The organism is Chromohalobacter marismortui (genome assembly GCF_004364315.1).
Lineage (GTDB): Bacteria > Pseudomonadota > Gammaproteobacteria > Pseudomonadales > Halomonadaceae > Chromohalobacter > Chromohalobacter marismortui.
Window position 1 is genome coordinate 1 of record NZ_SOBR01000009.1, and the last position, 56,210, is coordinate 56,210.

58 protein-coding genes and 4 tRNA genes (1 of these 62 running past the window's edge) are annotated in these 56,210 nt (G+C 60.2%); 57 read left to right on the top strand and 5 right to left on the bottom strand.

The features are described from left to right. Positions 1-324 precede the first annotated feature (324 nt). The 46 genes from C8E00_RS14815 to rplQ all read left to right on the top strand — a co-directional run bounded on the left by C8E00_RS14815 (position 325) and on the right by rplQ (position 33,119). Complete coding sequence (locus C8E00_RS14815) at positions 325-1,305, top strand: biotin--[acetyl-CoA-carboxylase] ligase (RefSeq protein ID WP_133698303.1); 981 nt, start codon at positions 325-327, stop codon at positions 1,303-1,305. After that, positions 1,302-2,141: a type III pantothenate kinase gene (locus tag C8E00_RS14820; RefSeq protein ID WP_133698304.1), complete on the top strand. Its 840-nt coding sequence runs from the start codon at positions 1,302-1,304 to the stop codon at positions 2,139-2,141. The genes C8E00_RS14815 and C8E00_RS14820 overlap by 4 nt, the downstream gene beginning before the upstream one ends. Before the next feature lie 105 nt (positions 2,142-2,246). Next, positions 2,247-2,330 (top strand) — tRNA-Tyr (locus C8E00_RS14825). 49 nt (positions 2,331-2,379) lie between these two features. After that, a tRNA-Gly gene (locus C8E00_RS14830) sits at positions 2,380-2,453 on the top strand. A gap of 6 nt (positions 2,454-2,459) precedes the next feature. Then, a tRNA-Thr gene (locus C8E00_RS14835) sits at positions 2,460-2,534 on the top strand. 125 nt (positions 2,535-2,659) lie between these two features. Next, positions 2,660-2,735 (top strand) — tRNA-Trp (locus tag C8E00_RS14840). A 76-nt stretch (positions 2,736-2,811) separates the two neighbouring features. Further along, entirely contained in the window at positions 2,812-3,180 is a 369-nt protein-coding gene (gene secE, locus C8E00_RS14845; protein ID WP_133698305.1) for a preprotein translocase subunit SecE, read from the top strand. Between the two features lie 8 nt (positions 3,181-3,188). Then, positions 3,189-3,722, top strand: coding sequence for a transcription termination/antitermination protein NusG (gene nusG, locus C8E00_RS14850; RefSeq protein WP_133698306.1), 534 nt, complete (start codon positions 3,189-3,191; stop codon positions 3,720-3,722). 103 nt (positions 3,723-3,825) lie between these two features. Then, positions 3,826-4,257: a 50S ribosomal protein L11 gene (rplK, locus tag C8E00_RS14855; RefSeq protein WP_133698307.1), complete on the top strand. Its 432-nt coding sequence runs from the start codon at positions 3,826-3,828 to the stop codon at positions 4,255-4,257. A gap of 2 nt (positions 4,258-4,259) precedes the next feature. After that, complete coding sequence (rplA, locus tag C8E00_RS14860; RefSeq protein WP_133698308.1) at positions 4,260-4,952, top strand: 50S ribosomal protein L1; 693 nt, start codon at positions 4,260-4,262, stop codon at positions 4,950-4,952. Positions 4,953-5,215: 263 nt separating this feature from the next. Then, a complete protein-coding gene (rplJ, locus tag C8E00_RS14865; protein WP_133698309.1) occupies positions 5,216-5,722 on the top strand; it encodes a 50S ribosomal protein L10 in 507 nt (168 codons plus the stop codon). An 82-nt stretch (positions 5,723-5,804) separates the two neighbouring features. Next, a complete protein-coding gene (gene rplL, locus C8E00_RS14870) occupies positions 5,805-6,179 on the top strand; it encodes a 50S ribosomal protein L7/L12 (RefSeq protein ID WP_133698310.1) in 375 nt (124 codons plus the stop codon). Between the two features lie 225 nt (positions 6,180-6,404). Further along, a complete protein-coding gene (rpoB, locus tag C8E00_RS14875) occupies positions 6,405-10,481 on the top strand; it encodes a DNA-directed RNA polymerase subunit beta (RefSeq protein ID WP_133698311.1) in 4,077 nt (1,358 codons plus the stop codon). 79 nt (positions 10,482-10,560) lie between these two features. After that, positions 10,561-14,778: a DNA-directed RNA polymerase subunit beta' gene (rpoC, locus tag C8E00_RS14880; protein WP_133698312.1), complete on the top strand. Its 4,218-nt coding sequence runs from the start codon at positions 10,561-10,563 to the stop codon at positions 14,776-14,778. Positions 14,779-14,926: 148 nt separating this feature from the next. Beyond that, positions 14,927-15,301 carry a 30S ribosomal protein S12 gene (gene rpsL / locus C8E00_RS14885; RefSeq protein WP_133698313.1) on the top strand — a complete coding sequence of 125 codons (375 nt, stop codon included), beginning with the start codon at positions 14,927-14,929 and terminating at the stop codon, positions 15,299-15,301. A gap of 110 nt (positions 15,302-15,411) precedes the next feature. Next, positions 15,412-15,882 (top strand): 30S ribosomal protein S7, encoded by a 471-nt coding sequence (rpsG, locus tag C8E00_RS14890; protein WP_133698314.1) that lies wholly within the window; start codon positions 15,412-15,414, stop codon positions 15,880-15,882. An 18-nt stretch (positions 15,883-15,900) separates the two neighbouring features. After that, a complete protein-coding gene (fusA, locus tag C8E00_RS14895; protein WP_133698315.1) occupies positions 15,901-18,021 on the top strand; it encodes an elongation factor G in 2,121 nt (706 codons plus the stop codon). Positions 18,022-18,050: 29 nt separating this feature from the next. Next, positions 18,051-19,244 (top strand): elongation factor Tu, encoded by a 1,194-nt coding sequence (gene tuf, locus C8E00_RS14900; RefSeq protein ID WP_133698316.1) that lies wholly within the window; start codon positions 18,051-18,053, stop codon positions 19,242-19,244. 164 nt (positions 19,245-19,408) lie between these two features. Next, positions 19,409-19,720 (top strand): 30S ribosomal protein S10, encoded by a 312-nt coding sequence (rpsJ, locus tag C8E00_RS14905; RefSeq protein ID WP_133698317.1) that lies wholly within the window; start codon positions 19,409-19,411, stop codon positions 19,718-19,720. 128 nt (positions 19,721-19,848) lie between these two features. After that, a complete protein-coding gene (rplC, locus tag C8E00_RS14910; RefSeq protein ID WP_133698318.1) occupies positions 19,849-20,487 on the top strand; it encodes a 50S ribosomal protein L3 in 639 nt (212 codons plus the stop codon). A 14-nt stretch (positions 20,488-20,501) separates the two neighbouring features. Continuing rightward, positions 20,502-21,110: a 50S ribosomal protein L4 gene (gene rplD, locus C8E00_RS14915; RefSeq protein WP_133698319.1), complete on the top strand. Its 609-nt coding sequence runs from the start codon at positions 20,502-20,504 to the stop codon at positions 21,108-21,110. After that, positions 21,107-21,403 (top strand): 50S ribosomal protein L23, encoded by a 297-nt coding sequence (gene rplW / locus C8E00_RS14920; RefSeq protein ID WP_040239417.1) that lies wholly within the window; start codon positions 21,107-21,109, stop codon positions 21,401-21,403. Before rplD ends, rplW begins: the two co-directional genes overlap by 4 nt. Before the next feature lie 16 nt (positions 21,404-21,419). Beyond that, positions 21,420-22,250: a 50S ribosomal protein L2 gene (gene rplB, locus C8E00_RS14925; protein WP_133698320.1), complete on the top strand. Its 831-nt coding sequence runs from the start codon at positions 21,420-21,422 to the stop codon at positions 22,248-22,250. A 33-nt stretch (positions 22,251-22,283) separates the two neighbouring features. Beyond that, positions 22,284-22,559, top strand: a complete 276-nt coding sequence (gene rpsS / locus C8E00_RS14930) for a 30S ribosomal protein S19 (RefSeq protein ID WP_011505733.1) — start codon at positions 22,284-22,286, stop codon at positions 22,557-22,559. 18 nt (positions 22,560-22,577) lie between these two features. Continuing rightward, positions 22,578-22,910 carry a 50S ribosomal protein L22 gene (gene rplV, locus C8E00_RS14935; protein ID WP_040239413.1) on the top strand — a complete coding sequence of 111 codons (333 nt, stop codon included), beginning with the start codon at positions 22,578-22,580 and terminating at the stop codon, positions 22,908-22,910. Between the two features lie 11 nt (positions 22,911-22,921). Beyond that, positions 22,922-23,620: a 30S ribosomal protein S3 gene (rpsC, locus tag C8E00_RS14940; RefSeq protein ID WP_133698321.1), complete on the top strand. Its 699-nt coding sequence runs from the start codon at positions 22,922-22,924 to the stop codon at positions 23,618-23,620. Between the two features lie 14 nt (positions 23,621-23,634). Then, a complete protein-coding gene (gene rplP / locus C8E00_RS14945; protein ID WP_133698322.1) occupies positions 23,635-24,048 on the top strand; it encodes a 50S ribosomal protein L16 in 414 nt (137 codons plus the stop codon). Beyond that, positions 24,048-24,239 carry a 50S ribosomal protein L29 gene (gene rpmC, locus C8E00_RS14950; RefSeq protein ID WP_011505737.1) on the top strand — a complete coding sequence of 64 codons (192 nt, stop codon included), beginning with the start codon at positions 24,048-24,050 and terminating at the stop codon, positions 24,237-24,239. Before rplP ends, rpmC begins: the two co-directional genes overlap by 1 nt. Before the next feature lies 1 nt (position 24,240). Then, positions 24,241-24,501: a 30S ribosomal protein S17 gene (gene rpsQ, locus C8E00_RS14955; RefSeq protein WP_133698323.1), complete on the top strand. Its 261-nt coding sequence runs from the start codon at positions 24,241-24,243 to the stop codon at positions 24,499-24,501. A 51-nt stretch (positions 24,502-24,552) separates the two neighbouring features. After that, positions 24,553-24,924 carry a 50S ribosomal protein L14 gene (rplN, locus tag C8E00_RS14960; RefSeq protein ID WP_040239405.1) on the top strand — a complete coding sequence of 124 codons (372 nt, stop codon included), beginning with the start codon at positions 24,553-24,555 and terminating at the stop codon, positions 24,922-24,924. A 14-nt stretch (positions 24,925-24,938) separates the two neighbouring features. Further along, on the top strand, positions 24,939-25,253 hold the full coding sequence (gene rplX, locus C8E00_RS14965) for a 50S ribosomal protein L24 (RefSeq protein ID WP_133698324.1): 315 nt from the start codon (positions 24,939-24,941) through the stop codon (positions 25,251-25,253). An 18-nt stretch (positions 25,254-25,271) separates the two neighbouring features. Next, on the top strand, positions 25,272-25,811 hold the full coding sequence (gene rplE, locus C8E00_RS14970) for a 50S ribosomal protein L5 (protein ID WP_133698325.1): 540 nt from the start codon (positions 25,272-25,274) through the stop codon (positions 25,809-25,811). 10 nt (positions 25,812-25,821) lie between these two features. Next, positions 25,822-26,127 carry a 30S ribosomal protein S14 gene (gene rpsN / locus C8E00_RS14975; protein WP_133698326.1) on the top strand — a complete coding sequence of 102 codons (306 nt, stop codon included), beginning with the start codon at positions 25,822-25,824 and terminating at the stop codon, positions 26,125-26,127. A 28-nt stretch (positions 26,128-26,155) separates the two neighbouring features. Further along, entirely contained in the window at positions 26,156-26,548 is a 393-nt protein-coding gene (rpsH, locus tag C8E00_RS14980) for a 30S ribosomal protein S8 (RefSeq protein WP_133698327.1), read from the top strand. Between the two features lie 9 nt (positions 26,549-26,557). After that, positions 26,558-27,088, top strand: coding sequence for a 50S ribosomal protein L6 (gene rplF, locus C8E00_RS14985; protein WP_133698328.1), 531 nt, complete (start codon positions 26,558-26,560; stop codon positions 27,086-27,088). Positions 27,089-27,097: 9 nt separating this feature from the next. After that, positions 27,098-27,448 carry a 50S ribosomal protein L18 gene (gene rplR / locus C8E00_RS14990; protein WP_133698329.1) on the top strand — a complete coding sequence of 117 codons (351 nt, stop codon included), beginning with the start codon at positions 27,098-27,100 and terminating at the stop codon, positions 27,446-27,448. An 11-nt stretch (positions 27,449-27,459) separates the two neighbouring features. After that, positions 27,460-27,960, top strand: a complete 501-nt coding sequence (gene rpsE / locus C8E00_RS14995) for a 30S ribosomal protein S5 (protein WP_133698330.1) — start codon at positions 27,460-27,462, stop codon at positions 27,958-27,960. 6 nt (positions 27,961-27,966) lie between these two features. Then, positions 27,967-28,152: a 50S ribosomal protein L30 gene (gene rpmD / locus C8E00_RS15000; RefSeq protein ID WP_133698331.1), complete on the top strand. Its 186-nt coding sequence runs from the start codon at positions 27,967-27,969 to the stop codon at positions 28,150-28,152. Between the two features lie 3 nt (positions 28,153-28,155). Next, positions 28,156-28,590, top strand: a complete 435-nt coding sequence (rplO, locus tag C8E00_RS15005; protein WP_133698332.1) for a 50S ribosomal protein L15 — start codon at positions 28,156-28,158, stop codon at positions 28,588-28,590. Beyond that, on the top strand, positions 28,591-29,922 hold the full coding sequence (gene secY, locus C8E00_RS15010) for a preprotein translocase subunit SecY (protein ID WP_133698333.1): 1,332 nt from the start codon (positions 28,591-28,593) through the stop codon (positions 29,920-29,922). A gap of 32 nt (positions 29,923-29,954) precedes the next feature. Beyond that, a complete protein-coding gene (gene rpmJ / locus C8E00_RS15015; protein WP_008959154.1) occupies positions 29,955-30,068 on the top strand; it encodes a 50S ribosomal protein L36 in 114 nt (37 codons plus the stop codon). Between the two features lie 122 nt (positions 30,069-30,190). Further along, positions 30,191-30,547: a 30S ribosomal protein S13 gene (gene rpsM / locus C8E00_RS15020; RefSeq protein WP_133698334.1), complete on the top strand. Its 357-nt coding sequence runs from the start codon at positions 30,191-30,193 to the stop codon at positions 30,545-30,547. A 39-nt stretch (positions 30,548-30,586) separates the two neighbouring features. Further along, entirely contained in the window at positions 30,587-30,973 is a 387-nt protein-coding gene (gene rpsK, locus C8E00_RS15025; RefSeq protein WP_011505752.1) for a 30S ribosomal protein S11, read from the top strand. A gap of 12 nt (positions 30,974-30,985) precedes the next feature. Continuing rightward, entirely contained in the window at positions 30,986-31,606 is a 621-nt protein-coding gene (rpsD, locus tag C8E00_RS15030; RefSeq protein WP_133698335.1) for a 30S ribosomal protein S4, read from the top strand. A 91-nt stretch (positions 31,607-31,697) separates the two neighbouring features. Further along, positions 31,698-32,696, top strand: coding sequence for a DNA-directed RNA polymerase subunit alpha (locus C8E00_RS15035; RefSeq protein WP_133698336.1), 999 nt, complete (start codon positions 31,698-31,700; stop codon positions 32,694-32,696). A gap of 39 nt (positions 32,697-32,735) precedes the next feature. Continuing rightward, on the top strand, positions 32,736-33,119 hold the full coding sequence (rplQ, locus tag C8E00_RS15040) for a 50S ribosomal protein L17 (RefSeq protein ID WP_133698337.1): 384 nt from the start codon (positions 32,736-32,738) through the stop codon (positions 33,117-33,119). A gap of 87 nt (positions 33,120-33,206) precedes the next feature. Here the strand turns inward: rplQ and uvrA are convergent, their stop codons facing one another. Continuing rightward, the gene (uvrA, locus tag C8E00_RS15045; RefSeq protein WP_133698338.1) at positions 33,207-36,077 is read right to left on the bottom strand and encodes an excinuclease ABC subunit UvrA; all 2,871 of its coding nucleotides are present in this window, start codon (positions 36,075-36,077) and stop codon (positions 33,207-33,209) included. Positions 36,078-36,321: 244 nt separating this feature from the next. On the opposite strand from uvrA, the gene C8E00_RS15050 reads away from it, so the two are divergent. The 6 genes from C8E00_RS15050 (at position 36,322) to pgaD (ending at position 44,632) form a co-directional block, all read left to right on the top strand. Beyond that, on the top strand, positions 36,322-37,704 hold the full coding sequence (locus C8E00_RS15050; RefSeq protein WP_133698339.1) for an MFS transporter: 1,383 nt from the start codon (positions 36,322-36,324) through the stop codon (positions 37,702-37,704). A 33-nt stretch (positions 37,705-37,737) separates the two neighbouring features. Further along, the gene (gene ssb / locus C8E00_RS15055; protein WP_133698340.1) at positions 37,738-38,292 is read left to right on the top strand and encodes a single-stranded DNA-binding protein; all 555 of its coding nucleotides are present in this window, start codon (positions 37,738-37,740) and stop codon (positions 38,290-38,292) included. Positions 38,293-38,528: 236 nt separating this feature from the next. Continuing rightward, positions 38,529-40,745, top strand: a complete 2,217-nt coding sequence (pgaA, locus tag C8E00_RS15060; protein WP_133698341.1) for a poly-beta-1,6 N-acetyl-D-glucosamine export porin PgaA — start codon at positions 38,529-38,531, stop codon at positions 40,743-40,745. Continuing rightward, complete coding sequence (pgaB, locus tag C8E00_RS15065; RefSeq protein ID WP_133698342.1) at positions 40,745-42,850, top strand: poly-beta-1,6-N-acetyl-D-glucosamine N-deacetylase PgaB; 2,106 nt, start codon at positions 40,745-40,747, stop codon at positions 42,848-42,850. The genes pgaA and pgaB overlap by 1 nt, the downstream gene beginning before the upstream one ends. Further along, on the top strand, positions 42,847-44,145 hold the full coding sequence (gene pgaC / locus C8E00_RS15070; RefSeq protein ID WP_133698343.1) for a poly-beta-1,6-N-acetyl-D-glucosamine synthase: 1,299 nt from the start codon (positions 42,847-42,849) through the stop codon (positions 44,143-44,145). The genes pgaB and pgaC overlap by 4 nt, the downstream gene beginning before the upstream one ends. A 1-nt stretch (position 44,146) precedes the next feature. Then, positions 44,147-44,632, top strand: coding sequence for a poly-beta-1,6-N-acetyl-D-glucosamine biosynthesis protein PgaD (gene pgaD, locus C8E00_RS15075; protein ID WP_166638341.1), 486 nt, complete (start codon positions 44,147-44,149; stop codon positions 44,630-44,632). Between the two features lie 108 nt (positions 44,633-44,740). On the opposite strand, the gene norR is transcribed toward pgaD, so the two are convergent. Then, a complete protein-coding gene (gene norR / locus C8E00_RS15080) occupies positions 44,741-46,309 on the bottom strand; it encodes a nitric oxide reductase transcriptional regulator NorR (RefSeq protein WP_133698345.1) in 1,569 nt (522 codons plus the stop codon). A 250-nt stretch (positions 46,310-46,559) separates the two neighbouring features. Between norR and hmpA the strand changes: the two genes are divergently transcribed. Next, on the top strand, positions 46,560-47,741 hold the full coding sequence (gene hmpA / locus C8E00_RS15085; protein WP_133698346.1) for an NO-inducible flavohemoprotein: 1,182 nt from the start codon (positions 46,560-46,562) through the stop codon (positions 47,739-47,741). A 156-nt stretch (positions 47,742-47,897) separates the two neighbouring features. On the opposite strand, the gene C8E00_RS15090 is transcribed toward hmpA, so the two are convergent. Continuing rightward, complete coding sequence (locus tag C8E00_RS15090) at positions 47,898-48,692, bottom strand: 2OG-Fe dioxygenase family protein (RefSeq protein WP_133698347.1); 795 nt, start codon at positions 48,690-48,692, stop codon at positions 47,898-47,900. Between the two features lie 295 nt (positions 48,693-48,987). Here C8E00_RS15090 and C8E00_RS15095 point away from each other — a divergent pair, with 295 nt between their 5' ends. The 3 genes from C8E00_RS15095 (at position 48,988) to C8E00_RS15105 (ending at position 52,527) form a co-directional block, all read left to right on the top strand. Further along, positions 48,988-50,814, top strand: coding sequence for a putative bifunctional diguanylate cyclase/phosphodiesterase (locus tag C8E00_RS15095; RefSeq protein WP_133698348.1), 1,827 nt, complete (start codon positions 48,988-48,990; stop codon positions 50,812-50,814). A gap of 88 nt (positions 50,815-50,902) precedes the next feature. Then, a complete protein-coding gene (locus C8E00_RS15100) occupies positions 50,903-51,775 on the top strand; it encodes a sugar nucleotide-binding protein (RefSeq protein WP_166638342.1) in 873 nt (290 codons plus the stop codon). Further along, on the top strand, positions 51,772-52,527 hold the full coding sequence (locus tag C8E00_RS15105) for a lysophospholipid acyltransferase family protein (RefSeq protein ID WP_133698350.1): 756 nt from the start codon (positions 51,772-51,774) through the stop codon (positions 52,525-52,527). Before C8E00_RS15100 ends, C8E00_RS15105 begins: the two co-directional genes overlap by 4 nt. An 87-nt stretch (positions 52,528-52,614) precedes the next feature. On the opposite strand, the gene fabB is transcribed toward C8E00_RS15105, so the two are convergent. Both fabB and fabA read right to left on the bottom strand, forming a co-directional pair. Continuing rightward, complete coding sequence (gene fabB, locus C8E00_RS15110) at positions 52,615-53,832, bottom strand: beta-ketoacyl-ACP synthase I (protein WP_133698351.1); 1,218 nt, start codon at positions 53,830-53,832, stop codon at positions 52,615-52,617. Between the two features lie 13 nt (positions 53,833-53,845). Continuing rightward, the gene (fabA, locus tag C8E00_RS15115) at positions 53,846-54,361 is read right to left on the bottom strand and encodes a 3-hydroxyacyl-[acyl-carrier-protein] dehydratase FabA (RefSeq protein ID WP_133698352.1); all 516 of its coding nucleotides are present in this window, start codon (positions 54,359-54,361) and stop codon (positions 53,846-53,848) included. 210 nt (positions 54,362-54,571) lie between these two features. Between fabA and C8E00_RS15120 the strand changes: the two genes are divergently transcribed. Then, positions 54,572-56,210, top strand: partial view of a putative bifunctional diguanylate cyclase/phosphodiesterase gene (locus C8E00_RS15120; RefSeq protein WP_133698353.1) — the 5' portion only. Its footprint extends 197 nt past the window's final position; only the first 1,639 of its 1,836 coding nucleotides appear in the window; its start codon is at positions 54,572-54,574; its stop codon lies off the right edge, out of view.

Here is a 56,210-nt window from a genome sequence, read left to right on the forward strand (position 1 = left end):
GCGGTGCCACGAAGGGCCGGGCGGTCTCACCCCCATGCGAGAGTAGCGGAACGCCGCCCGGGACATCGTCAGGCATTTCTTCCGAACCCCGGCCACTTGGTCGGGGTTCATTCGTTTAGGGGCCTCCCACTGGCTCTCGTCAGGCATTTATCCCGGAAACCCTCGTTGGCACAGGCCAGCGGGGGTTTTTTATGTCTATGCATATTCCGTGTGCCTATGGCGCGAGGCTGCGTGCTTACCGATTTGTTGCGCTTTGGTCGGCTATGCTCCCCCAGCGGGGCGCATTTCGATAGAATGACGTTTTTCCCGACGGGGACGATCGGAATGACGATTGGTGATCTGATCCGTTTGCTGAGCGACGGTGAGTATCACTCCGGTGAACAATTGGGCGAGCGGCTGGGCGTTTCACGCACGGCGATCTGGAAGCAGCTCAAGAAGCTGGAGAAAATGGGACTACAGTTGGAGGCGGTGAAGGGGCAGGGGTATCGTTTGTCCGAGCCGCTGGATCTGTTGTCCGGACCGGCTATCATCGAGCGTCTGCCTGCAGAACCACGTCATCATTTGACGCGCCTTTTCGTCGAAGATGCGCTGCCTTCAACCAGCACTTTTCTGCGTGAGCGCTTTCAGCAGGGCGCAGGGCATGCCGAGGTATGTCTTGCGGAGAGCCAGAGTGCTGGGCGTGGACGCCGTGGCCGTCAATGGCTTTGTCCTTGGGGGCAAGGTCTCTTGTTCTCGCTGGGCTGGCGTTTCGATGCAGGCGCATCTGCGCTGGAGGGGTTGAGCCTCGCCGTGGGCGTGGTAGTGGCCGAAGTGCTCGAGGCGCTTTCCGTGCCCGTGGCGCTTAAATGGCCCAACGATGTCCTGCTGTGTCGTGAGGAGGGGCCTGCCAAGCTGGCTGGCATTCTGCTGGAGGTCAGCGGCGATGTTGCCGGTCCTTGCGAAGTGGTCATCGGTATAGGGCTTAATGTCGCCTTGCCCGACGCAGCACGAAGCAGTGTGGGTCAGCCTGTTGCCGCCCTGCATGATGTCAGGCCCGATGTTTCGCGCAACGCGCTCTCCGCCGCGTTGGTAGGCGCCATGTTAGGGATGCTGCCTGTGTTCGAACGGCATGGCTTCGAGCCATGGCGTGACGCCTGGAATCAGCGCAATGCCTATGCAGGACGGTATGTAGAGGTCGTCCAGGGAGGACGCACCTATACGGCGATCGCCGATGGGGTGGATGCTGCCGGCAACTTGCAAGTTAGCGTAGATGGAGACGTCCGGCTGCTGGCCGGTGGTGAAATAAGCCTGCGTGCGCGCTCATGATTCTCGACCTTGATATCGGTAACACTCTATCGAAGTGGCGTCTGAAGGATGTCGCAAGTAGCGAAATCCGTTCGCGAGGTGCCGTCTGGACACGCGAGGAGTGGCGCCCCGGAGCCGATATTCCGGATCTCGATGTGGTCGAAGCCGTGCGTATCTCGAGCGTCGCACGAGCGTCGGTGCTGCGCGATACCGTGACGCTACTCCGGCGTCAGGTCGGCGCTGTGCACGTCGCACGCTCGACGCCGGAGGCGCTGGGTGTCAGCTGTGGTTACGATGAGCCCGGACGACTTGGGGTCGACCGTTGGATGGGGGTGCTGGCCGGCTACCAGTTGACGGGAGGCTGTTGCAGTGTCGATTGCGGAAGCGCGATTACCATGGACTTCGTGCTGCCGGGTGGCAGCCACCTGGGCGGCTATATCATCCCCGGTCTGCGTCTGATGAAAGAAAGCCTCAAGCTCGGGACGCGCAACGTGGCCATTGATCCGGATAGCGAGGCGGATGAGTTGTTGGCGCCTGGTCGTAATACTGTCGAGGCGGTCAATCATGGTATCTACATGTCGGCGGTCAGTGCCGTCAATCGTATCTACAGTGAAGTGTGTGACCGCGAGGGGGTCGCGTTACCGTTGCTGCTGACGGGAGGCGACGCCCGTGTGGTATCGCAAGGGCTGCGTATCCCGCATGCGTTATGGCCGGATATGGTCTATGCCGGGCTGGAAACATGCTTCCCGATGACGGCGTCGGAGCGTGCCGGTCGGTTGGCTGGGGCACCGCTTCCACCGGCGGTGCCGCAGTTGGAAAAAATCCGGGCCAGCCTTGCATTCTCCATGCTGCTTTGACACAATGCAGCGCGTTTCGAGCCGACGGGCTCTCGGCGAGAAAAAAGCATTGCAATTTAAGTGCTTGACACAATTCTCAAAAGCCGTAAAATGCGTCGCCACAATGGAGGGGTTCCCGAGTGGCCAAAGGGAGCAGACTGTAAATCTGCCGCGAAAGCTTCGAAGGTTCGAATCCTTCCCCCTCCACCAGTTTGAGTGCTTGATCGCTAGTTTGTCGGGCGCAGGCACGAGTGGGTAGGCGGGCATAGTTCAATGGTAGAACCTCAGCCTTCCAAGCTGATGATGCGGGTTCGATCCCCGCTGCCCGCTCCAAGTTCAGCTCATGTAGCTCAGGGGTAGAGCACACCCTTGGTAAGGGTGAGGTCGACGGTTCAAATCCGTCCATGAGCTCCATAATTGGGCAAGGCATGATTCTTGCCTGAGTGCGATACAATTGGGTTGCCTTCCTGGTTGTAGTTAGCTAACATGGCGCGCGCTGTGGAAAATGTCCACTCGTAGTGCGTCAGGTTGCAGAGTATAGGCCAGTAGCTCAATTGGCAGAGCAGCGGTCTCCAAAACCGCAGGTTGGGGGTTCGATTCCCTCCTGGCCTGCCAGCCTTCCTCAGCGCTGGTTCTTCCTTATTTTTTCTTGTTACGCTTGCCGCGCCTTTTTAGGTAGGAGTTCCTTTCCATGAAACAAAGCGCCGAAGTGCAAGAGTCGCGTTTCGATGTCGCCAAATGGGCGGTCGTCGTCGTTCTTGTTGTTCTGGCGGTGGCAGGCAACGCTTATTTTGCCGATCAAGCGCTGCTTTATCGCGTTCTGGGTGTCGTTGCGCTTGGCGTGGGTGCTGCTGCGGTCGCCTTGACCACCACGAAGGGGCGTGCGCTGGCTGAATTGGCGCGCGGATCGCGCAAGGAAATTCAGCGCGTGGTGTGGCCGACGCGTCCCGAGACCATTCAGACCACTGCAATCGTCCTGGTGGCCGTGTTGCTGGTTGGCATTCTGCTCTGGTTGATCGATACGCTTCTCGGCTGGGCCATGTCCGGCATCCTAGGTTAGGAGTTTTCATGTCCAAGCGTTGGTACGTCGTCCACGCCTACTCCGGTTTCGAAAAGCATGTGATGCGCTCTCTCACTGAGCGCGTCAAGATGTATGGCATGGAAGACCAGTTTGGCGAAATCTTGGTGCCCACCGAAGAAGTCGTCGAGATGCGTGACGGCAAGCGCCGTAAGAGTGAGCGTAAGTTCTATCCGGGCTACGTGCTGGTCGAGATGGAAATGACCGATGCTACGTGGCACCTGGTAAACGAGACGCCACGCGTCATGGGGTTCATCGGCGGTACGCCGGAAAAACCGGCACCGATCACGCAAAAAGAAGCCGACGGCATTCTACGGCGTGTGCAGGATGGTACGGACAAGCCGCGCCCCAAGACGCTCTTCGATCCGGGCGAGACAGTGCGTGTCGTGGATGGCCCCTTCGCCGACTTCAATGGTGTGGTTGAAGAGGTCAATTACGAAAAGAGCCGCTTGCAGGTCAGCGTATTGATCTTCGGGCGTGCGACACCGGTCGAGCTCGAGTTCGCCCAGGTAGAGAAAGACTGAATTCAAGGCGCTGACGCGGTGATGTCAGCGTTTGTCGTAGAGACCCGTTAGGTCTTGTTGAAACGGGGAGCCGCAAGGCGTTAGCACCCAACTGGAGTCCAATATGGCGAAGAAAGTACAGGCCTATATCAAGCTGCAGGTGGCAGCGGGTAAGGCGAATCCGAGTCCCCCCGTGGGCCCTGCGCTGGGTCAGCACGGCGTCAATATCATGGAGTTCTGCAAGTCGTTCAATGCTGAGACTCAAGATATCGAGCCGGGCCTCCCGACGCCGGTCGTGATCACGGTTTATTCCGATCGCAGCTTTACGTTCGTCACCAAGACGCCGCCCGCAGCGGTGTTGTTGAAGAAAGCGGCGGGTATCAAGTCTGGCTCTGGCGTGCCGAACAAGACCAAGGTCGGTACGGTGACGCGTGAGCAGCTGGAAGAGATTGCCAAGACCAAGGAGCCCGATTTGACGGCTTCCGACCTCGATGCGGCTGTCCGCACCATCGCAGGCAGTGCCCGTAGCATGGGCCTCAACGTGGAGGGTCTCTGATCATGGCCAAGCTTACCAAGCGCGCGCAGATGCTCCGCGAAAAGGTCGACACGTCCAAGGTCTATAACCTGGAAGACGCGGTTGCCCTGCTTTCCGACGTATCTGCAGTCAAGTTCAAGGAATCCGTCGAAGTATCGATCAACCTCGGCGTCGATCCGCGTAAATCCGACCAGGTCGTGCGTGGCGCTACCGTCATGCCCAATGGTACGGGTAAAGATGCTCGTGTCGCCGTTTTCGCGCAGGGCGCTGCTGCCGATGCCGCTAAAGAAGCCGGCGCCGACATCGTGGGCATGGATGAACTGGCGGCAGATGTCAAGAAAGGCAACATGGATTTCGATGTGGTGATTGCCGCACCGGATGCCATGCGTGTCGTCGGCCAGCTGGGTCAGATCCTCGGGCCGCGTGGTTTGATGCCGAACCCCAAGGTCGGCACCGTGACACCCGATGTCGCCACGGCCGTCAAGAACGCCAAGGCTGGCCAGGTTCGCTTCCGCACCGACAAGAACGGCATCATTCATGCCGCGATCGGCAAGGTCGATTTCGACGCTAGTGCCATCAAAGGCAATCTGGATGCGCTCGTCGGCGACCTCAAGCGTCTCAAGCCGAGCACGTCAAAAGGCGTTTACTTCAAGAAAATTACCCTGTCCACTACCATGGGGCCAGGGTTGACCGTGGATCATACGCCGTTCGTGTGATCTTCGGGAAACAGGCAGTAACTTTGCGGTCCCCGTACGCAGCGTCGAGGCGTGACGGCGGGGCACCGTCAAAGACCGCAGGTGCCGTGCTTGCTTATGGGAAGGCGGCTTAATCGACCTTATGGGTTGCCTGCGCAGATGGTGTGGCCGCCAGTCTTCTGGTGAACACCATCATCCGGCCCCCTCTCGTGACAAGCGAGAAGCGGGGAGATGGTAACCACCGGCATGCCTCATAAGGTGTCCGGTACGAAGGAGTGAACACTGTGCCACTAGCACTCGAAGGCAAGAAAGCGATCGTTGCCGAGGTCAGTGAAGCCGCACAAGATGCGCTCTCCGTCGTCGTTGCCGATTCTCGCGGCGTGGCTGTAAGCGCCATGACTGAACTGCGCAAGCAGGCTCGCGAGAATGGTGTGCAGGTCCGTGTTGTGCGCAACACCCTGGCACGCCGCGCCCTTGAAGGTACTCCTTGGGAGTGCCTCAACGAAACGTTCTCGGGTCCGACCATGTTGGCCTTCTCCTATGATCATCCGGGCGCTGCCGCTCGCTTGTTCAAGGAGTTCGCCAAGAGTGAGAAGGACTTCGAGATCAAGGCGCTGGCTTACGAAGGCGAGTTCATCCCGGCTTCCGATCTTGACCGCCTGGCGACGCTGCCGACTTACGACGAAGCCATCGCCAAGCTGCTGTCCGTCATGAAGGAAGCGTCGGCTGGCAAGTTGGCTCGCACACTCGCTGCGTTGCGTGACCAGAAGCAGGAAGAAGAAGCGGCCTGAGGGTCGGTTGGCTGCACTGGCACACACACTGTATCAATGAGTTCTCGCGAGGCGAGGCTCCCGCAAAGTTAGGAATCTGACAATGGCACTGACTCAAGAAGATATCATCAACGCCGTCGCCGAAATGTCTGTCATGGAAGTGGCTGAGCTGGTTTCCGCGATGGAAGAGAAGTTCGGCGTTTCCGCGGCCGCTGCTGTCGTGGCAGGCCCGGGTGGCGGCGGTGAAGCCGAAGCCGCTGAAGAACAGACCGAGTTCGATCTGGTGCTGACCAGTGCTGGTGACAAGAAGGTCAACGTCATCAAGGTGGTTCGCGAGATCACCGGCCTGGGCCTCAAGGAAGCCAAGGCAGCTGTCGACGGCGCGCCGGCGACCCTCAAGGAAGGCATGTCCAAGGAAGATGGCGACGAAGCCAAGACCAAGTTGGAAGAAGCTGGCGCATCCGTGGAACTCAAGTAACTCCGGTGACCATGGCTTTACGCGCTGCGTAAGCTTCATGGCTGGCGGCGGGCATTCCCGCTGCCGGCCTTTTTCTGTTGCTGCTAGCCAGAATGCCAGATGTCTGGATAGACGAATTCCGACGGCGAGCTCTCAAGAGCTTGCCGTCAGCGCCTGATGGGACGTCCCTTCAGGTGGCGCCGACCACGCACCGGTCACCCAAGGTGAACAAGCTGGGGAATACAGATGGCTTACTCATACACTGAGAAAAAACGCATCCGCAAGGATTTCGGCAAACTGCCACAAGTGATGGATGTGCCTTACCTGCTGGCCATTCAGCTTGATTCCTACTACGACTTCCTCCAGCAGGACCGGGCGATTGAAGAACGCCTCGACGTCGGCTTGCATGCTGCTTTCAAGTCCGTGTTCCCTATCGAGAGCTTTTCCGGCAATGCCGCTCTCGAGTATGTCAGCTACCGCTTCGGCACGCCGGCGTTCGATGTCAAGGAATGCCAGCTGCGTGGCGTGACCTATTCGGCGCCGCTGCGGGTCAAGGTGCGCTTGATCATCTACGATAAGGACTCGTCCAACAAGGCGATCAAGGACATAAAAGAGCAAGAAGTCTACATGGGGGAGATTCCCCTGATGACCGAAAACGGTACCTTCGTCGTCAACGGTACTGAACGTGTCATCGTGTCTCAGCTCCACCGCTCGCCGGGTGTGTTCTTCGATCACGACAAGGGCAAGAGCCACTCGTCCGGCAAGCTGTTGTACTCTGCGCGGATCATTCCGTATCGCGGCTCCTGGCTGGATTTCGAGTTCGATCCCAAGGACAACGTCTACGTTCGTATCGACCGTCGCCGCAAGCTCCCCGCGACGGTCTTGTTGCGCGCGCTGGGCATGGGCGCCGAGGAGATCCTCGAGACCTTCTTCGACACGAGCACCTTCCACATCGAGAAGAAGGGCTTCAGCGTCGAGCTGGTGCCATCGCGGCTACGCGGTGAAACGGCGACCTTTGATATCAAGGATGGCGAGGGCAACCTCATCGTCGAGGAAGGCCGCCGAATCACCCAGAAGCACATTCGCCAGATGGAAAAAGCTGGCCTCGAGCGCCTCGACGTGCCGATGGAGTACCTGTTCGGCAAGACGCTGGCCAAGGATCAGGTCGATCCGAACACCGGCGAGCTGGTCTGCGAATGCAATACCGAGATCACCCCCGAGCTGCTGGAAACGCTGGGGCAGGCGGGTATTACCACACTCGAGACGTTGTACACCAACGACCTCGATGCGGGCTCGTTTGTCTCCGATACATTGAAGATCGACACCACGCGCTCTCAGCTCGAGGCGCTCGTCGAGATCTATCGCATGATGCGCCCCGGCGAGCCGCCGACCAAGGAAGCGGCCGAGACGCTGTTCCACAACCTGTTCTTCACCGAGGACCGCTACGACCTGTCCGGCGTCGGTCGCATGAAGTTCAATCGGCGCCTGCGTCGTGAAGGCGACACGGGCTCCGGGATTCTCGACAACCAGGACATCCTCGATGTGCTGCGTGAGCTGATCAACATTCGCAACGGCTTCGGTGACGTCGACGACATCGACCATCTCGGCAATCGGCGCATCCGTTGCGTCGGCGAGATGGCGGAAAACCAGTTCCGCGTCGGCCTGGTGCGTGTCGAGCGCGCGGTCAAGGAGCGCCTCTCCATGGCGGAGAGCGAAGGCCTGATGCCGCAGGATCTGATCAACGCCAAGCCTGTTGCAGCGGCAGTCAAGGAGTTCTTTGGCTCCAGTCAGCTGTCGCAGTTCATGGACCAGAACAACCCGTTGTCCGAGGTCACGCACAAGCGCCGCGTGTCCGCGCTCGGCCCGGGTGGCCTGACGCGTGAGCGTGCCGGTTTCGAAGTGCGCGACGTTCACGCCACGCACTACGGTCGCTTGTGCCCGATCGAGACGCCTGAAGGGCCGAACATCGGCCTGATCAACTCGCTGGCCACCTACAGCCATACCAACAGCTATGGTTTCCTGGAAACGCCTTATCGCCGTGTTCAGGATCGTCAGGTCACCGACGAAGTGGTGCATCTGTCGGCCATCGAGGAAGGTGACTTCATCATTGCCCAGGCGTCCGCGACAGTGGATGAAGATGGCAAGTTGGTGGACGACCTGGTTCAGGTCCGCCACAGGGGCGAGACCACGTTCATGGCACCCGACAAGGTCACCTTGATGGACGTGTCCCCGCGTCAGGTGGTGTCCGTCGCTGCGGCATTGATCCCGTTCCTCGAGCACGATGACGCCAACCGTGCCTTGATGGGCTCCAACATGCAGCGCCAGGCGGTGCCGACTCTACGTGCCGAGAAGCCGCTGGTCGGCACGGGCATGGAGCGCTTCGTGGCACGCGACTCGGGCGTCTGTGCGGTTGCGCGGCGTGGCGGTGTGATCGACTCGGTCGATGCCAAGCGTATCGTGGTGCGCATCAACGAGGATGAGATCATCGGCGGTGAAGCGGGCGTCGATATCTACAACCTGACCAAGTACCTGCGTTCCAACCAGAATACCTGCATGAACCAGCGGCCGATCGTACGCCCGGGCGATACCGTGGCGCGTGGCGATATCCTGGCCGACGGCCCGTCGGTGGACATGGGCGATCTGGCGCTGGGCCAGAACATGCGCATGGCGTTCATGCCGTGGAATGGTTACAACTTCGAGGACTCCATCCTCATCTCCGAGCGTGTGGTCGAGGAAGATCGCTTCACCAGCATCCACATTCAGGAGCTGACCTGCGTGTCTCGCGACACCAAGCTGGGCGCCGAGGAAATTTCCTCGGATATACCCAATGTCGGTGAAGCGGCACTCGGCAAGCTCGACGATGCGGGGATCGTCTACATCGGTGCCGAGGTCGGCCCGGGTGACATCCTGGTCGGCAAGGTCACGCCCAAGGGTGAGACCCAGCTGACGCCGGAGGAGAAACTGCTGCGCGCGATCTTCGGTGAGAAGGCGTCCGACGTGAAGGACACCTCGCTGCGTGCCCCGACCGGGATGAAAGGCACGATCATCGACGTGCAAGTCTTCACCCGCGATGGTGTCGAGAAGGACTCCCGCGCCTTGTCCATCGAGCAAAGTCAGCTCGATGAGGTGCGCAAGGATCTTCAGGAAACCTATCGCATCGCTGAAGAGGCGACCTTCGAGCGTCTCAAGCGCACGTTGATTGGTCAGTCGGTGAATGGTGGGCCCAAGCTCAGTAAAGGCGATGTTCTCGATGAGGCCTACCTCGACGAGCTGCCGCGTAGCCAGTGGTTCAAGCTGCGTATGCAGGACGAGTCGCTCAACGAGCTGCTGGCGCAGGCCGACGAGCAGTTGGAGAACCGTCGCAAGGAGATGGACGAGCGTTTCGAGGACAAGAAGCGCAAGTTGACTCAGGGCGATGATCTGGCGCCGGGCGTACTCAAGATCGTCAAGGTATACCTGGCCGTGAAACGCCGCATCCAGTCGGGCGACAAGATGGCCGGCCGCCACGGTAACAAGGGTGTCATCTCGTCGATCATGCCGGTCGAGGACATGCCGTTCGATGATAATGGCGAGCCGGTCGACGTGGTGCTCAACCCGCTGGGGGTTCCCTCGCGCATGAACGTCGGGCAGATCCTCGAGACGCACCTGGGCATGGCGGCCTGGGGACTCGGGGTGAGGATCGATGAGATGTTGCGCGAGGCACGTCAGCAGCAGGTGGCGGAAATTCGTGACTTCCTGGGGCAGGTGTACAATACCGCCGAGACGCGTCAGGAGGACATCGACTCACTCGACGATGACGAGATCATTACGCTGGCCAAGAACCTGCGTAGTGGAGTGCCCATCGCAACGCCGGTCTTCGATGGCGCCAAGGAGCATGAGATCAAGCATCTCCTGAGCTTGGCCAACCTCCCGGATTCCGGTCAGATGGCGCTCTACGACGGCAGGACGGGCGAAGTCTTCGATCGTCCCGTGACCGTGGGCTACATGTACATGCTCAAGCTCAACCACCTGGTCGACGACAAGATGCACGCACGTTCGACGGGTTCGTACTCGCTGGTCACACAGCAACCGCTGGGTGGCAAGGCGCAGTTCGGCGGACAACGCTTCGGCGAGATGGAGGTCTGGGCGCTGGAAGCCTATGGCGCGGCCTATACCTTGCAGGAAATGCTGACCGTCAAGTCCGACGATGTGGAAGGTCGTACCAAGATGTACAAGAACATCGTCGACGGCGACCACTCGATGCAGGCAGGCATGCCGGAATCCTTCAATGTGCTGGTGAAGGAAATCCGCTCGCTGGGTATTGATATCGAGCTGGAAGGCTGAGCGTTTCACGCTTACGAATGACGGTCCGCGGGGCCCTTGGTGGCCCCGCTCATGACAACTCCGCTACGGAGCCGACCCCATGAAAGATTTGGTGAAAGTCCTCAAATCGCAGGCACAGTCCGAAGAGTTCGACGCGATCAAGATTACACTCGCGTCGCCGGACTTGATCCGCTCCTGGTCCTACGGCGAAGTCAAAAAGCCTGAGACCATCAACTACCGTACGTTCAAGCCTGAGCGTGACGGCCTGTTCTGCGCCAAGATCTTCGGTCCGGTGAAGGACTACGAATGCTTGTGCGGAAAGTACAAGCGCATGAAGCATCGCGGCATCATTTGCGAAAAGTGCGGTGTCGAGGTGACCAAGGCCGCCGTGCGTCGTGAACGCATGGGCCATATCGAACTGGCCGCACCGGTCGCGCATATCTGGTTCCTCAAGTCGTTGCCCTCGCGCATCGGCCTGTTTCTGGACATGACCCTGCGCGACATCGAGCGTGTGCTCTACTTCGAGAGCTTCATGGTCATCGATCCGGGCATGACGACCTTGGAACGCGGCCAGTTGCTCAACGATGAGCAATATTTCGAGGCGCTGGAAGAATTCGGCGACGACTTCGATGCGCGTATGGGCGCCGAAGCCGTGCAGGCATTGCTGAATGATGTCGATCTCGGGGAAGAGATCGAGCGCCTGCGCGAAGAAGTCCCGCAGACCAACTCCGAGACCAAGATCAAGAAGCTTTCCAAGCGCTTGAAGCTGCTGGAAGCCTTCCACAAGTCGGGCAACGATCCGGCGTGGATGATCATGGAAGTGCTGCCGGTGCTACCGCCGGATTTGCGTCCGCTGGTCCCCTTGGACGGTGGCCGCTTCGCGACGTCGGATCTCAACGATCTCTATCGTCGTGTGATCAACCGCAACAACCGTCTCAAGCGTCTGCTCGACCTCAATGCGCCGGATATCATCGTGCGCAATGAGAAGCGCATGCTGCAGGAATCGGTCGACGCACTGCTCGACAACGGTCGTCGCGGTCGTGCGATCACCGGCTCCAACAAGCGGCCGTTGAAGTCGCTGGCCGACATGATCAAAGGCAAGCAGGGGCGCTTCCGCCAGAACCTGCTGGGCAAGCGTGTCGACTATTCCGGGCGTAGTGTGATCACCGTCGGCCCGACGTTGCGTCTTCATCAATGCGGTCTGCCCAAGAAGATGGCGCTGGAGCTGTTCAAGCCGTTCATCTATTCCAGGCTGCAGGCGAACGGCCAGGCGTCCACCATCAAGGCCGCCAAGAAGATGGTCGAGCGTGAGCTGCCGGAAGTCTGGGATATCCTCGCCGATGTCATCCGCGAGCACCCGGTCATGCTCAACCGTGCGCCGACGTTGCACCGTCTGGGGATCCAGGCGTTCGAGCCGCTGTTGATCGAAGGCAAGGCGATTCAACTGCATCCGTTGGTATGCGCGGCCTATAACGCCGACTTCGACGGTGACCAGATGGCCGTGCACGTGCCGCTGACGCTGGAATCCCAGCTCGAGGCGCGGACCTTGATGATGGCCACCAACAACGTGCTGTCACCGGCCAACGGCGAGCCGATCATCGTGCCGTCCCAGGATGTCGTGCTGGGGCTGTATTACATGACCCGTGAGAAGATCAATGCCAAGGGCGAAGGCATGGTGTTCGCCAACCTCGAAGAGGTCGAGCGTGCCTTTGGCACCGAAAGCGTGTCGCTGCATGCGCGGGTCAAGGTGCGTCTCACCGAGTACGAGCGCAACGAGGAAAGCGGCGAACTCAGCGGTACGACATCGCTGCGTGACACGACGGTCGGGCGTGCGTTGCTGTTCCGCATCCTGCCCAAAGGCATGCCCTACGAGCTGGTCGACCAGCCGATGAAGAAGAAGGCGATTTCCGGCTTGATCAACGCCGTGTATCGCCGTGCCGGTCTCAAGGATACGGTCATCTTCGCCGACCAGCTGATGTACACAGGGTTCCGCCTGGCAACTTGGTCGGGTGCTTCGATCGGGGTCAATGACTTTGTTATCCCCGACTCGAAGAAGGAAATCGTCGATGGTGCCGAGGACGAAGTCAAGGAAATCGAGGACCAGTTCTCCTCGGGCTTGGTCACCGCTGGCGAGAAGTACAACAAGGTGATCGATATCTGGTCCAAGGCCAACGACAAGGTGGCCAAGGCAATGATGGCGGGCATCTCGAAGGAAACCGTCACTGATCGCCATGGTGAGCAGGTCGAGCAGGATTCCTTCAATAGCGTCTTCATCATGGCCGACTCCGGGGCACGTGGTAGTGCTGCGCAGATTCGTCAGTTGGCCGGGATGCGTGGTTTGATGGCCAAGCCGGATGGCTCGATCATCGAGACGCCGATCACGGCTAACTTCCGTGAGGGCCTCAACGTCCTGCAGTACTTCATTTCGACCCACGGGGCACGCAAAGGCCTGGCGGATACGGCCCTCAAGACGGCCAACTCCGGTTATTTGACGCGGCGTTTGGTAGACGTGTCTCAGGATCTGGTGGTGACCGAAGAAGATTGCGGTACCTATGAAGGCCTGACACTGCACCCGGTGATTGAAGGCGGTGACGTCATCGTCTCGTTGGCACAGCGTGTGCTGGGGCGTGTCGTGGCGCAGGACGTGGTCGATCCGCAGACCGAAGACGTCCTGATCCCGCGCGGTACATTGCTGGATGAGGCCTGGTGCGCGGAACTCGACACCATGGGCGTCGACGAGATCGTCGTGCGCAGTGCCATCACCTGTGAAACGGCACACGGCGTGTGCTCGGCATGCTATGGGCGTGACCTGGCACGCGGCCATCAGGTCAACATCGGTGAAGCAGTGGGTGTCATCGCGGCACAGTCCATCGGTGAGCCGGGTACCCAGTTGACCATGCGTACCTTCCACATCGGCGGCGCCGCATCACGCGCGTCGGCGGTCGACAGTGTGCAGGTCAAGCACGGTGGTACGGTGCGCTTGCATAACATCAAGCATGTCGAACGCACTGATGGCAAGCTCATCGTCGTCTCGCGCTCAAGCGCCCTGGCGGTTGCCGACGAGCAAGGTCGCGAGCGAGAGTACTACAAGCTTCCGTATGGTGCCGAGCTATCGGTGCGCGACGGCGATATGGTCGAAGGCGGCGCGACGGTCGCCAAGTGGGATCCGCATACACATCCGGTCGTCGCCGAGGTCGAGGGCAAGGCCCAGTTCAGCGACATGGAAGAGGGCATCACGATCCACCGCAGCGTGGACGAGATGACCGGCCTGTCGAATATCGAGGTGATCGAGAGTGCCAACCGCCCGGCTTCCGGTCGTGAAAAGCGCCCGATAATCATGCTGCTCGACGACAACGGTGGCCATGTCACCTTGCCGGGCTCGAATACCCCCGTGCAGTACATGCTGCCCGGCAAGGCGATCATCGCTTGTGAAAACGGCGCCCAAGTAGGCGTTGGCGAGGTCATCGCACGTATTCCGGTCGAAGCGTCCGGCAACAAGGACATCACCGGTGGTCTGCCCCGCGTGGCGGACTTGTTCGAAGCACGCAAGCCCAAGGAGCCGGCCATTCTGGCCGAGGTCACCGGGACCATCAGCTTCGGCAAGGAAACCAAGGGCAAGCGTCGCTTGACGATCACGCCGGAAGACAGTGATCCGGTCGAGATGCTGATTCCCAAATGGCGTCAGATCGGCGTCTTCGAAGGCGAGACGGTGGAGAAGGGCGAGGTCATCTCCGATGGCCCCAGCAATCCTCACGACATCCTGCGCCTGCTCGGGATCGCGGAGTTGGCCAAGTACATCACGGCCGAGATCCAGGACGTCTATCGCTTGCAGGGCGTGGTCATCGATGACAAGCACATCGAAGTGATCGTGCGTCAGATGCTGCGCAAGGTGGAAATCACCGATGCCGGGGATTCTTCCTTCATCACCGGCGATCAGGCGGAGTACGTCCGCGTACTCGAGGAAAACGCACGCCTGGAACAGGAAGACAAGTTCCCGGCCAAGTGCGAGCGCCTGCTGTTGGGTATCACCAAGGCGAGCCTCGCCACCGAGTCGTTCATCTCCGCGGCCTCGTTCCAGGAAACCACGCGCGTGTTGACCGAAGCGGCGGTATCCGGCAAGCGCGATTACCTGCGCGGCTTGAAGGAAAACGTCGTGGTTGGCCGCCTGGTGCCGGCGGGTACCGGTTTGGCACACCACGCCGAGCGGCGTCGCAAGCGTGAAGATGGCGATCAGGCGGAGGCACCGTCGGCAATGGATGTCGAGCAGGAGTTGGGCGCGCAGCTCACCGCGCTCGATGCCGACGACGAAGATCTCTAGGCGCATGCCGTCGAGTCCGTCGCCGATATCGAGGCGGACTTGACGCGGCTCGCTGCCAGACATTAGAATGCGCAGCCTTTAACAGTGGGGTGGGTGCGTCCTGCCCCAATGTTGAAAGGTTTGGCAACCATTGGAGTCAGCTACAGATATGGCAACGATCAATCAGCTCGTGCGCAAGCCGCGCAAGCGCCCGGTCGCCAAGAGCGACGTGCCGGCGCTGCAGTCTTGCCCGCAAAAGCGCGGGGTTTGCACCCGTGTTTACACCACTACCCCGAAGAAGCCGAACTCGGCGCTGCGTAAGGTGTGCCGTGTGCGCCTGACGAATGGCTACGAAGTCGCTTCCTATATCGGCGGTGAGGGGCACAATCTACAGGAACACTCCGTGGTCCTGATCCGTGGCGGCCGCGTCAAGGACTTGCCGGGTGTGCGCTATCACACCGTTCGCGGTGCCCTCGACACTTCCGGTGTCCAGAATCGTAAGCAGGGTCGTTCCAAATACGGCACCAAGCGTCCCAAGTCCTGATTGCAAGGCGCTCAGGAATCCAACTGTTACCGGTCAGATAAGAGTAAGGTCGAGCACGCTATGCGTCGTCTCGAGTTTACCTGAAGGACCCTTCGAACCGAGGGCTTATCATGCCTAGAAGAAGAGTTGTCGCCAAACGCGAAATCCTTCCGGATCCGAAATTCGGAAGTGAGCGTCTGGCCAAGTTCATGAACTACCTGATGATCAGCGGCAAGAAATCTGTAGCTGAGCGCATCGTCTATGGTGCGCTGGACCGGGTTGCCGAACGTAATAAGGATGAGCCGCTGGAGATCTTCGACAAGGCGCTGGAAACCATTCAGCCCATGGTCGAGGTCAAGTCTCGCCGCGTGGGCGGTGCGACTTATCAGGTGCCCGTTGAAGTCCGTCCCTCACGCCGTCAGGCGCTGGCCATGCGTTGGCTGGTCGATGCGGCGCGCAACCGTGGTGAAAAGACCATGGTGCAGCGTCTCGCTGGCGAAATGCTGGACGCCGCCGAAGGCAAGGGTGCTGCTGTGAAGAAGCGTGAAGACGTGCATCGCATGGCAGATGCCAACAAGGCCTTCTCTCACTACCGCTTCTAACCAACGGGGTATTCCATCGTGGCACGCAAGACTCCGCTTAAGCGTTACCGCAATATCGGTATCGTGGCTCACGTCGACGCCGGGAAGACTACCACTACCGAGCGTGTCCTGTTCTATACCGGCCTGTCGCACAAGGTCGGCGAGGTTCATGATGGTGCCGCCACCATGGATTGGATGGAGCAGGAGCAGGAGCGTGGCATCACCATCACCTCCGCTGCGACGACCTGTTTCTGGCAGGGCATGAGCAAGCAGTTCGACGAACATCGTATCAATATCATCGATACGCCCGGACACGTCGACTTCACGATCGAAGTCGAGCGTTCCTTGCGTGTTCTCGATGGTGCCGTCGTCGTCCTGTGTGGCTCCTCCGGTGTCCAGCCGCAGACCGAAACCGTCTGGCGTCAGGCCAACAAATATGAAGTTCCGCGCATGGTGTTCGTCAACAAGATGGACCGTGCCGGCGCCGATTACTTCATGGTGCTCGACCAGCTCAAGCAGAAGCTGGGGGCCAACACCGTTCCGATCCAGATCAACTGGGGTGCGGAAGACGCCTTCAAAGGGGTCATCGATCTGATCCAGATGAAGGGGATTCTCTGGGACGAGGCCAATCACGGCATGAACTATGAGCTGGTCGAGATTCCCGACGAGCTCAAGGAAACCGCCGAGAAGTACCGCGAGGCCATGGTCGAGGCCGCTGCCGAAGCGTCCGAAGAGCTGATGGACAAGTACCTTGAAGAAGGTGAGCTGTCCGAGGCCGATATCAAGGCCGGCCTGCGTCGTCGTACGCTGGATAACGAGATCGTTCTGGTGACGTGCGGCAGTGCGTTCAAGAACAAGGGCGTCCAGGCGGTGCTCGATGGCGTGATCGAATACATGCCGTCGCCCACCGAAGTCAAGGCCATCGAAGGTGAGCTTGACGACAAGGACGGTACGATTGCGACGCGTGAAGCGGACGATAGTGCGCCTTTCGCCGCGCTGGCTTTCAAGATCGCCACCGATCCGTTCGTGGGTACCTTGACCTTCATCCGTGTCTACTCGGGTGTGCTCAAGTCCGGTGACAGCATCTTCAACTCCGTGAAGAGCAAGAAGGAGCGCGTGGGGCGTATCGTCCAGATGCACTCCAATTCACGCGAGGAAATCAAGGAAGTCTACGCTGGCGATATCGCCGCGTGCATCGGGCTCAAGGATGTCACCACGGGTGATACTCTCTGTGACCTGAATGACAAGATCATCCTTGAGCGCATGGAATTTCCGGATCCGGTGATCTCGGTCGCCGTGGAGCCGAAATCGAAGCCCGACCAGGAGAAGATGGGGACGGCGCTGGGCAAGCTGGCCCAGGAAGACCCTTCCTTCCGCGTCAAGACCGACGAGGAAACCGGTCAGACGATCATTTCTGGCATGGGCGAGCTTCACCTCGACATCATCGTCGATCGTCTGCGTCGTGAGTTCAAAGTCGACGCCAACATCGGTAAGCCACAAGTGGCCTACCGCGAGACGATCCGCGCCAGTGTCGAGCAGGAAGGCAAGTTCGTTCGTCAGTCGGGCGGTCGTGGTCAGTACGGGCACGTGCTGCTGCGCATTGAGCCGCTGACGGCCGAAGATAAAGGCGAAGACGAAGAAATGAACTTCAAATTCGCCTCCGAAATCGTCGGTGGTGTGGTTCCCAAGGAATACGTGCCGGCCGTCGAGAAAGGGGCCTATGAGCAGCTGCAGAACGGGGTCATCGCGGGCTATCCGATGATTGACGTCAAGGTCACGCTGTTCGATGGTTCCTACCATGACGTGGACTCGAACGAGACTGCGTTCAAGGTTGCCTCTTCCATGGCGATCAAGGAGGGCGCTCCTAAGGCCAAGGCCGTGCTGCTGGAGCCGGTGATGAAGGTCGAGGTCGTGACTCCCGAAGAGTTCATGGGGGATGTCATGGGTGACCTTAACCGCCGCCGTGGCCTCGTTCAGGGTATGGATGATTCGCCGTCCGGCAAGATCATCCGTGCCACGGTACCGCTGGCTGAGATGTTCGGTTACGCGACCGATTTGCGTTCTCAGACCCAGGGCCGCGCAAGCTACACCATGGAGTTTGCGGATTACGAAGAGGCGCCCTCCAGCGTCGTTGAAGCCGTCATCAACCAGAATGGTTAACCGTTAGCTAACGTAAAGAGGTTATAGCAGTGGCTAAGGAAAAATTTGAACGTAACAAATCGCATATCAACGTCGGTACCATCGGTCACGTCGACCATGGCAAGACCACGCTGACTGCGGCTCTGACTCGCGTTTCCGCGGAAGTTTTCGGCGGCGACTGGCGCGAATTCGACACCATCGACAATGCGCCGGAAGAGCGTGAGCGCGGTATCACCATCGCTACCGCTCACGTCGAATATCAGTCCGAGGAGCGCCACTACGCGCACGTCGACTGCCCGGGGCACGCTGACTACGTCAAGAACATGATCACCGGTGCCGCGCAGATGGATGGCGCGATTCTGGTCTGCAGCGCTGCCGACGGCCCCATGCCGCAGACGCGTGAGCACATCCTGCTGTCTCGTCAGGTCGGCGTTCCGTACATCGTCGTGTTCCTGAACAAGGCCGACATGGTCGATGACGAAGAGCTCCTCGAGCTGGTCGAAATGGAAGTGCGTGAACTCCTCAACGAGTACGACTTCCCGGGTGACGATACCCCGATCATCATCGGTTCTGCGCTGATGGCGCTGGAAGGCAAGGACGACAACGGCATGGGTACCACCGCCGTTGCCAACCTGATCAAGGCGCTGGATGCGTACATTCCGGAGCCGGAGCGTGCCATCGACCAGCCGTTCCTGATGCCGATCGAAGACGTGTTCTCCATCTCCGGTCGCGGTACCGTCGTGACGGGGCGTGTCGAGCGCGGCATCATCAAGTCCGGTGAGGAAGTCGAGATCGTGGGTCTCAAGGACACCACCAAGACGACCGTGACCGGTGTCGAGATGTTCCGCAAGCTGCTCGACGAAGGTCGTGCCGGCGAGAACATCGGTGCCCTGCTGCGTGGTACCAAGCGTGACGACGTCGAGCGTGGCCAGGTCCTGGCCAAGCCGGGTACCATCACGCCGCACACCATCTTCGAAGCCGAAGTTTATGTGCTGTCCAAGGAAGAAGGCGGTCGTCATACCCCGTTCTTCAAGGGCTATCGTCCGCAGTTCTACTTCCGTACCACTGACGTGACGGGTACTTGTGAGCTGCCGGAAGGCGTCGAAATGGTCATGCCGGGCGACAACGTCAAGATGACCGTGACGTTGATTGCGCCGATCGCCATGGAAGACGGCCTGCGCTTCGCGGTTCGCGAAGGCGGTCGTACCGTGGGCGCCGGCGTCGTCGCCAAGATCGTTAAGTAAGTCTTGGACTTCTGATGATCGAAGGGGGCTCCTTGCGGAGCCCCCTTTTCTGCGCATGCTGATTTTCCTGTTTGACTCAGGGATCTTGCATGCCTATAATGCGCATCCTTTGAATGCGTGGGTAGACGGCTCGCGCCGTCGACATCCATTGGAGTTTAGGGCTAATGCAGAACCAAAAGATTCGCATTCGGTTGAAGGCCTTTGACCATCGCTTGATTGACCAGTCCGCGCAAGAAATCGTGGATACGGCGAAGCGTACTGGTGCTCAGGTTTGTGGTCCGATACCGCTGCCGACTAACCGCGAACGCTATACCGTATTGATCTCTCCGCACGTCAACAAAGACGCGCGCGATCAGTACGAGATTCGCACTCACAAGCGTGTGCTCGACATCGTCGAACCCACGGAAAAAACCGTAGACGCGCTGATGAAGCTCGACCTCGCCGCTGGCGTGGATGTGCAAATCAAGCTCGACTAATCACACTAGTCACTAGCGGCTTTTACAAGGTCGCCACGCCGGGACGGCGTCACACAATGTGCTAGTGGAATGCTCTGGAAAGGGCAGCCATAGCGGGTGATAGCCCCGTACACTAAAGGAGACTGAACATGACTATCGGTTTGGTCGGTAAGAAGAGCGGTATGACCCGCATCTTCACCGAGAATGGCGCCTCCGTGCCCGTAACCGTTATCGAAGTCGAGCCGAATCGCGTGACTCGCGTCAAGACCGTCGAAAGCGACGGCTATAGCGCGGTTCAGGTGACTTCGGGATCCCGCAAGGCCAAGCATCTGACCAAGGCAGCCGCAGGGCAGTACGCCAAGTCAGGTGTCGAAGCCGGTCGTGCACTGATGGAGTTCCGCCTGACTGAAGGCGAAGAGGCTCCTGAAGTAGGCGGCAACATCACCGTATCCCTCTTTGAAGCCGGTCAGAAAGTTGACGTGACTGGTACCTCTAAAGGCAAGGGCTTCCAGGGCGCCGTCAAGCGCTGGAATTTCCGCACGCAAGACAATGGCCACGGTAACTCGCTCGCGCACCGCGCGCCGGGCTCCATCGGCATGTGCCAGACGCCTGGTCGCGTCTTCAAGGGCAAGAAGATGGCCGGTCAGCTGGGCAATGAGCGTGTCACTGTCCAGAGCCTGGAAATCGTGCGTGTCGATGCCGAGCGTAACCTGCTGTTGGTCAAGGGCGCCGTGCCGGGCGCGACCGACTGCGAAGTCATCGTACGCAGTGCCGTTAAAGCTCGCTGAGGGGTATGAGACCGATGAATCTGAATCTCGCAGGTGCCGAAGCCGGCACTGTCGAAGTGTCCGACGCTACCTTCGGTAAAGAGTTTAACGAGTCGCTGGTTCACCAGGTCGTGACTGCGTATTTCGCAGCCGGTCGCCAGGGAACTCGCGCTCAGAAGACGCGCGCCGAAGTGCGTGGCGGCGGCAAGAAGCCGTGGCGTCAAAAAGGGACCGGCCGTGCACGTGCCGGTACCATCCGCTCGCCGTTGTGGCGCAGTGGCGGCGTGACCTTCGCGGCGCGCCCGCAAGACTACACCCAGAAGGTCAACCGCAAGATGTACCGTGCCGCCATGCGCTCGATTCTTTCCGAGCTGGTGCGTCAGGAGCGTCTTGTCGTCGTTGACAGCTTTGCGGTGGATGCCCCCAAGACCAAGCAGCTGATTGCCAAGCTGAAGGACCTGGATCTCGAGAAAGCGCTGATCGTCACAGAGGATATCGACGAAAAGCTGTTTCTCGCCGCGCGCAACATTCCCTACGTCGATGTGGTGGATGTCGCGGCTGCCGATCCGGTGAGCCTGGTTGCCTTTGACAAGGTGCTGGTCACCGTTTCCGCTCTGCGTAAATTCGAGGAGAAGCTGGGATGAACCAGGAACGCGTATTCAAGGTTCTGCTCGGGCCTCACATGACCGAGAAGGCCGCATTCGCCGCCGAAAACAACCAGTACGTGTTCAAGGTGGCCCAGGACGCGACCAAGCCCGAGATCAAGAAAGCCGTCGAAGCGCTCTTCGAGAAGAAGGTCGCCGGTGTGCAGGTCTTGAACGTCAAGGGCAAGACCAAGCGCACACAGCATGGCGTTGGTCTGCGCAAGGGGTATCGCAAGGCATACGTCACACTGGCGGCCGGCGAGACTCTCGAAGACTTCTCTGGCGCCGAGTAAGGCAGGAGTACGGATCATGGCAGTTGTTAAGACCAAACCCACGTCCGCCGGTCGTCGTCACGTCGTCAAAGTCGTCAGCGACGAACTCTACAAGGGCCGTCCTTATGCCGGCTTGTTGGAGAAGAAATCCAAGAGCGGCGGTCGTAACAATAACGGTCGTATCACTACCCGTCATGTCGGGGGTGGTCACCGTCAGCACTATCGTGTGATCGATTTCAAACGTGCCAAGGATGGCGTTGCCGCCGTCGTTGAGCGCCTCGAATACGATCCCAATCGTAGCGCCAACATTGCGCTGCTCAAGTACCTGGACGGCGAACGTCGCTACATCATTGCACCGCGTGGCATCAAGGCGGGCGATCGCTTGGAGTCCGGCGTCAATGCAGCGATCAAGCGTGGTAATGCGCTGCCGCTACGCAATATTCCGGTAGGCTCTACCGTGCACTGCATCGAGTTGAAGCCCGGTAAGGGTGCTCAGATCGCGCGGAGTGCCGGTGCAAGTGCCCAGCTGGTAGCACGTGAAGGCAATTACGCCACCGTGCGTCTGCGCTCCGGCGAGATGCGCAAGATTCTGGCGGAATGCCGTGCAACATTGGGCGAAGTGGGCAATTCCGAGCACAGCCTCCGTCAACTTGGCAAGGCCGGTGCGAAGCGCTGGAGAGGCGTGCGCCCGACGGTTCGCGGTGTCGCGATGAACCCGGTGGACCACCCGCATGGCGGTGGTGAAGGCCGCACCAGCGGTGGCCGGCATCCGGTGAGCCCGTGGGGTATCCCCACCAAGGGCCACAAGACCCGCAAGAACAAGCGCACCGACAAGCTGATCGTACGTCGCCGTAAGGCACGTAGCTGATCGAAATTGCCAAGACATTAAGAGGTAACGGCTGTGCCACGTTCACTGAAGAAAGGTCCTTTTATTGACCTTCATCTGCTGAAGAAGGTTGAGACTGCAGTGGAGAAGAGCGATCGCAAACCGATCAAGACCTGGTCGCGTCGCTCCATGATCCTGCCGAATATGGTCGGGCTCACCATTGCAGTCCATAACGGGCGTCAACATGTCCCGGTGCATGTCTCCGAGGAAATGGTTGGCCATAAGCTGGGCGAATTCGCTGCCACCCGCACCTATCGTGGTCATGCGGCGGACAAGAAAGCCAAACGGTAAGCCAGAGAGGTTAGAGAGATGGAAGTCACAGCAAAGCTGCGTGGCGCTCGTTTATCCGCCCAGAAGGCCCGTTTGGTGGCTGACCTGGTGCGCGGTAAACCGGTCGCCGAAGCACTGGATACATTGACCTACTCGCCGAAGAAAGCGGCGAAGATCGTCAAGAAGGTGCTTCAGTCCGCCATCGCGAATGCGGAAGAAAACAATGGCATGGACATCGACGAGCTGCGTGTCTCGACCATCTGCGTCGATGAGGGCATGACGCTTAAGCGCATCCAGCCTCGCGCCAAGGGCCGTGCGGATCGCATCTTGAAGCGCACTTGTCACATCACCGTCAAGGTAGCCGAGAAGTAGGAGTCGACCAGATGGGTCAGAAAGTAAATCCGACAGGTATTCGGCTAGGCATCGTCAAGGATCACACGTCCGTCTGGTATGCGGAGCGTGGTGCTTATGCCGATAAGCTGAATAATGACCTCGAAGTGCGCCGTTTTCTGGAGCAGCGTTTGAAGAACGCCTCCGTGAGCGGTATTACCATCGAGCGTCCAGCCAATAACGCACGCATCACCATTCACACAGCCCGTCCGGGTATCGTGATTGGCAAGAAGGGCGAGGATGTCGATCGCCTGCGTCGCGACGTCTCCGAGATGATGGGCGTGCCGGTGCACGTCAACATCGAAGAGGTGCGCAAGCCCGAGCTCGACGCACAGCTCGTCGCGCAGAACATTGCCGGCCAGCTGGAACGCCGCGTGATGTTCCGCCGTGCCATGAAGCGTGCCGTGCAAAACGCCATGCGTCTGGGCGCGGGCGGTATCAAGGTACAGCTTTCCGGTCGCCTTGGTGGCGCTGAAATCGCCCGTACCGAATGGTATCGCGAAGGTCGCGTGCCGCTGCATACGCTGCGCGCCGACATCGATTACGCCACTTACGAAGCGCACACCACCTACGGCGTCATCGGCGTCAAGGTGTGGGTCTTCAAGGGTGAGATCCTCGGCGGCATCGAGGAAGTGCGTGCCAAGCAGAAACAAGCTCAGGCACCGGGGCCCAAGAAGAAAGGTTCCAAGTAAGGGGAGAGTGATCGATGTTACAACCCAAGCGTACGAAATTCCGCAAGGTGCAGAAGGGCCGTAACCGCGGACTCGCGCATCGCGGAAGCCAAGTGAGCTTCGGCGAGTACGGCCTGAAAGCCACTGGTCGCGGACGTATCACCGCTCGCCAGATTGAAGCCGGCCGCCGTGCCATTACACGTCACGTCAAGCGTGGCGGCAAGATCTGGATCCGTGTCTTCCCGGACAAGCCGATTACCGAGAAGCCTCTGGAAGTCCGTATGGGTAAGGGTAAGGGCTCCGTCGAGTATTGGGTCGCCCAAATCCAGCCCGGGAAGGTGCTCTACGAGATCGAAGGCGTTTCCGAGGAGCTGGCGCGTGAGGCATTTGCCCTGGCCGCCCAGAAGTTCCCGGTCTCCACCACCTTTGTGAAACGGACGGTGATGTGATGAAAGCCCAGGAAATTCGTGAAAAATCAGTCGAAGCGCTTCAGCAGCAGCTGCTCGAGCTCCTCCGGGAGCAGTTCAACCTGCGCATGCAGAAGGCCACCGGCCAGCTGAGCCAGACCCATCTGCTCAAGCAGGTGCGTCGCGATATCGCTCGCGTTAAGACTGTGCTCAATGAGAAGGCAGGTGACTGAGATGGCTGAAGAAAATAGTGCCCGCACACTGAATGGCAAGGTCGTGAGCGACAAGATGGACAAGTCCATCGTCGTTCAGGTCGAGCGCCGTGTCCGGCATCCGATTTATGACAAGTACGTGAAGCGCTCCACCAAACTGCACGCCCATGACGAGGCGAATCAGGCGAAGATCGGGGACACGGTTTCTATCGAAGAGTGCCGCCCGATCTCCAAGTTGAAAGCCTGGACGCTGGTCGAGGTGGTCGAGCAGGCCAAGGGCTGAGCAGGCCAGCGCCTTTCACCAGTGCAGTCAGTTTAGGTTTGGAGAAAACCGATGATTCAGACGCAGACAATGCTGGATGTCGCCGACAACAGCGGCGCGCGCCGGGTGCAATGCATCAAGGTGCTGGGCGGGTCGCACCGCCGTTACGCCCGTGTTGGTGACGTCATCAAAGTGACGGTCAAGGAAGCGATTCCGCGAGGCAAGGTCAAGAAAGGCCAAGTCCTCAAGGCTGTCGTGGTACGTACCAAGAGTGGTGTCCGTCGTACAGACGGTTCACTGATCCGCTTCGATGGAAATGCGGCCGTTCTGTTGCAAAATGCCAACGAGCAGCCGATCGGTACCCGTATCTTCGGGCCGGTTACGCGTGAGCTTCGCAACGAGAAGTTCATGAAGATCATTTCCCTGGCGCCTGAAGTGCTGTGAGGAGCGAGGCGGATATGCGTAAGATTAAACGTGACGACGAAGTGATCGTCATTGCCGGCAAGGACAAGGGCAAGCGCGGCACGATCAAGCGGATTCTAGATGGATCCTATGTCGTGTCCGGTGTGAACATGATCAAACGTCACACCAAGCCTAACCCCATGCAAGGCAAGCAGGGGGGTATCGTCGAGCGTGAGGCCCCGATTCACGCGTCCAACGTGGCCATCTTCAATCAGGAGACCGGCAAGGCGGATCGCGTCGGCTTCCAGATTCAGGAAGACGGTACCAAGGTACGTATCTACAAGTCGACGCAAAAGCAGATCGACGCCTAACGCGAGTCGGGTAGCAAAATGGCGAACTTGAAAGAACGTTATCAGAACGAGGTGGCAGCTCAGCTCCAAGAGCAGTTCAGCTACGCCAACGTGATGCAGATCCCTCGGATCACCAAGGTGACCCTTAACATGGGCATCGGCGATGCGACCAGCGACAAGAAGTTGATCGACAATGCCGTGGGCGACCTGGAGAAGTTGTCCGGTCAACGCCCGGTGATTACCAAGGCACGCAAGTCCATCGCAGGCTTCAAAGTCCGCGAAGGCTGGCCGATCGGCATCAAGGTGACATTGCGTCGCGAACGGATGTGGGATTTCCTCGACCGTCTCGTGAACGTCGCGATTCCGCGCGTTCGAGACTTTCGTGGCCTGAACCCCAAGTCCTTCGATGGCCGTGGCAACTACTCCATGGGAGTGCGTGAGCAGATCATCTTTCCCGAGCTCGAATATGATAAGATTGATCGTATTCGCGGGTTGGATGTCACAATCACCACTACTGCCAACACCGATGAAGAAGGCCGTGCGCTGCTGAGCGCGCTGAACTTCCCGTTCAAGAAATAAGGGTTGGATCATGGCAAAGAAAAGCATGGTGCAGCGTGAGCTCAAGCGCGCAAAGCTGGTAGACAAGTACGCGGCCAAGCGTGCCGAGCTCAAGGCCATCATCTATGACGTCAACGCTTCTGATGAAGAGCGCTTCGACGCCCAGCTGAAACTTCAGGAATTGCCGCGCGATTCCAGTCCGGTCCGTCAGCGTAATCGCTGCCGCGTGACCGGTCGTCCGCACGGCTTCTACAACAAGTTCGGCTTGGGCCGCAACAAACTGCGTGAAGCCGCCATGCGTGGCGATGTCCCTGGACTCAAGAAGTCCAGCTGGTAAGCCACGCGAGAATCAGGAGCGCAATGTAATGAGCATGCAAGATACTCTAGCGGATATGTTTACCCGTATCCGCAATGCGCAGATGGCCACCAAGGAGACGGTTTCCATGCCGTCTTCCAACCTCAAGGTCGAGGTGGCACGCGTATTGAAGCAAGAGGGCTATATCAACGACTTCACCGTTACTGAAGGCGCCAAGCCCCAGTTGGCCGTGACGCTCAAGTATTTCGAGGGCAAGCCGGTCATCGAGCACATCCAACGCTTTTCCAAGCCGTCCCTGCGCTCTTACAAGGGCAAGGACGCGCTACCGAAGGTCGCGGATGGTCTGGGTATCGCGATCGTGACCACCTCCCAGGGCGTGATGACCGATCGTGCGGCGCGTCAGGCCGGTGTCGGTGGTGAAGTCATCTGCACCGTATTCTAGGAGTTTGGAATGTCCCGCGTAGCCAAATATCCGGTGAAACTGCCGAGTGGTGTCGAGGTCAAATTCGATGCCAACCAGCTGACCGTCAAAGGCGGTCAGGGCACGCTCTCCATGACCGTGCATTCCGATGTCACCATTGGTCAGGAAGAGGGCCAACTGACATTTAATCCGAGCGAGTCCGCCAAGAGCTGGGCGATGGTCGGAACCACCCGTGCGCTGGTGCAGAATATCGTCACCGGCGTCTCTGAGGGCTTCACGAAGTCTCTCGAGATCAACGGTGTTGGTTACCGCGCGCAAGCGAGTGGCAACACGCTTAACCTGACACTAGGCTTCTCGCACCCCGTCGAGTATACGCTGCCTGAAGGTGTGACGGCTGAAACGCCGAAGAACACCACGATCGTGCTGAAAAGCGCGGACAAGCAGCAGCTCGGCCAGGTCGCAGCGGAAATTCGTGCCTTCCGTCCGCCCGAACCCTACAAGGGCAAGGGAATTCGGTATGGCGATGAAGTTGTCCGCCGCAAAGAAGCCAAGAAGAAGTAAGGCAGGGTTATGAACGCGAAGAAAGAATCTCGTCTCCGTCGTGCCCGCCGCGCTCGCGCCAAGATCCGCGAGCTGGGCGTGTCTCGCTTGAGCGTCAACCGCACGCCGCGCCACATTTACGCGCAGATCATTTCGCCGGATGGTGGCCAGGTCCTGGCCAGTGCATCCACGCTCGACAAGAGTCTGCGCGAAGGATCCACGGGCAATGCGGACGCCGCCGCCAAGGTAGGCGCCCTGATTGCCGAACGCGCGAAGGAAGCGGGCATCACCGAGGTGGCCTTCGATCGTGCCGGGTTTAAATACCACGGTCGTATCAAGGCCCTGGCAGATGCCGCTCGTGAAGGCGGCCTGGAATTCTAAAGGGTTTTACGATGGCGAATAACGAACAGAAGGGCGGCGATCTGCAAGAGAAACTCGTGCAGGTAAACCGCGTCGCCAAGGTAGTGAAAGGTGGTCGTATCTTCGGCTTCACCGCACTGACCGTCGTTGGCGATGGTAATGGTCGTGTCGGCTTCGGACGTGGCAAGGCGCGCGAAGTGCCTGTTGCGATCCAGAAGGCGATGGACCAGGCTCGCCGCAACATGGTGAAGGTCAGCCTCAGCGGCTCGACGCTGCAGTACCCCACGAAAGCCCGTCACGGTGCTTCCAAGGTGTACATGCAGCCGGCCTCCGAGGGTACCGGTATCATCGCTGGCGGTGCCATGCGCTCCGTGCTCGAATTGGCAGGCGTCCACGACGTTCTCGCCAAGTGCTACGGTTCCACCAACCCGGTGAACGTGGTGCGTGCGACCATCAAAGGTCTCGCCTCCATGCAGTCTCCGGAGGATATTGCCGCCAAGCGTGGTATGTCCATCGAAGAGCTCGCGGGGTAAGGCAACATGGCAACAGCAACGATCAAGGTTACCCAGACCCGTAGTACCATCGGCATTCTGGAAAAGCACAAGGCCACCATGCGTGGCTTGGGCTTGCGCCGCATCGGTCATACGGTTGAGCTGGAAGACACCCCCGCCGTACGCGGTATGGTCAACAAGGTTAATTACCTTGTGCGTGTTGAGGGAGAGTAATCCATGAAACTCAATAGCCTGAGTCCCGCAGCGGGCTCAAAGCACGCCGAGAAGCGCGTCGGTCGTGGTATTGGCTCCGGCCTGGGCAAGACGGGTGGCCGTGGCCATAAAGGCCAGAAGTCACGCTCCGGTGGTTCGGTGAAGCCCGGTTTCGAAGGCGGTCAGATGCCGTTGCAGCGTCGTCTGCCGAAATATGGCTTCACCTCCATCAAGGCGATGGCCTCCGAAGAAGTGCGCGTGGCGGAGTTGGCCAAGGTCGACGGTGATATCGTCGATTTGAATAGCCTGAAGAAAGCCAACGTACTCAAGGATAATACCCAGTACGCGAAGGTGATTCTCTCCGGTGAACTGAACAAAGCAGTCACGGTTCGCGGTCTCAAGGTCACCAAGGGTGCCCGAGGCGCGATCGAAGCTGCCGGTGGCAAGGTAGAGGAATAAATGGCTAAGTCAGGAAACATGCCGGCCAGTGGAAGTGGTCTGAGTGAACTTTGGGCGCGTCTGCGTTTCGTGTTCATCGCCATCGTGGTGTATCGTATCGGTGCCCATATCCCCGTGCCTGGCATCAATCCTGACCAGCTCGCTGCCTTGTTCAGGGAAAATCAGGGCACCATCCTGGGCATGTTCAACATGTTTTCGGGTGGTGCACTGTCGCGCATGAGCATTTTCGCGCTGGGGATCATGCCGTATATCTCCGCGTCGATCATCATGCAGCTCCTGACGGCGGTCTCGCCTCAGCTGGAACAGCTGAAGAAAGAAGGTGAGGCTGGCCGGCGCAAGATCAACCAGTACACGCGCTACGGTACGGTGCTGCTGGCATTGATCCAGGCGACCGGCATGGCAGTCGGTCTGGTCGGACAGGGTGTCGCCTATAGCGGCGATCTCAGCTTCTACTTCACGGCGATCATGACGTTTGTCGCCGGGGCTGTGTTCCTGATGTGGCTGGGTGAGCAGATCACCGAAAAAGGCATCGGAAACGGCATTTCCCTTATCATCTTCGCGGGTATCGTTGCAGGTCTTCCCAATGCCATCGGCCAGTCGTTTACACTGGCACGTAATGATGGTGCCTGGAATATCCTGCCGCTATTGGCATTGGCGGTCTTGGGGATCGCGACCGTTGCGTTCGTGGTCTTCATCGAGCGCGGTCAGCGTCGCATCAAGGTAAATTATCCGCGCCGTCAAGTAGGCAACAAGATGTATGCCGGGCAGAGTAGTTATCTGCCGCTGAAGGTCAATATGGCCGGCGTCATTCCGCCCATCTTTGCCTCCAGTATCTTGCTGTTCCCGGCCTCGATCGGCCAGTGGATCGGTCAAGGTCAGAACATGGCCTGGTTGCAGGCGGTGTCGCAGGCTCTCGGGCCAGGACAGCCGCTTTACATCTTGCTTTTCGCGGCGGCGGTGCTATTCTTCTGCTTCTTTTACACAGCGTTGGTCTTCAATCCCAAGGATGTCGCCGACAACCTGAAGAAGTCAGGTGCGTTTCTGCCGGGGATTCGCCCAGGCGAGCAAACGGCCCGCTATGTCGACAAGGTCATGACACGTCTGACCCTGTTCGGCGCCTTGTATATCACCGCAGTCTCGCTGATGCCACAGTTCCTCGTGGTGGCGTGGCAAGTGCCTTTCTACTTTGGCGGCACTTCCTTGCTCATCGTCGTGGTGGTGGTCATGGACTTCATGGCCCAGGTGCAATCACATCTGATGTCGAATCAGTATGAGTCGGTGATGAAAAAGTCCAACCTGAAAGGCTATGGCAGCGGCGGTATCCTGCGTTAAACGAGCCCCGCTAGGTTTTTTTGGAGAGAACGATGAAAGTTCGAGCTTCCGTCAAGAAAATGTGCCGTAACTGCAAGATCATTCGGCGCAATGGCGCGGTTCGCGTTATCTGTAGCGAACCGCGGCATAAGCAGCGCCAGGGTTGATCCCGCGCTGACGAAAAAGCGGGTGCAGGCATACCCCTTGTCTCCAAGGAGACAAAGGGGTATGCTATTGCGCCCTTATAGACGACTAAACGAGCAAGCCGCTCAACATTCGGAGTAAGCTGATGGCCCGTATTGCAGGCGTCAATATCCCGGACAACAAGCATGCGGCGATCTCGCTGACCTACATCTTCGGGATTGGCCGTACACGTGCGCAGGAAATCTGCGCCGCTACCGGCATCGTGCCGACCACGAAAGTGCAGGATCTGTCCGCCGACGAGGTGGATACCCTGCGCAACGAAGTCGGCAAGTATACCGTTGAAGGCGACCTACGCCGTGATACGACGCTTAATATCAAGCGTCTCATGGACCTGGGTTGCTATCGTGGTCTGCGCCATCGTCGTGGTCTTCCGCTGCGTGGTCAGCGTACCAAGACCAACGCGCGTACCCGCAAGGGTCCGCGTAAGCCGATTCGCAAATAACACGCACGTTCTGGCGTTAAGACAGGAATAGACATCAACATGGCTAACCCGCGTAGTAACCGTAAAAAGGTGAAAAAGCAGGTAGTGGATGCGGTTGCCCACATCCATGCCTCTTTTAACAACACGATCGTGACGATCACAGACCGCCAGGGCAACGCCCTTTCCTGGGCGACTGCCGGTGGTTCGGGTTTTCGTGGTTCTCGTAAGAGCACCCCGTTCGCTGCTCAAGTGGCAAGCGAACGTGCAGCGACCGCTGCAGCCGAGTATGGTGTGAAAAACGTCGACGTGCTGGTCAAGGGCCCCGGTCCCGGCCGTGAATCCGCCGTGCGTGCGCTCAATGCCGCGGGTTTCCGCGTGCAGAGCATCACCGACGCGACGCCCGTTCCCCACAACGGCTGCCGTCCGCCGAAGAAACGCCGCGTTTAAGGAGACAGATTCATGGCACGTTATATTGGACCGAAGTGCAAACTGTCTCGTCGTGAAGGCACCGATCTCTTCTTGAAGAGCGGTGTCACTCCCTTCGAGAAAAAGTGCAAATCCGAGCAGATCCCGGGTGTCCACGGCCAGCGCCGTCAGCGTCTTTCCGACTACGGCTTGCAGCTTCGTGAGAAGCAGAAAGTGCGCCGCATGTATGGCGTACTCGAGAAGCAGTTCCGCAACTACTACAAGGAAGCGGCCCGTCTCAAGGGTGCGACCGGCGAGTTGTTGCTGCAGCTTCTCGAATCCCGACTGGACAATGTCGTCTACCGTATGGGCTTCGGCTCCACGCGCGCAGAGGCGCGTCAGCTGGTCAGCCACAAGGCAATTGCCGTGAATGGCCGTAGCGTCAACGTGGCTTCCTATCAGGTCAAGCCGGGTGACGTGGTGTCCGTTCGTGAAAAGGCCAAGAACCAGGCGCGTATTCAGAACGCTCTGGGCATCGCCGCCAATCGTGGCGATGTGGCTTGGATCGATATCGACTCCAAGAAGATGGAAGGCACTTTCAAGGCTGTCCCGGAACGCGGCGACCTGTCTGCCGACATCAACGAAAACCTGATCGTCGAGCTGTACTCGAAGTAATCATGCAGCCATTGCGTGATGCCGCCAGGCCCCATGCCAGGGCCTGGTTTCGAGTACCGAGTATCCGTTTGGCAGCCTGAAAGGTGTTCTTATGCAGCGTTCAGTGACAGAGTTTCTCCGTCCTCGCGACATCAAGGTCGAAGAGATCAACGCGAATCATGCGAAGATCGTGCTCGAGCCGTTCGAGCGTGGTTTCGGCCATACCCTGGGGAATGCTCTGCGTCGCATCCTGCTGTCTTCCATGCCCGGTTGCGCCATTGTGGAAGCGGAGATTGAAGGCGTTCTACACGAGTATAGCGCCATCGAGGGCGTCCAAGAGGACGTCATCGAGATTCTCCTGAACCTCAAGGACGTCGCCATCAAGATGCATGGCCGTGACGAAGTGGTTCTGACGCTGAGCAAGCAGGGTCCGAGTGTGGTGACCGCGGGCGATATCGCCGTCGATCACAGTGTCGACGTCATCAATCCGGATCACGTTATCGCGCACCTCAACGACAGCGGCGAGCTTAAAATGCAGCTCACGGTGGTTCGCGGTCGTGGCTACGAGCCGGCGGATACCCGTGCTTCCGAGGAAGACGAATCGCGTGCGATCGGTCGCCTCCAGTTGGATGCGACGTTCAGCCCGGTGCGTCGTGTGTCTTACTCCGTGGAAGCCGCGCGTGTCGAGCAGCGTACCGATCTCGATAAGCTGATTATCGACTTGGAAACCGACGGCACCCTGGATCCGGAAGAGGCAATCCGTCGCAGCGCGACCATCCTGCAGGAGCAGTTGGGCGCGTTCGTCGACCTCGAAGCCGACAAAGAACAGGAAGTCGAAGAAGAAGAGGATCAGATCGATCCGATTCTACTGCGCCCCGTAGACGATCTCGAGTTGACCGTTCGCAGCGCTAACTGCTTGAAAGCCGAGAATATCTATTATATCGGTGATCTGATTCAGCGTACCGAAGTGGAGCTGTTGAAGACCCCGAACCTCGGCAAGAAGTCCTTGAACGAGATCAAGGACGTTCTGGCAGCGCGCGGTCTTTCCCTTGGCATGCGGCTGGAAAATTGGCCGCCGGCGAGCCTGAAGGACGACAAGGCCTCCGCGTGAGCGCCGACTCGAGTCCCAGTTTGGTAAGGAATTTCAACCATGCGTCATCGTAAGAGTGGTCGTCACCTCAATCGTACGAGCTCGCATCGCCATGCCATGTTCAAGAACATGTGCGTGTCGCTAGTCGAGCATGAAGTCATCAAGACTACCCTGCCCAAGGCCAAGGAGTTGCGTCGTCATATCGAGCCGCTGATCACCCTGGCCAAGCAGGATAGCGTCGCCAATCGCCGTCTGGCCTTCAACCGCACCCGTTCCAAAGAAACGGTCGGTAAGCTCTTCAATGAGCTGGGCCCTCGTTACGTCGAGCGTCCGGGCGGCTATGTGCGTATCCTCAAGTGCGGTTACCGTGCGGGAGATAATGCACCGATGGCTTATGTCGAGTTGGTCGACCGTCCGGTCGTGGAAGAAGCCGCCGAAGAGTAATCTTCGGCAGGCGCCGTCATCTCGGCACAATAAAGCCGGCCCCTAGAGGCCGGCTTTTTTATGTGCCGTAGAAGGCCATATGGAGCGTCAGGTCTCAGCCGTACTCGGTTCTTGCATCGTTTTGGCGGTGGTGCGTTTGGCCAGGATGGGCTCGAGGAAACGCCCGGTGTGTGAGACGTCCATCTTGGCAACCTGCTCCGGCGTCCCCTCGGCGATGATGCGGCCTCCACCGGAACCACCCTCGGGTCCTAGGTCGATGAGCCAGTCGGCGGTCTTGATGACATCGAGATTGTGCTCGATGACCACAATGGTGTTGCCATGATCGCGGAGGCGGTGCAACACGCCGAGTAGCTGGCGGATATCCTCGAAGTGCAACCCGGTGGTGGGTTCGTCGAGTATATACAGCGTCTTGCCGGTATCGCGCTTGGCCAGCTCGCGGGCCAGCTTGACACGCTGTGCCTCGCCGCCGGAGAGGGTCGTGGCGCTTTGTCCCAGGCGCACGTAGGACAAGCCGACGTCCATCAGGGTCTGCAAGCGACGAGCCAGGGCAGGAACAGGCGAAAAGAAGTCCAGTGCCTCTTCGATGGTCATTTCCAGCACTTCATGGATATTCTTGCCCTTGTACTGGATCTCCAGGGTCTCGCGGTTATAGCGTTTGCCCTTGCAGACATCGCAGGGTACGTAGATGTCAGGCAGGAAGTGCATCTCGACCTTGATGAGCCCTTCGCCCTGACAGGCTTCACAACGTCCGCCCTTGACGTTGAAGCTGAAACGACCGGGCTTGTAGCCCCGTGAGCGCGCCTCTTGAGTGCCCGCAAAAAGTTCACGAATCGGTGTGAAGATCCCGGTATAAGTAGCCGGATTGGAACGCGGCGTGCGCCCGATCGGGCTCTGGTCGATGTCGATGACCTTGTCGAGCAGTTCCAGTCCATCGATGCGTTTGTAAGGGGCTGGCGTGAGGCTCGTGGCGCGATTGAGCTCGCGTGTGGCGACCGGCATCAGCGTCGAATTGATCAGCGTCGATTTGCCCGAACCGGACACGCCAGTCACGCACACGAAGAGTCCCAGGGGCAGGTCGAGGGTGACATCTTGCAGGTTGTTGCCAGTGGCACCGGTGAGGTGCAGCATCTTGTCGGGATTGCCTGGGATGCGGTAGGGCGGAATCTCGATGCGCCGCTTGTCAGAGAGATACTGGCCGGTCAGAGACGTCTCGCATTGGGTGATTTGCTCCGGCGTGCCCTGGGCGACGATGCGTCCGCCATGCACGCCGGCGCCAGGACCTATATCGAGGACATGGTCCGCTGCGCGGATCGCGTCCTCATCGTGTTCGACGACGATGACCGTATTGCCGAGATCGCGCAGACGCTCGAGCGTCTTGAGCAGTCGATCGTTGTCGCGTTGGTGCAGCCCGATGGAGGGTTCATCGAGGATGTACATGACCCCGACCAGCCCCGCGCCGATCTGGCTGGCCAAGCGAATGCGCTGTGCTTCGCCGCCGGATAGGGTGTCGGCGCTGCGTTCCAATGTCAGATAATCGAGCCCTACGTTGACCAGGAACTCGAGCCGCGAGTGGATCTCGTGAATGATCTTGACGGCGATTTCGCCCTTGCGGCCGGGTAGCTCCAACGTCGCGAAGTAATCCCAGGCCTCGCCAATGGGCAGTTGCGACACTGCGGGAAGCGGGCGCCCATCAATGTACACATGGCGCGATTCTTTGCGTAGCCGTGTGCCGTGGCAAGTCGGGCAGGCCCGCACCGCCAGGTGTTTGGACAGGTCTTCGCGGACCATGCTCGATTCGGTTTCGCGGTAGCGCCGTTCCATGTTGGGCAGCACGCCCTCGAAGGCATGTTCGCGAGTGACCTTGCGACCCCGGTCGTTGACATAACTGAAGGCGATCTGGTCTTGTCCACTGCCGTGCAACACGACGTCACGTTCGTGCCGGGCGAGATCCTGCCAGGGCGTTTCCAGGGCGAAACGGTAGTGCTGGGCGACAGCCTGAAGCTGGCTGAAGTAATACACGCTACGCCGATCCCAGCCTTTGATGGCGCCTTCGGCCAGCGACAGCTCGGGATGGCTGATCAGCTTGTGCGGATCGAAATACTGGCGTACCCCGAGGCCGTCGCAGCTCGGGCAGGCACCGGCGGGATTGTTGAACGAGAACATGCGCGGCTCGAGTTCCGCGATGGAGTAGCCACATACCGGGCAGGCGAAGCGCGCCGAAAAGACGATATTGTCGCGCGCCTCGTCCATGTCTTGAACGATGGCGATCCCGTCGGCCAGACCGAGTGCGGTTTCGAACGACTCGGCCAGACGCTGGGCGAGCCCATCGCGGACCTTGATACGGTCCACTACCACACTGATATCGTGCTTCTTGTTCTTGTCGAGCGGGCCGAGTTCATCGAGCTCCACGGCCTGGCCGTCGACCATGGCGCGGACATAGCCTTGGGCGCGTAGTTCGGCCAACAGTTGCTGATGTTCGCCCTTGCGGCCGCTGATGACCGGCGCCAGCAGCATGAGCTTGCTGCCTTCGGGCAGCGCGAGGACCTGATCGACCATCTGCGAGATCGTCTGCGCTTCGAGGTCGATGTCGTGCTCGGGGCAGCGTGGCGTTCCTGCGCGGGCATAGAGCAGGCGCAGATAGTCGTGGATCTCGGTGATCGTGCCGACCGTCGAACGCGGATTGTGGGACGTCGACTTCTGCTCGATGGAAATCGCCGGCGATAGCCCCTCGATGTGGTCGACATCGGGCTTTTCCATCATCGACAGGAATTGGCGGGCATAAGTGGAGAGGGACTCCACATAGCGGCGCTGCCCCTCGGCGTAGAGGGTGTCAAACGCCAGCGATGACTTGCCGGAACCGGACAAACCGGTCACCACGATCAACTCGTTGCGTGGTAGTTCGACGTCGATGTTCTGCAAATTGTGGGTGCGTGCACCCCTGACCAGGATTCTGTCCATGCCCACCTCGTGCCGGTTGCGCCGTGGCGGTGGCGCGGTCAAAGGATCGATTATAGAGGGTGCAGTGTCGTCCGAGCAAAGCGCGTCCTTTCCTTGACAGGCAGGCAGTCGGTAAAATGCGACTGGTCGGTGTCTGCGCGCGTGCGGGATGCCGAGGTGCTGGTTCGTCACGGCCCCCGCGGCAAGGCCTCGCGGGCCGGTTTCGGTATCGAACGTTTCTTCTCTTCAACGACGCGACTCAATCATGTCTTCATCACTGCTTCACACCGAGCGGCGCGCTATTGTCGGCCTCGCCAGCTTGTATGCGACGCGCATGCTCGGGCTTTTCATGGTATTGCCGGTCCTGGCGCTGTATGCCAAGGACCTGGATGGCGCGACCCCCTTGCTGGTGGGAATGGCGCTGGGCGGTTACGGCCTGACACAGGCAATTCTGCAGATCCCCTTCGGCCTGCTGTCGGATCGGTTCGGCCGCAAGCTCATCATCAGCATCGGGCTCTTGTTGTTTCTGCTAGGCAGCGTGGTCGCCGCTCAAGCGACCTCGATCGGTTGGGTGATCGCCGGGCGCTGCCTGCAAGGTAGCGGTGCAGTCGCCGGCGCGATCATGGCGCTGCTGGCCGATCAGACCCGCGAAGAGGTGCGTACGGCGGCGATGGCGACCATCGGGCTGTCGATCGGCATGGCATTTGGCGTGGCGATGGTCGTGGGTCCTTTGGTGGCCGACCCTTTCGGCTTGGCGGGTGTGTTCTGGTTCACGGCCGTGCTGGCGGTGGTAGGGCTCTTGGTGCTGTGGCGCCTGGTGCCGCGGTCGCCACGCTTGATGGCACACCGCGACGTCGGGCTCGATCGCACCCAGTTGCGCGCAATGCTGGCGCGGCATGACCTGCTGCGTCTGGACTTTTCGATCTTCGCCCTGCACGCCATCCTGACAGCCTGCTTCGTGGCCGTGCCGTTTCGGCTGGAAGCGTTGGGCATTGCGCCGGCGCATCATGGCTGGGTGTATCTACCGATCATGGCGCTGGCCTTCGTGGCCATGGTGCCCCTGGTGATCGTGGCCGAGAAGTACCGCAAGATGAAACCCATCTTCATCGGGGCTGTGGCGTGGTTGACGCTATGCCTGGCCGGGCTGGTGGAGTTCTCCGACGGACGCTGGATGCTATTCTCGCTGCTCTGGGGGTTCTTCGTGGCGTTCAACTTGCTTGAGGCCACGTTGCCGTCGATGATCAGCAAGTTGGCGCCGGCAGGCGCCAAGGGTACGGCGATGGGCGTGTACTCCACCAGCCAGTTCCTGGGGGCGTTTCTGGGCGGTACCGCGGGGGGCTTTCTCTCCCAGCATTTCGGCCTGGATGCGGTCTTTCTGGGCGCGACATTGCTGGGTGCGGTATGGTTGGCGATTGTCTGGAAGATGCCGGCTCCCCGCCATCTCTCGAGCGAGATCGTGGCTCTGGATGAGCGCTCGATGGGGACGATGGAGACACTGATGGATCGCTTTGCGGCCGTGGCGGGTGTCGAGGATGTCATGGTGGTGCCCGACGAGCGTGTCGCCTACCTCAAGGTCGACCGTCAGCGGCTGGATACCGAGGCGCTGGCACGCGTGCTCGGAACCGAGCGAGATCACAAGAGTGCCTGATAACGGGCGCGAGACTATTTCAAGGAGACTCACATGGCGCGCGGCGTGAACAAGGTCATCCTGATCGGCAATCTCGGTCAGGATCCGGAAGTCCGTTTTCTACCTTCCGGCAATCCGGTGTGCAACCTACGCATCGCGACTACCGACACCTGGACCGACCGTCAGAGCGGTCAGCGCCAGGAGCGTACCGAATGGCATACGGTGGTGATGTTCAACAAGCTGGCGGAAATCGCCCAGCAGTACGTGAAAAAAGGCTCACGTATCTACATTGAAGGGCGCCTGCAGACGCGTAAGTGGCAGGGCCAGGACGGTCAGGATCGGTATTCCACCGAAATCGTCGCCAATGACATGCAGATGCTCGATTCGCGTAGCGGGCAGGGGGGCGGCGACTATGCCCAGCCCGCACAGAATGCGCCTCAGCAAGGTGGCGCGGCGCAGCAGGGCAGCTACGGCCAGCCACAGGGTGGCCCGCCTCCGCAGCAGCAGGCACCTCAGCAACAGCCGCCCCAGCAGGGTGGCCAGCAAGGTAATTATGGCGCCCCCAATCCCGGCAACTTCGATGACTTCGACGACGAAATTCCGTTCTGACATCGGCCAAGCATGAAAGCGTGATGGCGTCACCCATAAAGCCCCGACATTCGGGGCTTTTGTACGTTGGTCTTGAGGCCGAGATGCCTAGCACGTCATGGACACGAAAAGACACATAGCGTCACCTTTATTTGCATATGGGAATATCCCCTACTAGCCTGCGTATCTCGACAACCCCTGCTCAACGGATTTGAGCCTCATCTCGTTAACGGATCTAACGGTGGTGTCATCTCATCATGCAATTTCCCCGCTTCGGCGGCTGGTGGAAGAGTGGCCGTCCGCGTCATCTTCTGTATGCGCGTGTCCGCGCCGGCTGTCATCGTTTGCTGCGTCTTTCTACCTGTTCTGGGCTGATGGCGTCAGGGCTGCTGGTCGCCTTGACGAGTGCCGTTCAGGCGGATGCACGTTTTCCCGAGGGAAGGCTACCGCCCATTGACGCGCCGGCGTCGGCCTATGGCAAGGACGTACGTGCAGGACCCGGTGGCCATCCCAACGCCGACGACTTGGCAGGAATAGCCGAGCGCCAGCGACAGAAAGGTCACCCTGGCGTGGCGTTGCAGCTCGCCGAGCGTGTCTTGATGTATGCGCCATCCAACCCCCAGGCGCTCAAGACGAAAATTTCCAGCCTCTCCAACTTGGGGGCATATCGACGTGCGGATCAGTTGAGGCGACGTCATCAGCCTGGGTGGCCAGATGAGGTAAGCGCCCGTTTTCGGGCCGACAAAGCAATGAGTGCTATCCACAACGGAATATTCGAGCAAGCGCGTCACCAGCGTCGCCACCGCTACGCCCAGGACGATATCGCACTGGTGCAGGCGCTGAAGAAGCTCAATGCCAACCTGGACGCCTTTGCAGTTGGTAGCGAGGCGCGTCGGCGCACTCGGTTCGACCGTCTTGTGGTGCTGCGTCAGTTGCGGCGTTTCGATGAGGTCATCAGTGCGTACGAAGCGTTGCGTAGAGCGTCGGTGACATTACCGGCCTATGCCAAAGCGCCGGTGGCTGATGCGTATCTGGCACGGCAGCGACCCGAAGAAGCGGCGGCCCTGTATCGCCAAGTGCTCGATGCCGATTCGTCGGCACCGCTTGCGGTCAAGACAGGGTATTACTATGCGTTGATCGAAAGCGAAGACTACGCAGGCGCCAAGCGACAACTGGCGCGTTTGAATGCGCGCGTCCCGACATGGCGTTACCGCAAGAATCAGACAGCGTCGCCGATCCCCAACTGGGAGCGCAGTGAAATCGACCGTCTCCGGGTTCGCGATGCCGGGTATCGTCATCATGAAGCACTTGCGTTTAAGCGGGCCACGGTGCTCTATCGAGCGGCGCCACGTAACACCGATATCATCAATGCATTGGCCACTACTGAACGAAGCCGGGGCTGGTACCGGCAAGCGCAAGCAACGATTGAACTAGCCAAGGCGTACTCGCCCCATGATAAAGCCACGCGTCTGAACATCGCCGAGAATGCGCAGGCGCTCGAAGCGTTTCCGCGTTGGCAGACGACCAGCAAGGCACTGGCCGAGGAGTTTCCCTCCGACTCGGCGGTGCGACGCAATCGGCTCGAATGGCTGGATCGCCAGCATTTTTCCATCGAGGGGCAGGGGAGTTTTGGCCGCTCTCATGGTGGCAGTGCCGTCAATGGTAGCCAGGATGGCGATTATCAACTGCGCTTGAACTCGCCTTGGAGCGCGGGAGGCTATCGCATTTATGCCGAGCAGTCCTACCAATGGGGCGATTATGATGAGGGTGTGGAGCGCCATAGTCGTCAGAGTTTGGGTGTCGAACGCCAGTGGCTGCGCCGGCATTGGTGGGCGGCATTGAGCGGTGAACCTCTCAATGAAGACCTCGGCCTCGATCTTGGCTGGTCGCAATGGGTTGGCGATCATTGGCAGTACCAGTTACGCACACAGACGCAGTCACCCGAGACGCCACTGCGTGCCGAGCGCGCCGACCTGGACGGGCGCCTTTACCAGACGCAACTAACCTGGCGCCAGCATGAATCCCGCGACGCCACGCTCACGCTGAGCGCACTGGATATCAGCGACGGCAACCTGCGCCGCGATGTCTCGGTCGAGCTGGCCCAGCGGGTGCAGGCCAGCGCCCATCATCAGACGCGGCTGATTGGTTCGCTGTCGGCTGAACACAACCGTGACGTCGACGCCGATTATTACAACCCCGAACACCAACGCACGGCAGGCATTACGCTTGAACATGACTGGTTGACTTGGCGACGCTACGAACGCGCCCTGACGCAGAACCTGTCTCTGGGGGCAGCATCCGAGTGGGAAAGCGGCTTCGGCGGTGCGCCGGGTTATGAGGTGTCCTATGGCCATACTTGGCAACTGACGCGGACGTGGTCGATCAATTACGGCATCGGCTGGGAAAGCCATGCATACGCAGGCGAGCGCGAGAAGCGCTGGTATGGACAGTTTGGTTTCGAGGGGGTGCTTTAATGCCAGCGCTGGTATCAATCTTGCTGTTCGGCATGGGATTGCTGATGGCCGGCCCCAGCGTGGCCGAGCCGCCAGCTGCGCCGTCCCCGAGCGATACCGCTGCTTCGGCCAATGTGCAGATACCGGAGGGCCATTTCGTGACGCTCGCGTTTCATGATGTCCGTGACGCTGCACAACCGGCGGTGGGTCGTGACCCCTATGCGATGAGTCAAGAGCGGTTAGCGGCGTGGTTCGATTGGATGCTGGCGCATGATTGGCACCCCGTCTCGTTGGATGCTATTCAAGCGGCACGCCAAGGTAAGCGGCCACTGCCCTCGAATGCGGTGCTGCTGAGTTTCGACGATGGTCTTGAAAGCTTCTACCGGCGTGTGTATCCGCTACTGAAGGCTTACGATTACCCCGCCCTCTTTGCGATCGAGACGGGATGGCTCGAGCGAGTCCGCAAGGATGAGAGTAGCGCGACGCCTGAGACTGCCCAGTTAGAAGAGCGGTCAGGCAAGGCGGCGAGCGCTTCGGGTGGCGAGACGGCTGCGGATGCAATCCAGTACAACGGCGCCGCGCGTGGTCGGGAAGGATTCGTTACCTGGAAGCAGGTGCGTGAAATGCAGGCCTCGGGACTGGTCGAGATCGCCACGCATACCCACAATCTGCACCGGGGCATTCGCGCCAATCCTCAGGGCAATGTCGAGCCGGCTGCGCTGGCGCGGCGCTATGACCCGGCGAGTGGTGACTATGAAAGCGATGCGGCGTATCGCCAGCGCATTCATGACGACCTCGTGCAAAGTGCCGATGTGATCGAGGCGAACACGGGCGTGCGTCCGCGGACCGTGGTCTGGCCGTATGGCGCCACCAATGCCGAGACCGAGGCGATTGCACGTGATGCGGGGTTCGACTTCACGTTCAATCTGGGGGATCAGCGTCTATCGACGCCAGCCTCGGGGCCTGACTTCGGGCGCTTGCTGGTCATGGGCAATCCGTCGCCGGTGGACATTGAAGCGCAGATCGCGCAGGTAATCGATCCGCCAGCGCGTAGTCAGCGTGCCGTGCAGGTCGATCTCGACATGCTCTACGATGACGATCCCGAACAGGTTCATGACAATCTGAGCGCGCTGCTCGATCGTATCAAGGCGATGCAGGTGCGTACGGTCTACCTTCAGGCATTCGCCGACCCGGATGGCGATGGCACCGCCTCATCGCTGTACTTCCCCAATGATCATTTACCGGTGCGGGCCGATCTGTTCAACCGCGTCGCTTGGCAGCTCAAGACGCGGGCTGGGGTGGATGTTTACGCTTGGCTGCCCTTGCTGGCGTTCGACTTGCCGGATGCCTCTCGACAGCGTCGTCTGCAGGTCCGGGTACACGAAGCCGAAGGTGGAAGTCGCGTTGCCGAGCGGGCCTACCGGCGTTTGAGTCCGTTTCGTCCCGAGGCCCAGGCACTCGTCCGTGACATCTATGCAGACTTGGCCCGCAACACGCCGGGCATCGACGGCATACTGATTCATGATGATGCTTACTTGGCCGCTGATGAAGATGCCCAGGCATGTGCTTCCGAGGCTCGCTGGCCGGATAGTGGGCACCGGATCACCGACTGCACGTTGAGTCCGCGTGAGAAGACCCAGGCGTTGATCGACTTCGGCGAGCAGGCACTCGACGGAGCGCGACACTATATCAACTTGAGCAATCGCTTTCGTGTCGCGCGTAACCTCTATGCACGGGTTGTACTCGACCCCAGCGCGGAAGCGCGCTTCTCGCAGGCGCTGGGGCCATTCCTCGCGCATTACGATGATGTCGCCTTGATGGCGATGCCTTACCTGGACGGTACCGAGAAGCCGGCGAAAGAGTGGTTGGACACGCTTGTTGACCGAGTGCAGCGCTATCCACGCGGCCTCGATAAAACGGTATTCGAGCTGCAGACCTATGACTGGGAGCGCCAGAAGTGGATCGCGCCGAGGCGCTTGCGTGACTGGATGCACCAGCTCGTGCGTCGTGGTGCACTCAATCTGGCGTATTACCCGGATGACTTCATTACGGGTAAGCCAGCGTTTCAGCCGACGTTCGAGGGCATGAGCCTTAACGAGTTTCCCCACCGCCGGAGCCAGCCATGATCGATGCCCTCGTGTCTTGGATACTGACCATCGATTGGCGGGCAACGCTGTTCGGTTTTGCTTTTTACTATCCAATCTTCATGGCCTGGATGTGGATTATCGGCGGGTTGTGGTTCTATCTGCGCCGCGAGCGCGGACATACCGAGGGACCGCGATGTGATGATCTGGGGGCGGAGGCGGCATTCGTCAGTATCGTCATTCCGTGTCACGACGAAGCACATCAAATCGAGCAGACGATCCGGTATGCGCTGGCGACGCACTACCCTTGTTTCGAGGTCGTCGCCGTCAATGACGGCAGTCGAGACGCAACCGGTACCATCCTCGAGAGACTAGCAGACAGCGACGCGCGCCTGCGGATCATTCATTTCGAGGCCAACCAGGGTAAGGCCGTAGCGCTCAAGGCCGGGGCGCTGGCGGCACGCAGCGACTACCTGGTCACCATCGATGGAGATGCCTTGCTGCATCCCCATGCCGTTGACTGGATGATGCGCCATCTCACTGGAGGGCCGCGAGTGGGGGCGGTGAGTGGCAATCCGCGTATCCTCAATCGCTCAACGCTACTGGGAAAGATCCAGGTAGGCGAGTTTTCCTCGATCATTGGCCTGATCAAGCGCGCTCAGCGTACTTATGGGCGTGTTTTTACGGTCTCCGGGGTCATCACGGGATTCAATCGGGCCGCGCTGGACAGTGTGGGCTATTGGCGTACCGATATGGTGACGGAGGATATCGATGTCTCGTGGCGCCTGCAGCTGGACCATTGGGACATTCGATTCGAGCCCAAGGCGCTCTGCTATATCTACATGCCGGAAACGCTGAAAGGCCTGTGGCAGCAACGACTGCGTTGGGCGCAGGGCGGCGTCGAGGTGATGCGACGTTATGGTCGGGGCTTGTTCGCCTGGCGCCAACGGCGCTTCTGGGGCGTGGCACTAGAGTATTTCACCAGCGTGATCTGGGCCTATGTGATGCTGGCGATTGCCGTATTGTTTTGCTTGGGCCCGTTTGTGCCCCTGCCGCAGCAGTGGCGGGTGGCCACGTTGTTGCCTCAATGGAATGGTTTGCTGCTGGGCGCGACATGCTTGATCCAGTTCCTGGTCAGCCTCTACATCGACCAGCGTTATGAACGTGTGGGTTTCCTGCGTCATTATTTCTGGGTGATCTGGTATCCCTTGCTTTACTGGACGCTGTCGACCCTCACCGCCGTCGTCGCGGTACCCAAGACACTGCTTGCCTCGCCTTGTCGGCGAGCACGCTGGCAGAGTCCCGATCGCGGCCTCCAAGCCGACAAGGATGCGTGACATGCGAGACGAGACTGTGATGCTCGAGTTGCCTGATATCATCCAGCGCCCCGATCTGCAGTCACGCCGTCAGCGTGGCGTGTTCGCGCTTCTCTCTGGACTGGGCTGGATGCTGTGGCTCTACCTGTTCCTGCCTTTGTCGACGCTATTGGGGTGGGCCTTCGGGAGCGTGCGTTTTGAAGCTTACGTGATTGATAGCCACGAGCACAGCTGGGCCTCGCTGAGCATTTATGCGGTAACTGTCGGGTTGGCGGGAATGGCGTTGCTGCTATGGGCCTTCTACAACTATCGCCGCTTTCGGCATGCCGATCGTCGCCGTCCGCCAGCCCCTTTGACCACTGAACGCCTGGCGACCTCTTTCGGGGTGAGGGACGCGCAGGTCGAGCATCTGCAGCGCAGTCACGTGACGACCCTGCGCCATGATGCGTGGGGTCATATCGTCGCCATCGAGACGGTATCCGGGCCGTGCAGTGAGGCCATTGAGTAGAAGCCCGCCTTCGCTTTGTCTGAACAATGCCTGCGCTCGTCCATACGGCGTTAAAAATCGACTGGAAGGCCAGCCCGGTCCGTTGTTCGTCGATTTCTCAGGCAGTGCCTACGTCTTGAGCCCCAGACGTTTGCCCAGGCGGTGCAGATTGCCGCTATCCGTTTGCAGGGCGCGAGCGGTGGCGGCCCAGTTGCCATCATGCGCTTCCAGTGCATCGGCGATATGTCGGCGCTGGAAGGCGTCGACGGCGTCGCGTAGCGGTATCGGCGACGCGGGAGGCGCTGCGGGGGGTGCCGGTTGGGAGGGCGTGGTGTCGACCGCGGCCGTCGCGGGGAGTTCCAGGTGGTGGTCGGCGATGCGGACAACGGCATCGCGACGCGCGCTCTGCCCGGTGGGTGACTGTTCGCCGAAGGCGCGTAGCGCGGCACGTCCCAGCGTGTGTTCGAGTTCGCGGATGTTCCCGGGCCACGACCAGGCCAGCAGGGCGTTTTCGGCCGCGAGGTCGATGCGCAGATTGGCGAGCCCCAGGCGAATGCGGTTGTCTTCCAGAAAGCCGCCAGCCAGTAGGGGGATGTCCTCACGACGTTCCCGCAGAGGCGGCACCTGCAAGGGAAAGACGCTCAGACGGTGGTAGAGGTCTTCGCGGAACCGTCCGGCGGCGACCTCCTGGCTCAGGTCGCGGTTGGTGACCGCGACCAGGCGCACATTGACGCGCTGCGGGGTCTCGCTGCCCAGTGGCTGAATCTCGCCTTCTTGTAGCACGCGCAATAGTTTGGGTTGCATGGCCAGCGGCAGCTCGCCGATTTCATCGAGCATCAGCGTGCCCTCATGGGCCATGGCGAAATGGCCGCGATGATCGCGGACGGCGCCGGAAAACGCCCCGCGTCGATGGCCGAAGAGTTCACTTTCGATCAACGATTCGGGCAGGGCCGCGCAATTGACGCGTACCAGTGGCCCCTCGCCACGTGTGGAGAGCGCATGCACGCGGCGGGCGATACGCTCCTTGCCGACCCCGGTCTCGCCATGCAACAGCACGCTCATATCGGTGGGCGCCACCAGGGCGAGGCTTTCTTCGAGGCGGCGCATGGCAGGGCTCTGCCAATCGGGCGTACTGTCACGCGGTGTGTCCTGAGTGGTGAAGCACTGATCGAGCGCTTGGTTGAGGCGCGAGCGGGTATCACTGAGCTGATGTGCGAGGCGCAGGCAGGTGGCCAGCAGGCCCGCTGCGGCCAGCAACTCGTCATCGTCGATGACGGCCAGACAGCCGGGGGTCAAGGCATCCAGCGTCAGCATGCCGAGTAGCCGGTCGCCATCGCGCAGGGCCACGCCCATGCAGTCATGCACATGGCTCAAGCTGTCGTCGAGCAGCCCATCAAAGGGATCGGGCAGCGGTGAATCGAGCGGGAAGCGGCACACGCCGGGGTGCGCCGCGATCGCGGCCAGACGCGGGTGCGCGGTCAGGCCGAAGCGGCGCCCGCGGACTTCGTCATCGAGGCCTAGCACGGCCACGGGCTGCAGGCCGTCGTCGTGCGCGACCATTAACGTGCTGGCGTCGGCGGGGTAATCGCCGACCAGCGCGGCGAGCAGCTTTGCCCAGCGCTCGGGTAGGGCATCGTTGCCACGCCCGACGCTGAGATCCGCGAGTAAGTCGCGCAAGGTATGCAAGAAGACTGTCATTTGGACATTCTCTTCGAGAAGGTGGTCATATTGACATGTTGTGTGGGTGTTATTTTGACAGTCATGACGGCAAGGACAAGTGCTCGTCGTCTGCCGTGCTGCGCCCTGAAGCTTCTGCAACATTGCAACCACGCGGCCTCGACAGGCACTGGCGTGGCACAATGTCGCGGACACGGCTAAACGAACCGAGTTGGCACTCCGATTGCGATAGCAGGGGCACACACTGCAACGCCTATCGCGAGGAGACATCATGCTGACATCTGCCCAGGAAGCCGTCATCGCCGCCACCACCCCGGTGGTTGCCGAACACATCGAAGCCATCGCCAAGCGCTTTTACCCGTTGATGTTCGCGCGTTATCCCGAGGTCAAGACGCTGTTCAATGCCGCGCACCAGCAAAGCGGTGGACAGCCGCGCGCGCTGGCCGGCGCCGTCGTTGCCTATGTACAACTCCGCCATGAGCCCGCGCGCCTCGACGAGGTGTTGGGCATCGTTGTCGACAAGCACGTCTCGCTGGGCATCCGTCCCGAGCATTATCCCATCGTCGGCGAATGCCTGATGGCGGCGATCGGCGAGGAACTGGGCAAGGCAGTGACGGAGGAGGTCGCCGATGCCTGGGGCGCGCTCTACGAGGAACTGGCAGGGCTGTTGATCGAGAAGGAGGCACGTCGCTATCAGGACTTCGCCGCCCAGCCTGGCGGTTGGGAGGGCACGCGCGAGTTTCGCATCGCCGCCAAGCGACCCGAGAGTGCCGTCATTACCTCGTTCGAGCTGGCGCCGGTGGATGGCGGCGTGGTCGCCATGCATCGCCCGGGGCAGTATATCGGTCTCAAACTAGTCATCGACGGCGAAACGGTGCATCGCCACTACAGCCTCTCGGCGGCGCCCAATGGCCGAACCTACCGGATCTCCATCAAGCGCGAGGAAGGCGGCCAAGTCAGCCGTCATTTCCATGACCGCCTGGCGGTGGGTGACACCCTGGAGCTGCTGCCGCCGGCGGGGCATCTGACCCTGGCCGCGGGCGACGCACCGGTGATGCTGATCAGTGGCGGCGTGGGGCAGACGCCGATGCTGCCGCTGGCACGGCAGGCGCTCGCGGAAGGACGCCGGGTCGTCTACCTGCATGCGGCGCACGATGGAGCGGTGCATGCCTTTGCCGACGAGCTGGCCGACCTGCACCAGGCGTACCCGGGGTTGCTGCGGGTGATTACCGTGTATTCGCAACCGCGCCTGGAAGATGCTCCCGATCATATCGGTCATGTGAATGCCGCGCTGCTGGCGGATTATGTCCCGCGTGACGCGCAGTGTTATACGGTGGGGCCGGCGGCCTTCATGCGCTGCGTCGAGGCGGCGCTGGAAACGCTCGGCGTCGCGGCTGAACGGCGTCACCATGAATTCTTCGGGCCTGCCGAGTCGTTGGCGCGGGTCGCCTGAGTCGTCTTGCTGCTAATCGCAACGCCACGCCATACGGCGTGGCGTTGCGCGTGGTGCGTCCGTCAGGCGAGCAACGCCTGACGGACGCTTTTATTGAAAGGGACAGGGTGCCGGGGCTGACCTCGGCACCGACCCTGGCGGGATTTATGGCGTTTATCAGCGAGTTTCGTTGAGCACCGCCTCAGGAAAGTGTCGACGCAGAATGCGGTTCTGGAATTCATCCACGAAGCGGCTGTTGATGATGATGATGAAGCGCTCGAAGGGGGCACCGACATCTTCCTGGTGAATGCCGTCCACGCTATGGAAGAGACGGTCGTCACGCAGATGGAGGATATCGCCCGGGGCGAGTGTCGCGTCAGCCACGGGGAAAGTGCCCGCCTTGTCGGCATACAGGTGGTTATCGCCCCCGGCGACATTCCGGCGACTCACTACCAGGATGCTCAGCGCCTTGCAGCCGTCGGCATGGATGCCCTGGCCCTGCAGGGGGTCGATCATGCCTTCGCCACGAACGCCGGTTATTTGCATCAGGATAGGCTCGTTGGGCTTCAGGTCCCAGAGTCGTGCCCAGGCGCGCACGAAGGCCTTCACGTCCGACCGAGCCATGAAGGCCGGCGTCAAGGGGTCATAGTAACGCAGGCGATCCGCCATGCTCTCGGCATCATTGAAGGCGCCGCCCTGGGCCATGGGGCAATGGCCCATATCGATGACCTCGTCACGTTCATCCAAGGTCAGCCAGGACATGCGCTTCCAGCGACGGTTGACATAGGGATCTCGGGGTAAGTCGGCGGTGAATGCCTGCCAGGCCGCGAGGTCTATTCGAGAGCGTACCTCGGTCTTGGCCCAGTCCTGCTGTTGCAGCGCGTTGATAATCGCCGGGGACCAGTAGTCGGTGAGTGAGTCGGAGGGTATGGTGCTGGAATTGAAGCCATACTTGAGGGTGTCGAGTGTCATGAGATCTTCTCCATTAGCATGTGGGGCAAGATTGCCCAAGGGTTGCACGGGATCGCCCGAGCACCTTCGGAAAGGAGAATATCTGCAGCAAAATGTCAAAAATTGTATAAAAGCTGTCATATTGCTTTGACGTTGATCACGGTTCGTAGCGCTGGATGACAACGCCAGGACGAGAAGATCTGCCGTGTCGATTAATTCCCGGGTATGCCTTTAAGATGAGATGGTCGAGGTGGTGCGAGAAGGCCACCTGGTCTCATGGTGAGGGCAATAGCATCCTTCGGTAATGGGAACGTGGATGAACGGTCACGATTGCGTTTTCCGGCGTTGGCTGGTGCGGCGATGGCAACAGCTTCGGTCGAGATGGTCAGGCGCCGATAGCGATGGCGCTCGGGCCGATATCGAGCTCGTGCGCCGTCAGTATCTGGAGAGCGAACAGCGCTTCCGAGCCTTGCTGGAAAGCCTGCCCAGAGTGGCGGTCCAAGGCTATGACCGTGAGCGCCGCGTGATCTACTGGAACGAGGCCAGTAGCCGGCTTTACGGCTATGACGCCGGGGAGGCGCAGGGCCAACTGCTGGAAGATTTGATCATTCCGGCGCCCATGCGTGAGCAGGTGATTCGGGCCCATCAGGCGTGGGTGAAGGATGGCGTCGAAATCCCCGCGGAAGAGCTCGAGCTTCAACACAAGCATGGTGAGCTGGTTCCGGTCCTGTCTCACCATGTGATGCTCGGCGAACACACGACGCATCCCCTGATGTTCTGTGTCGACGTGGATCTCACGGATCAGAAGCGAGCATATCGCGCGCTGGCGTTTGCCACGCGCTTCGATGCGCTGACACACCTGCCCAATCGTCAGACGTTCGAAGCGCAGCTGGACGAAGCTCTCATCTACTGCCGCCGGCAGAGTGCCGGGATGATTCTGATCTATCTGGATATCGACCGCTTCGTGGCGATCAACGATGCTCTCGGCTATGAACACGGCGACCGGCTGCTGGTCGAGTTGACCCGGCGGCTGCATCAGGTGACGAGCACCTCGGACATCATGTCACGGCTCTCCGGCGACGAGTTCGTGATTGCCTTCCCGATGTTTCAGCGTCAGGAAGTGCTCCTGCAACTGGTCCACAAGATCCAGCAGGTGTTTCGCACCCCTTTCCTGATGGATGGTGCTCGGCATCAGGTGACGGCCTGCCTGGGAATCAGCCTCTATCCGGACAATGGCGAGACGGCCGGCGAACTGATTCGTAACGCCGACGTGGCCAAGAACCGGGCCAAGTTGGATGGCTACGGTAGCGTCTGGTTCTACGACCAGAAGCTCCATGACGAGCTGCTCTACCAGCACCGTCTCGTCGACCGATTGGCGGAGGCCCTGGACAATGGCGAGTTTGCGTTGCACTACCAGCCTCAGGTATCTGTCGCGAGCGGACGAATCGAGCATCTCGAGGCGCTGCTACGCTGGCAGCCGGCGGAAGGGCCGCCGATATCGCCGGCCGAATTCATTCCGCTTGCCGAGCGTTCCGGGCTGATCCACCGTCTCGGTGACTGGGTCATGGAAGCCGCTTGCCAGCAGCGAGCGCTGTGGCGGGATGCCGGCCTGGCCATCGAACGCATCGATATCAACGTCTCCGGCCGGCAGATGAGTCGGCCGGATATCTTCCAGCGCTTCGCAGACTGTCTGGCGCGTCATGACCTGGGCCCGCGGGATATCGGGCTGGAACTCACCGAAAACGTACTCATCGAGGCCGATGACCGTGTCCTGGAGGGGTTGCGTCGGCTTTATGACCTGGGGTTTCGCATCGCCATCGATGATTTCGGCACCGGCTACTCGTCGCTGAGTTACCTCAAGCACTTCCCGGTCACGGCACTCAAGATCGATCGAACCTTCGTCCGGGACGCTCCGGAGCAGCCCGAAGACCGCGCGATCATGGAGGCCGCTGTCTTCATCGGCCACCGTCTGGGCCTGGAAGTCGTCGCCGAGGGGGTCGAGAACCGCGAGCAACTCACGCTGATTCGGGAGATGCACTGTGACCTGGCCCAAGGGTTCTATTTCTTCCGTCCTATGCCGGCTCTGGAGATGGAGCGCGTGCTGGGTGGTCTGGTGACGGGGCATCCCGGTGTCTCGGGCTGAGTCCGCCGTCCGCTTGGCGTAGAATGTCAGTGTTGTGGACCACCACGGTATGACGAATCGAGGAGACGAACATGCGAAAGGAGAGGCCGTGAAGCTGTTGTTGGCGGGTGCGGGACATTGCTTGAGCCTGGCGCTGGCGCGCGAGGTCAACCGACGTCGCGACACCCAACTGACCATCGTCGAGGGAACGCGCGTCACGGCGGACACCTTGGCCGAGGCTCGGCCTGATGCACTGGTGGTGCCGCCTTTATCGGCACCGTCGCGCCTGGCGCCTGCCGAGGTCATGGCCCATGTCGAAGCGGTCGATGCCAATCTCGAGCTGTGTCGTGAGTATGATGTGCCATTGATCTGGTGTGTGTCCGATGAGCTCTATGAAGAAGGCGGTGACGGACTGCTCGATGAACATGTCGTCCCCACGCCGCGCGATGATAGCTTGAAACGCCTGATTGCCACCGGCGATCGCGTGCGTCAGTACTTGCCCAAGCATCTCATCGTGAGGCTGGGACCGCTATTCGCGCTGGATGGTGCGCATGCCTGGTTGCCCGAATTGCTCGATAAGTTGCTGGCGGGTGACGATGTGCGAGCCGCTGAAGACGTCATCCTGTGCCCGACATCGGTGGATGCGGTGGCCATGGCATTGATTGGCATGATGCAACAGCAAGGCTGTGGTGCCGACGCCTGGGGGGCCTACCACTTGGCAGGTACCGAACCGGTCAGCCCTTACACCTTCGCTTCCGTCGTGCGTACTCAGTTGGGAACGCACTTGGAGCGTCAGGAACGCGACGCGACACTGGGTGCGCTGCATGCCTTGCGCCATCATCATGACCATCCGTTGCGGCGCGTTCTGAACTGTCGCCGCGTGCTGGACGTTTTCGGCATTCATCAAAAGCCCTGGCGGCTCGAGCTGAGTCGCATGCTGGATGATTGGTGCCTACTGCATGACAAGGAGTCGGCAACGTGAAGGTCTTACGCAGTCTCGTCTTTTATGCCGGCTACTTTCTGGCGTTGCTGATCAGCGGTCTGGTCTTGCTACCGCTCGCGCCGTTCGTGCCCTTGTTCTCGCGTTTTCGGCTGCTCAACCTGTACAACCGTTTCATCGTGGGCTGGTTCGCGCTGTCTTGCGGCGTCCGCTATCACGTTAGCGGCCGCGAGAACGTGCCCGAAGGGCCGTGCGTGGTGCTCGCCAATCATCAGAGCGAGTGGGAGACGCTGTTTTTGCAACTGATCAAGGTGCCGGTGTGCACGGTGCTCAAACGCGAGCTGCTCAAGCTGCCGGTCTTCGGTTGGGGGTTGCGGCTGATCAAGCCCATTGCCCTGGACCGCTCGCGGCCGTCGAGGGCCATGCGCATGGTGCTCGAGCAAGGTAAGCAGCGTTTGTCCGAGGGGCTTTCGGTGCTGATCTTTCCCGAGGGCACGCGCGTGGCGCCGGGGCAGCGGCGTCGCTACAACAAGAGCGGGGTGGTCATCGCATGCCGGGCGGGGGTGCCGGTGCTGCCCGTGGCCCACAATGCCGGCGAACACTGGCCGGGACGGCACTGGGTCAAGAAGCCCGGAGACTTGCACGTGGTGGTCGGTGAGCCGATCGCCACGCAGGGACGTTCCACCGATGAGGTGTTGGCCGAAGTCGAGCATTGGATCGAGGCGCAGCTTCGCGAGATCTCGGCGGTCCCTCGGCCGGTGGAGGAAAGTGAAACCAGCAAGGTGCCGGCCTGAGTCGCTGTCGATAGCGCGTATGTCAGCATGCAAAAGGGGCGTCTCTTGCGAGACGCCCCTTTCGTATCACCGCGGCGGGCGCAACGCTCAGCCCCGGTAGCGCTGAAGAACCAGGCAGGCGTTAGTACCGCCGAAACCGAAGCTGTTGGACAGCACGCGTTCGATGGCGACATCGTCGCGCCGCTGGGCGACGATGTCGAAACCTTGGGCGGCGTCGTCCAGCTCGCCGATGTTGGCCGACGCGGCGATGAAGGCGTGCTCCATCATCAACAGCGAGTAGATGGTTTCCTGCACGCCGGTGGCGCCCAGCGAATGCCCGGTCAAGGATTTGGTGGAGCTCATCGCCGGTGTGGTATCGCCGAACACCTCACGAACCGCCTTGAGTTCGGCAATATCGCCCACCGGGGTGGAGGTGCCGTGGGTGTTGATGTAGTCGATGGGACCGTCGACGGTGGCCATGGCCTGTCGCATGCAGCGCGCGGCACCCTCGCCGGAGGGCGCGACCATGTCATGACCATCGGAGGTGGCGCCATAGCCGACGAGTTCGGCATAGATCTTGGCGCCGCGCGCCTTGGCGTGCTCCAGCTCCTCGATCACTAGCATGCCGCCGCCGCCGGCGATGACGAAGCCATCGCGTGAGGCGTCATAGGGCCGTGAGGCGGTTTCGGGCGTGTCATTGTAGCTGGTCGAGAGGGCGCCCATGGCATCGAACAAGCAGGACAATGTCCAATGCTCCTCTTCGCCGCCGCCGGCGAAGACGACGTCCTGTTTGCCGAGCTGGATCTGCTCGACGGCGCTGCCGATGCAGTGTGCCGAGGTCGCACAGGCCGAGGAGATGGAGTAGTTGACGCCCTTGATCTTGAACGGTGTGGCCAGACAGGCGGAAACCGTACTGCCCATGGTGCGCGTGACGCGATAAGGACCGACACGACGCAGGCCTTTTTCGCGCAGCACGTCGGCCGCTTCGACCTGGTTGGCGCTGGATGCGCCGCCGGAACCGGCGATCAAGCCGGTACGCTCGTTGGATACGTCGCTGTCGTCGAGACCGGCATCGCGAATCGCCTGTTCCATCGAGACATAGGCGAATGCGGCGGCATCGCCCATGAAGCGACGCAGCTTGCGGTCGACCAGCGTATCGAGGTCGATGTCGACCACACCGGCCACATGGCTGCGGAAACCGCGCTCGGCGTATTCGTCCTTGTACCGGATACCCGAGCGTCCGCTGCGCAGTGCGTCCAGTACCTGTTGCTGGTCGTTGCCCAGGCAGGACACGATGCCCAGGCCGGTGACTACCACTCGTCGCATGGAAGCCTCCTGATCAGAAATTCGCGGTGGAGGTGAATAGGCCAACGCGCAAATCATTGGCCTGATAGATATCGCGACCGTCGACCGAAACGGTGCCGTCGGCAATGCCCAGTATCAACCGTCGGGTAATGATCCGCTTGAGGTTGATGCGGTAGGTGACCTTGTCGGCATCCGGCATGATCTGGCCCGAGAACTTGACCTCACCGCAGCCCAGAGCGCGTCCGCGCCCGGGGTGGCCCAGCCAGCCGAGGTAGAAGCCAACCAGTTGCCACATGGCATCCAGCCCCAGACAACCGGGCATGACCGGGTCGCCGGGGAAGTGGCAGTCGAAGAACCACAGGCCGGGATGGATATCCAGTTCGGCGATCAGTTCGCCCTTGTCGTACTCGCCTCCGCCCTCCTGGATCTGCGTGATGCGGTCGAGCATCAGCATGTTGGGGGCCGGCAGCTGGGCGTTGCCCGGGCCGAACAGCTCGCCCTGGCTGCATGCCAGCAGTTCTTCGTAGCTGAAAGAATGTTGCTTGGTCACTGAGTCTTTCCGAGAGTCGAAATTGTGGTGCGTCGCAGAGCACGGACACTCTAGTCTACTGACAGTGCCGGATGAATGCACGCCGGGCCAGCCTACCGGGCGGGCGCGGCTGGTGCAATCCGCTCTTGGGCGCGGGTTGCGCCGGTCGCAAGAGACGGGGCATGATGCCTGCACTTTACCGAACCTCTATAGCTTGAGGCGATACACGCCATGTGGTCAGCCTTCACACTCAACCGTCCCCTGATTTGGACGGGCATTGCCGCCATGGCCGCCATGAGCCTTCTGCCGACGCTGATATTGCGTCTGGTGGCTTTGACGGTCGTGATCATCGGTGGGGTGGACGCCTGGCGTCAGATTCGTCTGGAAGCCAACCGGCGTCGGCTCACCGAAGCGGCCCTCATGTTGTCTCCCGACGGCGTGTTGATCGCCAACGCCCGCAACCGTATCGAGACGGTCAATCCGGCTTTTACACAGATCACGGGATACAGCGACGAGGAGATACACGGCCTCGATCCATCGGTGCTTTCCTCGGGCCGCCACGACAAGGCATTTTACGAACGCTATTGGCAAACGCTCAATGCCACCGGTCAGTGGGAAGGCGAAATCTGGAACCAGCGCAAACACGGCGATGAGTTTCCCGAATGGCTGCGGGTGCGCTCGGTCACGGATACCAAGGGGCAGGTCACGCATTATGTAGGCTTGTTCACCGATATCAGTCGGCACAAGGCACGCGAGCAGGATCTTCAGCGTATCGGCTTCGAGGATCCGTTGACCGGATTGCCCAACCGGCGGCGTTTGCACGACCTGCTGGCCTCGCGCTTGCAGCGTCTGCGAGCCGGCGAAGAGCTGGATATTGCGCTGATCGATATCGATGGTTTCAAAGCGGTCAACGATGCCATGGGGGTCGACAAGGGCGACCGTCTGCTGTCGCGTTTCGGGCAGCGACTCGCCGCGTTCGTCGCCGGTGGCGTGGTAGGGCGTCTGGGCGGCGACGAGTTCATGGTCATTCGCACCACGACCTTCAACGATCACGAGAAGTGGGTAGAGGAGTTGCGTGCGCATCTCAGTGAGCCGTTCGAGATCGATGACAAGCCGCTGCGCTTGGGGCTGACCATCGGCAGTTGTCGTGCTCCCGACGATGGACGCGATCCCGGTGTCTTGTTCCAGCGCCTGGAGTCAGCGCTCTACGCCGCCAAGCGCCATGGACGTAACCATAGCCAACGCTTTCGTCCCTCGCTGGAGGTGGCGGGTGATCCCCAACTCGAACTGCTCAACGAACTCCGCCAGGCCCTGGCGCACGGCACGCAGCTCGAGCTCTTCTATCAATCACAGTATTATCTCGACGATGGTCGGCTGGCCGGCATGGAAGCACTGCTGCGCTGGTACCATCCCACGCACGGCATGATTTCGCCGGGCACGTTCATTCCTCTGGCCGAGCGCCATGGGCTGATGGCGGCACTGGGGGACTGGGTGATCGATCACGCGTGCGCACAGTTGTCGACCTGGCGTGAGCAGGGGCTATCGTTCGTGCCGGTCTGGATCAACATCTCGGCGGTACAGCTTATCCAGGGCGATCTCGAGGCACGCTTGTCGTCCAGTTTGGCCAAGCATAACGTGCCGGCGGCCATGCTGGGGCTGGAGTTGACCGAATCGGTATTGCTCGACGAACGCGCGGGGGATATCTCGGCACGCCTGGTCGCGCTACGCAACACGGGGCACCCGATCGCTATCGACGATTTCGGCACCGGCTATTCGTCGATGGCCTATCTCAAGCAGTTGCCGGTGGACAAGCTCAAGCTCGATCGTGCTTTCGTCCGCGCCTTGCCCGATGACAGCGCCGATGCCGCCA

Coding starts and splice junctions, on each gene's coding strand:
- C8E00_RS14815 (WP_133698303.1), top strand. CDS start 325: ATGACGATTGGTGATCTGATCCGTTTGCTGAGCGACGGTGAGTATCAC.
- C8E00_RS14820 (WP_133698304.1), top strand. CDS start 1,302: ATGATTCTCGACCTTGATATCGGTAACACTCTATCGAAGTGGCGTCTG.
- secE (WP_133698305.1), top strand. CDS start 2,812: ATGAAACAAAGCGCCGAAGTGCAAGAGTCGCGTTTCGATGTCGCCAAA.
- nusG (WP_133698306.1), top strand. CDS start 3,189: ATGTCCAAGCGTTGGTACGTCGTCCACGCCTACTCCGGTTTCGAAAAG.
- rplK (WP_133698307.1), top strand. CDS start 3,826: ATGGCGAAGAAAGTACAGGCCTATATCAAGCTGCAGGTGGCAGCGGGT.
- rplA (WP_133698308.1), top strand. CDS start 4,260: ATGGCCAAGCTTACCAAGCGCGCGCAGATGCTCCGCGAAAAGGTCGAC.
- rplL (WP_133698310.1), top strand. CDS start 5,805: ATGGCACTGACTCAAGAAGATATCATCAACGCCGTCGCCGAAATGTCT.
- rpoB (WP_133698311.1), top strand. CDS start 6,405: ATGGCTTACTCATACACTGAGAAAAAACGCATCCGCAAGGATTTCGGC.
- rpoC (WP_133698312.1), top strand. CDS start 10,561: ATGAAAGATTTGGTGAAAGTCCTCAAATCGCAGGCACAGTCCGAAGAG.
- rpsL (WP_133698313.1), top strand. CDS start 14,927: ATGGCAACGATCAATCAGCTCGTGCGCAAGCCGCGCAAGCGCCCGGTC.
- rpsG (WP_133698314.1), top strand. CDS start 15,412: ATGCCTAGAAGAAGAGTTGTCGCCAAACGCGAAATCCTTCCGGATCCG.
- rpsJ (WP_133698317.1), top strand. CDS start 19,409: ATGCAGAACCAAAAGATTCGCATTCGGTTGAAGGCCTTTGACCATCGC.
- rplC (WP_133698318.1), top strand. CDS start 19,849: ATGACTATCGGTTTGGTCGGTAAGAAGAGCGGTATGACCCGCATCTTC.
- rplD (WP_133698319.1), top strand. CDS start 20,502: ATGAATCTGAATCTCGCAGGTGCCGAAGCCGGCACTGTCGAAGTGTCC.
- rplW (WP_040239417.1), top strand. CDS start 21,107: ATGAACCAGGAACGCGTATTCAAGGTTCTGCTCGGGCCTCACATGACC.
- rplB (WP_133698320.1), top strand. CDS start 21,420: ATGGCAGTTGTTAAGACCAAACCCACGTCCGCCGGTCGTCGTCACGTC.
- rplV (WP_040239413.1), top strand. CDS start 22,578: ATGGAAGTCACAGCAAAGCTGCGTGGCGCTCGTTTATCCGCCCAGAAG.
- rpsC (WP_133698321.1), top strand. CDS start 22,922: ATGGGTCAGAAAGTAAATCCGACAGGTATTCGGCTAGGCATCGTCAAG.
- rplP (WP_133698322.1), top strand. CDS start 23,635: ATGTTACAACCCAAGCGTACGAAATTCCGCAAGGTGCAGAAGGGCCGT.
- rpmC (WP_011505737.1), top strand. CDS start 24,048: ATGAAAGCCCAGGAAATTCGTGAAAAATCAGTCGAAGCGCTTCAGCAG.
- rpsQ (WP_133698323.1), top strand. CDS start 24,241: ATGGCTGAAGAAAATAGTGCCCGCACACTGAATGGCAAGGTCGTGAGC.
- rplN (WP_040239405.1), top strand. CDS start 24,553: ATGATTCAGACGCAGACAATGCTGGATGTCGCCGACAACAGCGGCGCG.
- rplX (WP_133698324.1), top strand. CDS start 24,939: ATGCGTAAGATTAAACGTGACGACGAAGTGATCGTCATTGCCGGCAAG.
- rplE (WP_133698325.1), top strand. CDS start 25,272: ATGGCGAACTTGAAAGAACGTTATCAGAACGAGGTGGCAGCTCAGCTC.
- rpsN (WP_133698326.1), top strand. CDS start 25,822: ATGGCAAAGAAAAGCATGGTGCAGCGTGAGCTCAAGCGCGCAAAGCTG.
- rpsH (WP_133698327.1), top strand. CDS start 26,156: ATGAGCATGCAAGATACTCTAGCGGATATGTTTACCCGTATCCGCAAT.
- rplF (WP_133698328.1), top strand. CDS start 26,558: ATGTCCCGCGTAGCCAAATATCCGGTGAAACTGCCGAGTGGTGTCGAG.
- rplR (WP_133698329.1), top strand. CDS start 27,098: ATGAACGCGAAGAAAGAATCTCGTCTCCGTCGTGCCCGCCGCGCTCGC.
- rpsE (WP_133698330.1), top strand. CDS start 27,460: ATGGCGAATAACGAACAGAAGGGCGGCGATCTGCAAGAGAAACTCGTG.
- rpmD (WP_133698331.1), top strand. CDS start 27,967: ATGGCAACAGCAACGATCAAGGTTACCCAGACCCGTAGTACCATCGGC.
- rplO (WP_133698332.1), top strand. CDS start 28,156: ATGAAACTCAATAGCCTGAGTCCCGCAGCGGGCTCAAAGCACGCCGAG.
- secY (WP_133698333.1), top strand. CDS start 28,591: ATGGCTAAGTCAGGAAACATGCCGGCCAGTGGAAGTGGTCTGAGTGAA.
- rpmJ (WP_008959154.1), top strand. CDS start 29,955: ATGAAAGTTCGAGCTTCCGTCAAGAAAATGTGCCGTAACTGCAAGATC.
- rpsM (WP_133698334.1), top strand. CDS start 30,191: ATGGCCCGTATTGCAGGCGTCAATATCCCGGACAACAAGCATGCGGCG.
- rpsK (WP_011505752.1), top strand. CDS start 30,587: ATGGCTAACCCGCGTAGTAACCGTAAAAAGGTGAAAAAGCAGGTAGTG.
- rpsD (WP_133698335.1), top strand. CDS start 30,986: ATGGCACGTTATATTGGACCGAAGTGCAAACTGTCTCGTCGTGAAGGC.
- C8E00_RS15035 (WP_133698336.1), top strand. CDS start 31,698: ATGCAGCGTTCAGTGACAGAGTTTCTCCGTCCTCGCGACATCAAGGTC.
- rplQ (WP_133698337.1), top strand. CDS start 32,736: ATGCGTCATCGTAAGAGTGGTCGTCACCTCAATCGTACGAGCTCGCAT.
- uvrA (WP_133698338.1), bottom strand. CDS start 36,077: ATGGACAGAATCCTGGTCAGGGGTGCACGCACCCACAATTTGCAGAAC.
- C8E00_RS15050 (WP_133698339.1), top strand. CDS start 36,322: ATGTCTTCATCACTGCTTCACACCGAGCGGCGCGCTATTGTCGGCCTC.
- ssb (WP_133698340.1), top strand. CDS start 37,738: ATGGCGCGCGGCGTGAACAAGGTCATCCTGATCGGCAATCTCGGTCAG.
- pgaA (WP_133698341.1), top strand. CDS start 38,529: ATGCAATTTCCCCGCTTCGGCGGCTGGTGGAAGAGTGGCCGTCCGCGT.
- pgaB (WP_133698342.1), top strand. CDS start 40,745: ATGCCAGCGCTGGTATCAATCTTGCTGTTCGGCATGGGATTGCTGATG.
- pgaC (WP_133698343.1), top strand. CDS start 42,847: ATGATCGATGCCCTCGTGTCTTGGATACTGACCATCGATTGGCGGGCA.
- pgaD (WP_166638341.1), top strand. CDS start 44,147: ATGCGAGACGAGACTGTGATGCTCGAGTTGCCTGATATCATCCAGCGC.
- norR (WP_133698345.1), bottom strand. CDS start 46,309: ATGACAGTCTTCTTGCATACCTTGCGCGACTTACTCGCGGATCTCAGC.
- hmpA (WP_133698346.1), top strand. CDS start 46,560: ATGCTGACATCTGCCCAGGAAGCCGTCATCGCCGCCACCACCCCGGTG.
- C8E00_RS15090 (WP_133698347.1), bottom strand. CDS start 48,692: ATGACACTCGACACCCTCAAGTATGGCTTCAATTCCAGCACCATACCC.
- C8E00_RS15095 (WP_133698348.1), top strand. CDS start 48,988: ATGAACGGTCACGATTGCGTTTTCCGGCGTTGGCTGGTGCGGCGATGG.
- fabB (WP_133698351.1), bottom strand. CDS start 53,832: ATGCGACGAGTGGTAGTCACCGGCCTGGGCATCGTGTCCTGCCTGGGC.